This window comes from Mesoflavibacter zeaxanthinifaciens subsp. sabulilitoris (assembly GCF_014191595.1).
In the GTDB taxonomy this organism is placed as follows: domain Bacteria; phylum Bacteroidota; class Bacteroidia; order Flavobacteriales; family Flavobacteriaceae; genus Mesoflavibacter; species Mesoflavibacter zeaxanthinifaciens.
Genome location: NZ_JACHWV010000008.1, coordinates 57,672 through 114,919, shown reverse-complemented (window position 1 = coordinate 114,919; position 57,248 = coordinate 57,672). Strand labels below are relative to the sequence as shown.

64 protein-coding genes and 1 other RNA gene (2 of these 65 cut by a window edge) are annotated in these 57,248 nt (G+C 31.2%); 35 read left to right on the top strand and 30 right to left on the bottom strand.

Annotated elements, in window-relative coordinates; translation table 11 throughout:
- A protein-coding gene (gene ftsH / locus FHS04_RS12950; RefSeq protein ID WP_106678824.1) for an ATP-dependent zinc metalloprotease FtsH crosses the window boundary here: on the bottom strand, positions 1-186 show its beginning. Its footprint begins 1,776 nt before the window's first position; the window shows 186 of its 1,962 coding nt (coding positions 1-186); its start codon is at positions 184-186; the stop codon falls past the left edge of the window.
- A 9-nt stretch (positions 187-195) separates the two neighbouring features.
- Complete coding sequence (gene rsfS / locus FHS04_RS12945; protein ID WP_027880361.1) at positions 196-567, bottom strand: ribosome silencing factor; 372 nt, start codon at positions 565-567, stop codon at positions 196-198.
- Positions 568-661: 94 nt separating this feature from the next.
- On the opposite strand from rsfS, the gene FHS04_RS12940 reads away from it, so the two are divergent.
- Complete coding sequence (locus FHS04_RS12940) at positions 662-1,390, top strand: biotin--[acetyl-CoA-carboxylase] ligase (RefSeq protein WP_106678826.1); 729 nt, start codon at positions 662-664, stop codon at positions 1,388-1,390.
- Here the strand turns inward: FHS04_RS12940 and FHS04_RS12935 are convergent.
- The gene (locus FHS04_RS12935; protein WP_027880363.1) at positions 1,374-1,781 is read right to left on the bottom strand and encodes an SRPBCC family protein; all 408 of its coding nucleotides are present in this window, start codon (positions 1,779-1,781) and stop codon (positions 1,374-1,376) included. The genes FHS04_RS12940 and FHS04_RS12935 overlap by 17 nt on opposite strands.
- A gap of 37 nt (positions 1,782-1,818) precedes the next feature.
- A complete protein-coding gene (gene pyrE / locus FHS04_RS12930; protein ID WP_027880364.1) occupies positions 1,819-2,463 on the bottom strand; it encodes an orotate phosphoribosyltransferase in 645 nt (214 codons plus the stop codon).
- A 105-nt stretch (positions 2,464-2,568) separates the two neighbouring features.
- Between pyrE and FHS04_RS12925 the strand changes: the two genes are divergently transcribed.
- Both FHS04_RS12925 and FHS04_RS12920 read left to right on the top strand, forming a co-directional pair.
- Complete coding sequence (locus FHS04_RS12925) at positions 2,569-3,150, top strand: NUDIX hydrolase (RefSeq protein WP_106678828.1); 582 nt, start codon at positions 2,569-2,571, stop codon at positions 3,148-3,150.
- A gap of 229 nt (positions 3,151-3,379) precedes the next feature.
- Positions 3,380-5,674 (top strand): T9SS type A sorting domain-containing protein, encoded by a 2,295-nt coding sequence (locus FHS04_RS12920; RefSeq protein WP_106678830.1) that lies wholly within the window; start codon positions 3,380-3,382, stop codon positions 5,672-5,674.
- Between the two features lie 53 nt (positions 5,675-5,727).
- Here the strand turns inward: FHS04_RS12920 and FHS04_RS12915 are convergent, their stop codons facing one another.
- Positions 5,728-7,464, bottom strand: a complete 1,737-nt coding sequence (locus FHS04_RS12915; RefSeq protein ID WP_106678832.1) for a M14 family metallopeptidase — start codon at positions 7,462-7,464, stop codon at positions 5,728-5,730.
- A gap of 96 nt (positions 7,465-7,560) precedes the next feature.
- Between FHS04_RS12915 and FHS04_RS12910 the strand changes: the two genes are divergently transcribed.
- Entirely contained in the window at positions 7,561-9,222 is a 1,662-nt protein-coding gene (locus FHS04_RS12910) for a SulP family inorganic anion transporter (RefSeq protein WP_106678834.1), read from the top strand.
- A gap of 113 nt (positions 9,223-9,335) precedes the next feature.
- On the opposite strand, the gene coaD is transcribed toward FHS04_RS12910, so the two are convergent.
- From coaD to FHS04_RS12895, 3 genes are read right to left on the bottom strand one after another with little or no spacing between them, the layout of a single operon-like run.
- Positions 9,336-9,791 (bottom strand): pantetheine-phosphate adenylyltransferase, encoded by a 456-nt coding sequence (gene coaD / locus FHS04_RS12905; RefSeq protein WP_106678836.1) that lies wholly within the window; start codon positions 9,789-9,791, stop codon positions 9,336-9,338.
- A 43-nt stretch (positions 9,792-9,834) separates the two neighbouring features.
- Positions 9,835-10,194, bottom strand: a complete 360-nt coding sequence (locus tag FHS04_RS12900; RefSeq protein ID WP_106678838.1) for a four helix bundle protein — start codon at positions 10,192-10,194, stop codon at positions 9,835-9,837.
- 36 nt (positions 10,195-10,230) lie between these two features.
- Entirely contained in the window at positions 10,231-11,205 is a 975-nt protein-coding gene (locus FHS04_RS12895; RefSeq protein WP_106678840.1) for a D-alanine--D-alanine ligase, read from the bottom strand.
- A gap of 136 nt (positions 11,206-11,341) precedes the next feature.
- Here FHS04_RS12895 and FHS04_RS12890 point away from each other — a divergent pair, with 136 nt between their 5' ends.
- From FHS04_RS12890 to FHS04_RS12875, 4 genes are all read left to right on the top strand, one after another.
- On the top strand, positions 11,342-11,905 hold the full coding sequence (locus FHS04_RS12890) for a PASTA domain-containing protein (RefSeq protein WP_106678842.1): 564 nt from the start codon (positions 11,342-11,344) through the stop codon (positions 11,903-11,905).
- A 3-nt stretch (positions 11,906-11,908) separates the two neighbouring features.
- On the top strand, positions 11,909-12,952 hold the full coding sequence (locus tag FHS04_RS12885; RefSeq protein ID WP_106678844.1) for an RluA family pseudouridine synthase: 1,044 nt from the start codon (positions 11,909-11,911) through the stop codon (positions 12,950-12,952).
- A 221-nt stretch (positions 12,953-13,173) separates the two neighbouring features.
- Positions 13,174-13,932: a peroxide stress protein YaaA gene (gene yaaA / locus FHS04_RS12880; protein ID WP_106678846.1), complete on the top strand. Its 759-nt coding sequence runs from the start codon at positions 13,174-13,176 to the stop codon at positions 13,930-13,932.
- A complete protein-coding gene (locus tag FHS04_RS12875; protein WP_106678848.1) occupies positions 13,889-14,227 on the top strand; it encodes a hypothetical protein in 339 nt (112 codons plus the stop codon). Before yaaA ends, FHS04_RS12875 begins: the two co-directional genes overlap by 44 nt.
- On the opposite strand, the gene FHS04_RS12870 is transcribed toward FHS04_RS12875, so the two are convergent.
- Positions 14,224-14,355, bottom strand: coding sequence for a 30S ribosomal protein THX (locus FHS04_RS12870; RefSeq protein WP_106678850.1), 132 nt, complete (start codon positions 14,353-14,355; stop codon positions 14,224-14,226). The genes FHS04_RS12875 and FHS04_RS12870 overlap by 4 nt on opposite strands.
- A 63-nt stretch (positions 14,356-14,418) precedes the next feature.
- Here FHS04_RS12870 and FHS04_RS12865 point away from each other — a divergent pair, with 63 nt between their 5' ends.
- From FHS04_RS12865 to FHS04_RS12845, 5 genes are all read left to right on the top strand, one after another.
- Entirely contained in the window at positions 14,419-15,087 is a 669-nt protein-coding gene (locus FHS04_RS12865; RefSeq protein ID WP_106678852.1) for a uracil-DNA glycosylase family protein, read from the top strand.
- Between the two features lie 53 nt (positions 15,088-15,140).
- Positions 15,141-15,599 carry a hypothetical protein gene (locus tag FHS04_RS12860; protein ID WP_106678854.1) on the top strand — a complete coding sequence of 153 codons (459 nt, stop codon included), beginning with the start codon at positions 15,141-15,143 and terminating at the stop codon, positions 15,597-15,599.
- 123 nt (positions 15,600-15,722) lie between these two features.
- Positions 15,723-17,018: a DEAD/DEAH box helicase gene (locus FHS04_RS12855; protein ID WP_106678856.1), complete on the top strand. Its 1,296-nt coding sequence runs from the start codon at positions 15,723-15,725 to the stop codon at positions 17,016-17,018.
- On the top strand, positions 17,019-17,234 hold the full coding sequence (locus FHS04_RS12850) for a DUF6500 family protein (protein WP_106678858.1): 216 nt from the start codon (positions 17,019-17,021) through the stop codon (positions 17,232-17,234). It abuts the gene before it with no gap.
- The gene (locus tag FHS04_RS12845) at positions 17,234-17,464 is read left to right on the top strand and encodes a VF530 family protein (protein WP_027880378.1); all 231 of its coding nucleotides are present in this window, start codon (positions 17,234-17,236) and stop codon (positions 17,462-17,464) included. The genes FHS04_RS12850 and FHS04_RS12845 overlap by 1 nt, the downstream gene beginning before the upstream one ends.
- A gap of 61 nt (positions 17,465-17,525) precedes the next feature.
- Here the strand turns inward: FHS04_RS12845 and FHS04_RS12840 are convergent, their stop codons facing one another.
- The 12 genes from FHS04_RS12840 to FHS04_RS12785 form a co-directional block, all read right to left on the bottom strand.
- Positions 17,526-18,440, bottom strand: a complete 915-nt coding sequence (locus tag FHS04_RS12840; protein WP_106678860.1) for a YitT family protein — start codon at positions 18,438-18,440, stop codon at positions 17,526-17,528.
- A 3-nt stretch (positions 18,441-18,443) separates the two neighbouring features.
- The gene (locus FHS04_RS12835; protein ID WP_106678862.1) at positions 18,444-18,899 is read right to left on the bottom strand and encodes a tRNA (cytidine(34)-2'-O)-methyltransferase; all 456 of its coding nucleotides are present in this window, start codon (positions 18,897-18,899) and stop codon (positions 18,444-18,446) included.
- Positions 18,889-19,113: a hypothetical protein gene (locus FHS04_RS12830; protein ID WP_106678864.1), complete on the bottom strand. Its 225-nt coding sequence runs from the start codon at positions 19,111-19,113 to the stop codon at positions 18,889-18,891. Before FHS04_RS12830 ends, FHS04_RS12835 begins: the two co-directional genes overlap by 11 nt.
- A gap of 56 nt (positions 19,114-19,169) precedes the next feature.
- Positions 19,170-19,316 carry a hypothetical protein gene (locus tag FHS04_RS12825; protein WP_169558272.1) on the bottom strand — a complete coding sequence of 49 codons (147 nt, stop codon included), beginning with the start codon at positions 19,314-19,316 and terminating at the stop codon, positions 19,170-19,172.
- A 140-nt stretch (positions 19,317-19,456) separates the two neighbouring features.
- Entirely contained in the window at positions 19,457-19,864 is a 408-nt protein-coding gene (locus FHS04_RS12820; RefSeq protein WP_027880382.1) for a DUF805 domain-containing protein, read from the bottom strand.
- Positions 19,865-19,910: 46 nt separating this feature from the next.
- Positions 19,911-20,675 (bottom strand): tryptophan synthase subunit alpha, encoded by a 765-nt coding sequence (trpA, locus tag FHS04_RS12815; RefSeq protein ID WP_106678866.1) that lies wholly within the window; start codon positions 20,673-20,675, stop codon positions 19,911-19,913.
- An 81-nt stretch (positions 20,676-20,756) separates the two neighbouring features.
- Positions 20,757-21,938: a tryptophan synthase subunit beta gene (trpB, locus tag FHS04_RS12810; protein ID WP_106678868.1), complete on the bottom strand. Its 1,182-nt coding sequence runs from the start codon at positions 21,936-21,938 to the stop codon at positions 20,757-20,759.
- 28 nt (positions 21,939-21,966) lie between these two features.
- Positions 21,967-22,608: a phosphoribosylanthranilate isomerase gene (locus FHS04_RS12805; RefSeq protein WP_106678870.1), complete on the bottom strand. Its 642-nt coding sequence runs from the start codon at positions 22,606-22,608 to the stop codon at positions 21,967-21,969.
- Entirely contained in the window at positions 22,605-23,390 is a 786-nt protein-coding gene (trpC, locus tag FHS04_RS12800; RefSeq protein ID WP_106678872.1) for an indole-3-glycerol phosphate synthase TrpC, read from the bottom strand. Before trpC ends, FHS04_RS12805 begins: the two co-directional genes overlap by 4 nt.
- 50 nt (positions 23,391-23,440) lie before the next feature.
- A complete protein-coding gene (gene trpD, locus FHS04_RS12795) occupies positions 23,441-24,433 on the bottom strand; it encodes an anthranilate phosphoribosyltransferase (RefSeq protein WP_106678874.1) in 993 nt (330 codons plus the stop codon).
- Between the two features lie 69 nt (positions 24,434-24,502).
- Entirely contained in the window at positions 24,503-25,069 is a 567-nt protein-coding gene (locus tag FHS04_RS12790) for an anthranilate synthase component II (protein WP_106678876.1), read from the bottom strand.
- Between the two features lie 18 nt (positions 25,070-25,087).
- Positions 25,088-26,485, bottom strand: a complete 1,398-nt coding sequence (locus tag FHS04_RS12785; RefSeq protein ID WP_106678878.1) for an anthranilate synthase component I family protein — start codon at positions 26,483-26,485, stop codon at positions 25,088-25,090.
- Positions 26,486-26,750: 265 nt separating this feature from the next.
- Between FHS04_RS12785 and FHS04_RS12780 the strand changes: the two genes are divergently transcribed.
- The 4 genes from FHS04_RS12780 (at position 26,751) to FHS04_RS12765 (ending at position 28,660) form a co-directional block, all read left to right on the top strand.
- Complete coding sequence (locus tag FHS04_RS12780; protein WP_106678880.1) at positions 26,751-27,236, top strand: TlpA disulfide reductase family protein; 486 nt, start codon at positions 26,751-26,753, stop codon at positions 27,234-27,236.
- 5 nt (positions 27,237-27,241) lie between these two features.
- A complete protein-coding gene (locus tag FHS04_RS12775; RefSeq protein ID WP_106678882.1) occupies positions 27,242-27,853 on the top strand; it encodes a thioredoxin family protein in 612 nt (203 codons plus the stop codon).
- Between the two features lie 106 nt (positions 27,854-27,959).
- Positions 27,960-28,268: a rhodanese-like domain-containing protein gene (locus FHS04_RS12770; protein WP_027880392.1), complete on the top strand. Its 309-nt coding sequence runs from the start codon at positions 27,960-27,962 to the stop codon at positions 28,266-28,268.
- A 14-nt stretch (positions 28,269-28,282) separates the two neighbouring features.
- Complete coding sequence (locus tag FHS04_RS12765) at positions 28,283-28,660, top strand: rhodanese-like domain-containing protein (protein ID WP_027880393.1); 378 nt, start codon at positions 28,283-28,285, stop codon at positions 28,658-28,660.
- 200 nt (positions 28,661-28,860) lie between these two features.
- Here FHS04_RS12765 and FHS04_RS12760 read toward each other — a convergent pair whose 3' ends face one another.
- Positions 28,861-29,526 (bottom strand): response regulator transcription factor, encoded by a 666-nt coding sequence (locus tag FHS04_RS12760; protein ID WP_106678884.1) that lies wholly within the window; start codon positions 29,524-29,526, stop codon positions 28,861-28,863.
- 1 nt (position 29,527) lies between these two features.
- A complete protein-coding gene (locus tag FHS04_RS12755; RefSeq protein ID WP_106678886.1) occupies positions 29,528-31,099 on the bottom strand; it encodes a tetratricopeptide repeat-containing sensor histidine kinase in 1,572 nt (523 codons plus the stop codon).
- 387 nt (positions 31,100-31,486) lie between these two features.
- Between FHS04_RS12755 and FHS04_RS14385 the strand changes: the two genes are divergently transcribed.
- The 15 genes from FHS04_RS14385 to FHS04_RS12685 all read left to right on the top strand — a co-directional run bounded on the left by FHS04_RS14385 (position 31,487) and on the right by FHS04_RS12685 (position 49,387).
- Positions 31,487-32,017, top strand: coding sequence for a hypothetical protein (locus FHS04_RS14385; protein WP_244906282.1), 531 nt, complete (start codon positions 31,487-31,489; stop codon positions 32,015-32,017).
- 60 nt (positions 32,018-32,077) lie between these two features.
- Positions 32,078-32,737, top strand: a complete 660-nt coding sequence (locus FHS04_RS14380; protein WP_244906283.1) for a tyrosine-type recombinase/integrase — start codon at positions 32,078-32,080, stop codon at positions 32,735-32,737.
- Positions 32,738-33,020: 283 nt separating this feature from the next.
- Positions 33,021-33,434, top strand: coding sequence for an HYC_CC_PP family protein (locus FHS04_RS12745; RefSeq protein ID WP_244906284.1), 414 nt, complete (start codon positions 33,021-33,023; stop codon positions 33,432-33,434).
- 271 nt (positions 33,435-33,705) lie between these two features.
- Complete coding sequence (locus tag FHS04_RS12740; protein WP_106678888.1) at positions 33,706-37,458, top strand: efflux RND transporter permease subunit; 3,753 nt, start codon at positions 33,706-33,708, stop codon at positions 37,456-37,458.
- On the top strand, positions 37,455-38,690 hold the full coding sequence (locus tag FHS04_RS12735; RefSeq protein ID WP_106678890.1) for a TolC family protein: 1,236 nt from the start codon (positions 37,455-37,457) through the stop codon (positions 38,688-38,690). The genes FHS04_RS12740 and FHS04_RS12735 overlap by 4 nt, the downstream gene beginning before the upstream one ends.
- Positions 38,691-38,693: 3 nt before the next feature.
- Positions 38,694-40,979 carry a multicopper oxidase domain-containing protein gene (locus FHS04_RS12730; RefSeq protein WP_106678892.1) on the top strand — a complete coding sequence of 762 codons (2,286 nt, stop codon included), beginning with the start codon at positions 38,694-38,696 and terminating at the stop codon, positions 40,977-40,979.
- Positions 40,980-41,031: 52 nt separating this feature from the next.
- Positions 41,032-41,640, top strand: a complete 609-nt coding sequence (locus FHS04_RS12725; RefSeq protein WP_106678894.1) for a DUF3347 domain-containing protein — start codon at positions 41,032-41,034, stop codon at positions 41,638-41,640.
- The gene (locus FHS04_RS12720; protein ID WP_013868941.1) at positions 41,641-42,099 is read left to right on the top strand and encodes a heme-binding domain-containing protein; all 459 of its coding nucleotides are present in this window, start codon (positions 41,641-41,643) and stop codon (positions 42,097-42,099) included.
- Positions 42,100-42,124: 25 nt separating this feature from the next.
- Positions 42,125-42,646 (top strand): YybH family protein, encoded by a 522-nt coding sequence (locus tag FHS04_RS12715; RefSeq protein WP_106678896.1) that lies wholly within the window; start codon positions 42,125-42,127, stop codon positions 42,644-42,646.
- A gap of 3 nt (positions 42,647-42,649) precedes the next feature.
- Positions 42,650-43,207, top strand: a complete 558-nt coding sequence (locus FHS04_RS12710) for a helix-turn-helix domain-containing protein (RefSeq protein ID WP_106678898.1) — start codon at positions 42,650-42,652, stop codon at positions 43,205-43,207.
- 75 nt (positions 43,208-43,282) lie between these two features.
- The gene (locus tag FHS04_RS12705) at positions 43,283-45,787 is read left to right on the top strand and encodes a heavy metal translocating P-type ATPase (RefSeq protein ID WP_106678900.1); all 2,505 of its coding nucleotides are present in this window, start codon (positions 43,283-43,285) and stop codon (positions 45,785-45,787) included.
- A 4-nt stretch (positions 45,788-45,791) separates the two neighbouring features.
- Positions 45,792-46,583: a cation transporter gene (locus FHS04_RS12700; RefSeq protein ID WP_027879802.1), complete on the top strand. Its 792-nt coding sequence runs from the start codon at positions 45,792-45,794 to the stop codon at positions 46,581-46,583.
- Between the two features lie 26 nt (positions 46,584-46,609).
- On the top strand, positions 46,610-47,095 hold the full coding sequence (locus FHS04_RS12695; RefSeq protein ID WP_106678902.1) for a DUF305 domain-containing protein: 486 nt from the start codon (positions 46,610-46,612) through the stop codon (positions 47,093-47,095).
- Complete coding sequence (locus FHS04_RS12690; protein ID WP_106678904.1) at positions 47,082-48,860, top strand: efflux RND transporter periplasmic adaptor subunit; 1,779 nt, start codon at positions 47,082-47,084, stop codon at positions 48,858-48,860. The genes FHS04_RS12695 and FHS04_RS12690 overlap by 14 nt, the downstream gene beginning before the upstream one ends.
- Positions 48,861-48,892: 32 nt before the next feature.
- Positions 48,893-49,387 (top strand): heavy-metal-associated domain-containing protein, encoded by a 495-nt coding sequence (locus FHS04_RS12685; RefSeq protein WP_106678906.1) that lies wholly within the window; start codon positions 48,893-48,895, stop codon positions 49,385-49,387.
- A 64-nt stretch (positions 49,388-49,451) separates the two neighbouring features.
- Here the strand turns inward: FHS04_RS12685 and ssrA are convergent.
- Positions 49,452-49,849: a transfer-messenger RNA gene (ssrA, locus tag FHS04_RS12680) on the bottom strand.
- A 366-nt stretch (positions 49,850-50,215) separates the two neighbouring features.
- Here ssrA and FHS04_RS12675 point away from each other — a divergent pair.
- Both FHS04_RS12675 and FHS04_RS12670 read left to right on the top strand, forming a co-directional pair.
- A complete protein-coding gene (locus tag FHS04_RS12675) occupies positions 50,216-51,421 on the top strand; it encodes an NAD(P)-dependent oxidoreductase (protein WP_106678908.1) in 1,206 nt (401 codons plus the stop codon).
- 61 nt (positions 51,422-51,482) lie between these two features.
- The gene (locus FHS04_RS12670; protein WP_106678910.1) at positions 51,483-53,543 is read left to right on the top strand and encodes a peptidase associated/transthyretin-like domain-containing protein; all 2,061 of its coding nucleotides are present in this window, start codon (positions 51,483-51,485) and stop codon (positions 53,541-53,543) included.
- Positions 53,544-53,561: 18 nt separating this feature from the next.
- Here FHS04_RS12670 and FHS04_RS12665 read toward each other — a convergent pair whose 3' ends face one another.
- The 6 genes from FHS04_RS12665 to FHS04_RS12640 form a co-directional block, all read right to left on the bottom strand.
- On the bottom strand, positions 53,562-54,227 hold the full coding sequence (locus FHS04_RS12665) for a DUF1361 domain-containing protein (protein ID WP_106678912.1): 666 nt from the start codon (positions 54,225-54,227) through the stop codon (positions 53,562-53,564).
- Entirely contained in the window at positions 54,220-54,591 is a 372-nt protein-coding gene (locus FHS04_RS12660; RefSeq protein ID WP_106678914.1) for a ribosomal maturation YjgA family protein, read from the bottom strand. The genes FHS04_RS12665 and FHS04_RS12660 overlap by 8 nt, the downstream gene beginning before the upstream one ends.
- Positions 54,588-55,217, bottom strand: a complete 630-nt coding sequence (locus FHS04_RS12655; protein WP_106678916.1) for a SanA/YdcF family protein — start codon at positions 55,215-55,217, stop codon at positions 54,588-54,590. The genes FHS04_RS12660 and FHS04_RS12655 overlap by 4 nt, the downstream gene beginning before the upstream one ends.
- Positions 55,192-55,692, bottom strand: coding sequence for a hypothetical protein (locus FHS04_RS12650; protein ID WP_106678918.1), 501 nt, complete (start codon positions 55,690-55,692; stop codon positions 55,192-55,194). The genes FHS04_RS12655 and FHS04_RS12650 overlap by 26 nt, the downstream gene beginning before the upstream one ends.
- A 55-nt stretch (positions 55,693-55,747) precedes the next feature.
- The gene (locus FHS04_RS12645) at positions 55,748-56,041 is read right to left on the bottom strand and encodes a winged helix-turn-helix domain-containing protein (protein WP_106678920.1); all 294 of its coding nucleotides are present in this window, start codon (positions 56,039-56,041) and stop codon (positions 55,748-55,750) included.
- 115 nt (positions 56,042-56,156) lie between these two features.
- A complete protein-coding gene (locus FHS04_RS12640; RefSeq protein ID WP_106678922.1) occupies positions 56,157-56,762 on the bottom strand; it encodes a hypothetical protein in 606 nt (201 codons plus the stop codon).
- 140 nt (positions 56,763-56,902) lie between these two features.
- Here FHS04_RS12640 and FHS04_RS12635 point away from each other — a divergent pair, with 140 nt between their 5' ends.
- Positions 56,903-57,248: the 5' portion of a hypothetical protein gene (locus FHS04_RS12635; RefSeq protein WP_106678924.1), read on the top strand. It continues 14 nt past the right edge of the window; the window shows 346 of its 360 coding nt (coding positions 1-346); it begins with the start codon at positions 56,903-56,905; its stop codon lies beyond the right edge, outside the window.

Below are 57,248 nucleotides of genomic sequence, written 5' to 3'. Positions count from 1 at the left end.
TTCTACGTCTCCATCTTTTAAATATTGAAAAAATTGTGCTGGAGATGTTTTATTTTCTCCGCTTAAAGCATCGCTTCCAAAAAAGTTTAAACCAATGAAGAATAAAAATAAACCTGCGTATATCCAATAAGGATTAAACTTAGGTTTTTTTGGAGGTATTGTTTTTTTATTTTTATTGTTTGCCATGTATTGTTATTAATAATTTGTTTTTATAGCTGTTACTTTGGCATCTCCCCAAAGACTTTCTATATCATAATATTCTCTAATGTGTTTTTGAAACACATGTACAACTACGTTAACATAGTCCATTAAAACCCATTCTGCATTGTCTTCGCCTTCTATATGCCAAGGTTTGTCTTGTAATGTTTTGCTTACTTTTTTTTGTATAGAATTAACTATGGCGTTAACTTGTGTATTTGATGTACCTTCACAGATAACAAAGTAATCACAAACAGTGTTTTCTATTTCTCTAAGATCGAGAATGTTAATTTCTTTTCCTTTTACATCTTCAATTCCGCCTATAATTGAGGTTATAAGTAGATCTGCGTTAGATTCTTTTTTCGCCATTAATAAGATTTAATTTGTGCAAAGTTATTATTTTTAAGTTCTTTATACTTTAAAAAAATCATAAGATTTTATAATACGAAGATAACTATTTAATATGCGTATAATCAAACTTAATGCCATCGATTCTACAAATTTGTTTCTTCGAAGTTTATCTATAGATACCAACGTAGAAGATTTTACGGTAGTTGTAGCTAAACATCAAACTAAAGGTCGTGGTCAAATGGGGACTGTTTGGTCGTCTCAAGATGCTAAAAACCTCACTTTTAGTGTGTTTAAAAGGCTTGTGAATTTAAAACTCGATCAACATTTTGTGATTAGTATGGTTGCTAGTTTGGCTGTAATAAATACGCTAAAAAAACTAAACTTACCAAAATTAAGTGTCAAATGGCCTAACGACATTTTGTCAGCAAATAAAAAGATATGTGGTATTTTGATTGAAAACGTTATTAAACAAAATAATGTATCAGCTACAGTTGTTGGTATTGGTTTAAACGTAAATCAAGTTAATTTTTCTAATTTACCTCAAGCGTCTTCTTTATTAAATGTTACAGGTATATCTTATGATTTGGATGAATTACTTCAATCTATTTTAAAAGAGTTAGAAATCCTTTTTGATTTAGTTGAAAGTAATCACTTTAAAACTATTAAAACAACTTACGAGTCTTATTTGTTTAGAAAAGATAAACCTTCTACATTTAAAAATGAAGAAGGTTTATTTTCTGGTTTTATTAAAGGAGTTTCTAATGAAGGTCTTCTAGAAGTTTTATTAGAAGATAATATATTAAAAACGTTCGATTTAAAAACAATTAAGCTACTGTATTAATAGCATTAGGCATGTTGCTAGCCAATGTTTCTATAAACTTATTGATAGGTCCTTTAATCATCATAGCCATCATAGCATTAAACTGACCTTCAAAAATTAATTGCACTTCGCTAGTTGTTGCATCAATTTCAGAGATATTTCCTGTTAAAGAAAAGTCTATTTTACCACCAGCAGCACCTAAAACAATTTGGTTAGGCGGTGTTGTTTCTTTCTTTTTAAGTACAATTTCTGGCATACCTTTTAAGGCAAACAAAAACTTATCGTTATCTAAAACTTCAAATTTGCTTATGTTTTCTGGCATAAGATTTTCAAAATTTTTTACATCGCTTAAAAAGTTAAATGTGTCTTGAGCAGATTTATTTACTGTAACTTTTGGAGATTCTAATTTCATAGTTTGTATTATATGTTAATCTATTTTTTTAACTTAATCAATTAACGTTCCAATCGCTTGGATTGGCATTCCATTTACTTAAAGTTTCAATTTCACTTTCAGAAATATAATTGGTTGCAGCTGCTTCTTGCAGTAAATGTTCGTAATTACTTAAGGTGTGTAAAGTAAGGTGTTCTTTTTCAAAATTTTCTTTAGAGATATTGAATCCGTAAGAAAAAATAGCAATCATGCCTTTTACGTTTAATTTAGCTTCTTTTAAAGCTTTTACAGCATTTAAGCTACTTTTTCCTGTACTAATTAAGTCTTCAATAACCACTACGTTTTGACCACTTTCTACATAGCCTTCAATTTGGTTTTGTCTTCCGTGTGATTTAGCTTCTGGTCTAACATAAATAAAAGGAACTCCTAAATACTCGGCAACTAGCATACCAATACCAATTGCACCAGTAGCTACACCAGCAATTACGTCTGGTTTTCCGTAATGGTCTTCTAAGAATTTAGCCATTTCTTCTCTAATATAATTTCTAATAGGAGGAAAAGAAAGAACAACTCTATTATCACAATAAATAGGAGATTTCCAACCAGATGCCCATGTAAATGGCTCTTTAGGTTGAAGTTTAATAGCATTAACTTGTAATAATGCTTTTGCGGTCTGTCTAGCGATGTGTTTGTCAATAATCATAAGGCAAAATTACATATTAAATTTTTTGAATTGAAAATAACTTTAAAATAAAATTTAGAATTCTATTAGTTTTATATTTTTACATCACTAAATCTAAATTAAGCCATGCAGTGCATATTTGTAAACAATAAGCCAATTTACCTAACAACAATAGTAGAAAAAGAAACAGATTTTAAAAATTTTTTATTAAAAGATGCAGACTTAAATGTTGTATTAAAGACATTAAGTAAGAAAAAAATAAACTCGGTTAGATTAATTGGATATTCTGAAGATAAATTGCTTAAAACTTTTAAAAAAAAATTGCCTAACGTAGTTGCTGGTGGCGGAAAAGTATATAATAAGAATGGCGAAATTTTATTTATATATAGAAACGATAAATGGGATTTACCTAAAGGTAAAGCTGAAAAAAAAGAAACTATAGAAGACACTGCTATTAGAGAAGTTGAAGAAGAAACTGGTATTAAAAATTTAGAAATTATAGACAAACTTCCTACTACATATCACATATACAAACGCAACGGAAAACATAAGTTAAAAATAACACATTGGTACAAGATGAAATCTGATTTTAATGGTAAACTTTATCCGCAATTAAATGAAGGTATTACAAAGGTAGAATGGTTAAAAGAAGAAGAGGCTTATAAAGCTTTAGAAAACTCTTATGCCAACATAAAATTACTGTTCTAAATACCGATTATTTAGTTGGTCTTTGTTGGTTAAGCTCGTTTTGACTGATTTTTCATGGCTTACACCTGGTTTATGTGTATTTAAAAGATGTTTTTGAGCATTTAAACTTATAAAAAATGCTTTAATCCGTTAATAGATTTTTGTTGCTTTTAACCTATTAATTTTCTGTAAGAGATTTCGGTAATCTAAATTTACTCATAATTATGTAAATGCTATAAACCAACAAATTATGAGTAAAAAATTACTTAATCCATTAACTAAAAAGTTATTTTTAGTTTCCCTTTTCTCCCTTTTTATTTCAATAACAGCTTTTGCAAATGACGATACATGGTGTGGTCATATTGATGGCTTTAAATTTAAAAGCGGAAATAGTTCTGTGATGATTAATAATTACGGGACTTACAGTATTAATGAACTGCCAAATAACTTTTATATACAGTTAATTGTTGGTGGTTACTCACAAAGTGCAAAGTTTTATTTACAAAACTTAAGTACAGGAGCTACTTACAATCTTACAGAAAATTATGAGCCTTATACCTTTCCTGGAGGCGGAAGTGCTTGGAATTATGGTACAGGTGTATTTAAACTTAAGGCTAAACTTTACAAATATAATTATTGTGGCGGATGGACTTGTGATACAGAAACTGTACAATTTACAATAACAAACGCTTCTTCTTGTGGACAAGTAGATGGCTTTACGTTTACAAACGGAGTTACATCAACAGATATTATAAATGGAAACTCATACGAAGTTAGTGATTTACCAACAAACTTTTTTGTAGAGTCTCTTGTTACAGGTAATTCTGAAAGTGTTAAACTAATACTTAAAAATTTAGATACAAATCAAACTTTTTATGTTGGAGAAAACTATGAGCCGTACACAATACCAGGTGGTGGATCTGTTTGGAATTACGGTTACGGTAATTTTAAGTTAACATCTAAGGTTTATATTTATGACTATTGTCAATCTACTGTATGTGATCAAGAATCTATTTATTTTACCTTAAACAATACAGTATCTTGTGGAGAACTTACTGCTTTAAATTTTACAAATGGAGATGAATCTGTAGCGTTAAATGATGGTCAATCTTATAATATACAAGATTTACCTACAAACTTTTATATAGATTCTGCTATAGAAGGAGAGGTAAGTAAAGTGAAATATTATGTAACTAATTTAGATACCAACACAACAACTGGTATTACAGAAAGTGTAGCGCCTTACACTTATCCAAGTACGGGAAGCTCTTGGAATTTAGGTACAGGAAACTTTAAAATAACTGCAAAACTATATACTACAACAATTAGTTATTATGGTAATAATTGTGGTAGTAGTAGTCAAACAATGGTGTTTTGTGATAAATATACTTACACATTTACACTTACAGACTCAGCTGTTTGCGGAAGTATAGATGGTTTTGCATTTACAGATGGTGTAAACTCTAATAATATAGTAGATGGTCAATCTTATTATATTGAAGATATACCAACAGATTTTTACATAAATACTTTAACTAACGGAGAAGTAGAAAATGTGCAATTAGAGGTTACTAATCTTGATACAAATCAAACATTTTCAATAACTGAAAGTGTTACTCCATATACTTATCCAGCTGGTGCAGCTTCGTGGAATTTAGGTCTAGGTAATTTTCAATTAACTGCAAAACTTTACTCTCAATCAGCAAGCAGCTATTCTAATAACAATAATAATTGTGTAGATAATAATGATAATCCATTAACTTTATGTGAAGAACAAACTATACAATTTACCTTGTTAGAGCAAGCTTGTGAAGTTTTAGCAGGCACAGGAATTCCTAGTTTGGATGTTATTGTAATACCTTTAGGAAATACTTTTAATATTAATATAACACCTAACGATGATAATACAGTTCCTTCTGGTTATAACTTAGGTACAGTTTTAGCATCAATAGATAATCAAACCATATATTCAGTTAGTGAAAATTTAACGTTAACGCTTCCTTATTTAAATGGACCATACAATGTACACATGTTTGTATACGATCCTTTAACATTTGATATATCAAGTATTAATTTAGGAACAGCTACCATAGCTGATGTTCAAAATGTAATTAATAACAATAATATTTGTGCAGATATAGCTAATACTGGATCACAAATTGTAATTATTCCTGGAGGAATTGATCAAAGAGCAGCACAAACAGAAACAGAAGATAAATCTAAAAAAGACCAAGTTAATAACTCAACTAACAGCGCACTGCAGCAATTAGTGGTAGCTAAAGTAGAAGAAGAAGAGGCATTGACCAATGCTGTTAAGCTTTATCCAAATCCTGTTGTTGATTATTTGACAGTAGATTTAGTATTTAACGAAGGTGAAATTTTTGAATTTACAATTACAGATTTAAACGGAAAACAAGTTATGAAAGGTAATGTTGCTAATAAAGCAAATACTATAAATTTAAACCAATTAGTTAATGGGTTGTATATTATCAAACTAAAATCTGGGTTTAGAACAATATCTAAGAAAATAGTAGTAAGAAAATAAGATTCAATTTAGATTACTAATTAAAAAGCCGCTACATTTTGTAGCGGCTTTTTTTATTTTAAAATCCTGTAAATAGGATACTGTAAATGTGCATTTTCGTAATTAGGACTGTGTTTGTGTATCCAGTCTAATTGCGTATACCAATTATTAGCAAAGCTTTCGTTTTTAGATTTAATAGAATCAAATTGGCGCTTAATCTCTGGGTTTTGGTTTAGAAATTCTAACGCTTTATCTTCCCAAACATAAGGAGAAAAACCTTCTTTTTGCTGAAGAATAGTGTCAAAAAAGTTCCAATTAAAAAATGAATCTGGAGCAGAAGGTTCTAAGGTTTCAATTAAATACCTCATTCCATATTGATTTGTTTCAACTAAAAGATCTCCTTTTTTAAAAGTAATATCTTTTATGCTAGATGTAACGGTTGTGTTGTAATGTTGGTAATGTCCTTCGTATGGTGATTGTCGTGTATTAAATTTTTCAATTTTATAACTTTCAACAGAAATAATACTATCATTTTGTAAAGGTTTCATTTCAATATTATTCATTTTTAAGCGCTCTAAAATTGGCCACCAACCTTTAGGGATGATGTATGCTTTAGGTATTTTTACTTTTGTAGTTGGTTTAAAATAATTCATGTAAGTAACATCCTTTGTAAAAGGTAGATTACGGTCATATTTTAAACGTTGTAAACCAGTAACTTTACTAGTAATCATTTTGCCTTCATAACCTTTAAAATTTAGTGTAGTTTGTTTTGTTGTGTCTATTTTCCAATCTAAAGGATATAGATTATTAGTGTAAGTTTTATTAAAAGCTTCTTTTCTTAGTTTTTTTATGTTTTTTGCTTCTGTGTTTACAATTTCAATCATGGTTTTCATTAACTCGTAAGTACCTTCTACACGTGGTTTGTAAGGCTTTAACATATGGGTTTCGACCATCATACCTAAGGTGTTAAAAAGTGTAGTGTATCCTGTTGAGTATCTTGGGTAATCCATAAATTGAGAAAAGCCTTTTTCTGGTACGCTATTAAATACATTAACGTATGGAGTAATATCCCAATTTTTTTTAGCAAGTCTCTGCTCTAATTCTGGTTGAATAGTATTGTGTAGATACTTGCCTAACTCTCCATCTAATTTGTTGTGCTGTGTAAATAAATGAGTAAGTGTATATTGGTAGTCTGCACCATTACTAACATGATTGTCAATAAAAATATCAGGTTTTACTAAATGAAAAATTTTAGCAAAAGCTTTTGCATTTTTACTATCTGCTTTTATAAAATCTCTATTTAAATCAAAATTACGAGCATTACCTCTAAAGCCATATTCTTCTGGTCCGTTTTGGTTGGTTCTTGTAGTGCTGTTTCTGTTTAAGCTACCTCCAATATTGTAAATAGGTATTGTTGCTAAAACAACATTTTTAGGCATCTTTATTTTACCTTGTACAAGATCTCTAAATAAAAGCATGGTAGCATCAATACCATCAGATTCTCCTGGATGTATGCCATTATTGATTAAAATGATACGCTTGTCTTTTTTTATACTTTCAAAATTGAAATTACTATCAGGATTTAATGTAACAAGGTGTAATGGTTCTCCGCTATCAGTTTCACCAATTGCTTGAATATGGACTTTTGAGTAACTATCGGCTAATTGTTTATAAAACTCAATAACTTCGTTGTAAGTCGGAGTTTTAGTTCCATTAGAGGTTTCAAAAACAGTAGTAAAACTTGGTGTTTTATCTTCTTCACAAGAAAAATAAATAAAACCAACTAAAAAAAGCAGAGCGATTTTTTTCATAAAAGCGATTATTTAAATCTAATTACTACAAATATAGTATATAGGCTTGTGTTTTTTGTAATTAGATGTACTTTTGCAAGCTTAAAAGCCAAGACAATGACAGAGTTTATTAGAAAAATAGTTCCTAATGCTAAAGATGATGTATTAGCAGGTATTACAGTTTCTTTAGCAATGATACCAGAAGTAGTTGCGTTTGCTTTTGTTGCACAAATAGATCCGTTAATGGCACTTTCTGGTGCATTTATTATAGGTTTAATTACTGCAATTTTTGGTGGTAGACCAGGATTAATTTCTGGTGCGGCAGGAGCTGTTGCTGTAATATTTGTATCTATGATTGCAGAAGGACACACTAAAGGAATGTTAATGGATACACCTATAGAAAATATGGGTTTTTTCTACCTTATGGCTTGTGTCATCTTAATGGGTTTAATACAAATATTTGCAGGTGTTTTTAAATTAGGAAAATTTGTTAGACTAATACCTCATCCTGTTATGATGGGATTTGTAAACGGACTTTCTATCGTTATTTTTATAGCTCAAGTAAAAATGTTTAGCCATAAGAGTTTACAAGTTTCTGATGAAGGTGTTAAACGATATGTTAGCACTTTTATGGATGGAACAGAATTGTATACTATGATAGCTTTAGTGTTATTAACTATGGGAATTATTTGGTCACTTCCAAAGCTTACTAAAAAATTACCAGCTGCATTAACAGCAATAATTGTAACTAGCTTAATAGTAATTGGTTTTAATATTGATGTACCAACTGTTGGTTCTTACATAATTGAAGGTGGCGGAACTGGATTAAAAGGAGAATTTCCGACTCCAAATATGGAGTTGTGGGAAAAATTACCATTCAATCTAGATACATTAAAATTTATAGCATTACCTGCATTTTTAGCAGCTTCTGTTGGATTAATAGAAACTTTAATGACTATGAATCTTGTAGACGAATTAACTGAAACTAGAGGTAATGGTAATAGAGAATGTATTGCACAAGGTGCAGGAAATATTGTTTCTGGTTTATTTGGTGCAACTGGTGGTTGCGGTATGATTGGTCAAACTGTAATTAATATTAATTCAGGCGGTAGAGGAAGATTGTCAGGCATAATGATGGCGCTTACATTATTGTCATTTGTTCTATTTGCAGATAAGTTAATAGAAATGGTGCCAATTGCAGCATTAGTTGGTGTCATGTTTATGATGGTTATCGAAACATTTGCATGGTCAAGTTTTAGAATATTAAAGAAAATACCTAAATCTGATGCGTTTGTTTTAATCACTGTGTCTTTAGTAACTGTTTTTGTAGATCTAGCAGTAGCAGTATTTATTGGTGTAATCATTTCGGCATTAGCTTTTGCTTGGGAAAATGCAAAGCGAATTAGAGCCAGAAAAAGAATGAAAGCCGACGGAACTAAAGTTTACGAAATTTGGGGACCATTATTTTTTGGAAGTATCTCTGCATTTAATGAAAAATTTGACGTCAAAAACGATCCTGAAAAAGTTGAAATTGACTTTGTAGAGTCAAGAATTAGTGACCATTCTGCTTTAGAAGCTATTTTTAATTTAGTTGAAAAGTATGAAGCAGAAGGCAAACAAATTAGATTAAAACACCTTAGTGAAGATTGTAAAATATTGATGTATAAGGCAAGTCCAAAATTTAGAGAAGTTGTAGTCGAAGCTATTGATGATCCAAGATATCATTTAGCAGAAGATCCAGAGAAATTTCCTAAACCTTTATCGGAATATAAGTTTTAGGATATAAATACTTAAAGTTTTAAGTGTCTAAAGTATTTAAAGTTCTTTTAGTGCCACTTTTTCAACTTAGGTCATCCGTCATCCGTCATCCGTCATCCAACTTCTAACGTCAACTATTTTACTCGTACACTTTTAGGTACTAGTTTGGTGTAATCTCCGTTATTTTTAATGACGTCTCTAACAATAGAAGACGATATAAAACTTGTTCTAGCTGCAGTTAGTAAGAATACCGTTTCTATGGTCGATAATTTACGGTTTGTATGTGCGATAGCTTTTTCAAATTCAAAATCTGCTGGATTACGTAAGCCACGTAAGATAAAATCGGCATCAATCTCTTTGCAAAAATCGACAGTTAAACCTTTATAGGTAACCACTTTTATTTTAGGTTCGTCTTTAAAAGCGTCTTCAATAAATTGTTTTCGTTCCTCTAAAGAAAACATATAATTTTTGGTAGAATTTACACCAATAGCTACTACAACCTCATCAAACAATTTAATACCGCGTTTGATAATATCGTAATGTCCATTAGTTATTGGATCAAACGACCCAGGAAAAAGTGCGCGTCTCATATTTTTTTTGAATCAAGATTATTTGATACAGGAAACAAGATAATCAATTATCTAGTTTATCAATAAAGTTGGATATTTTTTGTTGAATTTTTTTAATTCTATTTTCAAAATCATCAAATTTTTCTTCAGAGATAAAATTAAGATTTTTACAAATAATTATTTGTGTTTCCCATTCGTAAGCAGAGCCTAAACTATCTTCAAGATATTTGATAAAATGTTTATTACTTCGTTTACTTGTGCCTTCTGCTATATTTGAGGCAATAGAAACACAACTTCTATTTAATTGACTAATTAATCCAAACTTTTCATCTTTAGGAAGTGTAGTTGTGAAGTTATAATTATCAGTTATAAGATTAATGCTTTCTTGCCAAATCTGTAAATTCTTAAAATTATGCCTTCTCATATTCGTGATTCGTGTTTCTATATTTCCTGTTTCAATTTAAAGTAAAGCTTCTTCAATAGCATTTGTGAATAATTCTTGTAAACTAATACCTGTAGCAGCAGCTTGTTGAGGTAAAATACTTTCGTTAGTTAATCCAGGTACCGTATTTACTTCTAATAGATGCGGTTGATTGTTTTTAAATATAAATTCACTTCTAGAAAAACCTTTCATTTTTAAAACCTCATAAACCTTCTTAGCGGTTTTCGTAACAATTTCTTCTTGTTCTTTTGTAATTCTAGCAGGTGTAATCTCTTGAGATTTTCCTAAGTATTTTGCTTCGTAATCAAAAAAGTCGTTTTCGCTAACAATTTCGGTAATTGGTAAGACTTTAGTTTCGCCTTTATACGTTATCACACCAACTGATACTTCGGTTCCATCTAAAAAAGATTCAATAATTATTTCGTCATCCTCTTTAAAAGCAACTTCAATTGCGTGTTGTAAATCTTCTTGTTTATGTACTTTAGTTATTCCAAAGCTACTACCTGCTTTGTTAGCTTTTACAAAGCAAGGTAAGCCTACTTTTGCAATAATTTCGTCTTCATTAATTGTATCGCCAGCATTTAAAAAGTAGCTTTCAGCGGTTAAAATTCCGTAAGGTTTTAAAATACTTAAACAGTCACGTTTGTTAAAAGTCACAGCTGCTTGATACATGCCACAACTAGTGTGTTTGATATTTAGTAATTTAAAATATCCTTGCATAAAACCATCTTCGCCAGGACTTCCATGTATGGCGTTAAATACACAATCAAAAGTGATTTTTTTGTTGTTTTTTGTGAAAGAAAAGTCGTTTTTATCAATTGGGTATTCACTATCATCTTCGTCTACATAAACCCATTTATCTTTAAAAATATGAATGCGATACGCATTAAACTTTTCTTTATCAAGCGTGTTGTAAACTACGTTTCCGCTTTTTAATGAGATTTGATATTCGCTAGAATATCCGCCCATAATAATGGCTATATTTTTTTTCATTTAGTCTAAATTATATCGAAATACTCTAAGGTTTTCAATAATCCTAAAAAATATTCGTTGTGTAAAAATATCATTTATTTTAATCCGAAGGAAAACCTTTTTGTTTTTATATATTTGTCTACATAAATTTTACTAAATGAGTTTTATTGGTTTTATAAAAAGTAAAGAATTTTTAAAGCAAATTGTAATTGCTATTGTAGCAGTTGTAGTAATTGTTTTTTTGTTGCTTAAATGGTTAAGCGTGACCACAAATCACGGTACATTTGAGACTGTACCTGACTTAACAGGAAAGTCTATTGAGGTCGCTAAGATAGAGTTAGAGCAAAATAATTTGGTAATGCAAATTCAAGACTCTGCTAATTTTAATCCAAACTACCCAAAATTTGCAGTTATAGAACAAGACCCAAAACCAAATGCTCAAGTTAAAGAAAACCGTAAAATTTACATTACCTTAAATCCTTCTGGGTATCGTAAAGTAGCTGTTCCAGATTTGCGCCAGCGTACATTTAGACAAGCGCAACCAACTTTAGAAGCTTTAGGTTTTAAAGTAGGAAAGAAAACCTATATAGACAATATTGCTAAAGATATGGTTTTAGGTATGCGTTATAAAGGAGACGTTTTAGAACCAGGAACAAAATTGCCAAAAACAGCTTCAATAGATTTAGTTTTAGGAAACGGAAATCGACCAAACAGCAATTAATCTATGGACGATTACACACCAGAATTACCAGAAGAAGATAACGACGATCTTTACGAGCATTATTCGTTTACCGCAGATAAAGGACAATCACCTTTACGTATTGATAAATGGTTAATGAATAAGGTAGAAAACGCTACCCGAAACAAGATACAAGATGCCGCAAAAAACGGAAGCATCTTTGTAAATGGCACACCAGTAAAATCCAATTACAAGGTAAAACCAAATGATCAGGTACGCGTATTATTTCAACATCCGCCACATGAAAACTTATTGGTTGCAGAAGATATTCCATTAGACATCGTTTATGAAGACGATCAATTATTAGTCGTTAACAAACCAGCAGGCATGGTTGTACATCCAGGACATGGTAATTATTCCGGAACACTAATAAATGCGTTAATATTTCATTTTGATAATTTACCAAATAATTCAAGTGAAAGACCAGGATTAGTACACCGTATAGATAAAGATACATCAGGATTGTTAGTAGTAGCAAAAACCGAACACGCTATGGCGCATCTATCTGCTCAATTTAAAGCCAAAACTAGCGAGCGTGAGTATGTTGCAATAGTTTGGGGAAATCTAGAAGAAGACCAAGGTATAATAGAAGGTAACATAGGAAGACATCCAAAAAATCGATTACAAAATACCGTATTCTTAGATGACGAAGCCGATAAAGGAAAACCAGCAGTAACGCACTACAAAGTTTTAGAGCGATTAGGCTATGTCACACTAGTAAGCTGCAAATTAGAAACCGGACGTACGCACCAAATACGCGTACACATGAAGCATATAGGACATACCTTATTTAATGACGAGCGTTACGGCGGAAACCTAATCTTAAAAGGCACAACCTTTACCAAATACAAACAATTTGTAGAGAACTGTTTTAAAGTATTACCACGTCAAGCCTTACATGCCAAAACCTTAGGATTTATGCATCCAACAAAAAACGAATTTATGAGTTTTGACACGCCAATACCACAAGACATGCAAGATTGTATAGAAAAATGGAAAGGTTACTCCAAACACATAGAAAATAATTAGGGCGTTACCACAAGGGTCGCGCTATTCACTATATCTTTTTTTGCAAATGATTAAAGCTTAACCCTAAAGTAAAAGCAGCAAAAAAAGGATGTCGTTACTATCGCTAACGCGCTTACTCAAACCCAATAATAAAACCGAATAGACCTATTTAAAATTACTATCTATTCAGCTTTTATAACGCAGTAACAATTTGTAATTTAGTATCAGAAAAAGATAGATTTATGAAACTAGTATTATCACCAGCAAAGTCTTTAGATTTTGAAACCCAATTGCCAACAAACAAAACCACTCAGCCACAATTTTTAGAGCAATCTTTAAAGTTAAATAAAGCACTAAAAGCAAAAAGCCCAAAGTCTTTATCAAAGCTAATGAGTATAAGTGATAAGTTAGCAGATTTAAATTACCAACGTAATCAAGAGTTTACAGTACCATTTACAGAAGATAACGCCAGACCAGCAATGTATGCCTTTAATGGAGATGTGTATAAAGGATTAGATGCTTATACAATACCTAAAGATAAGCTTGAACTTACACAAAATACGGTTAGAATTTTATCCGGACTTTACGGTGTTTTAAAACCATTAGACTTAATACAGCCTTACCGTTTAGAAATGGGAACAAAGTTAAAGGTAGGCACAAAAGACAATTTATATCAATTCTGGAAAAAAGATATAGTACACGCGTTAAATGAAGAGTTAGAAGACGACGAGTTGTTTGTTAACCTTGCGTCTAACGAGTATTTTAAAGCAATAGATAAAAAAGCATTAAAAGTACCTGTAATAGACATTACGTTTAAAGAATTTAAAAACGGTAAGCTTAAAATCATTTCATTTTATGCCAAAGAAGCACGTGGTTTAATGGCAAGATATGTAATCGATACTAACGCAAAAACTTTAGATGATTTAAAAAAGTTTAACTACGATAACTATCAATTTGATGGAAAACTCTCAGAAGAAAATCACTTGGTCTTTACAAGATAATAAGCGAACAGAACAAGAACGCAATATTTTTAAACCAACAGGTAAGCCTGCAAAAAGTAAAAATATAACTTATTTATTTTGGGCAGTAATTATAGTACTTGCAATAAGTTATTTATTACCATTTTTATATGAAGATAGAGTAGAAGTTTGCCTTACAGAGACATACTGTTTTAACTCTCAAGACAATATATTTTTATACGGTTTATATGTTTTTTTTAATATTACAATATTACTGCTAGCAGTATTTGGTGCATATATAGTAGGAAAAAAAATAGGGCAAAAGTTTAAAATTTAAGCTTTTGCCTTTTTATCTACATTAATTTTAGTTTCTGGTCTTACACGTTTTTTTATTCTTGGTCGTCTAACACCAAAAGTTCCTCTGTGTATTTTACCGCGTTTAGATTTTTTATCTCCTTTTCCCATATTTTAATTGTATTTTTCTACACTTAACATACAAAAAATATAAATTAAATCCAAGACTATATTGTGTTTAAGCATCATCATCCATATGCGCCATTCATTAAAAAAGATACTAAAAAACTGATTGTTGGGACATTACCGCCGCCAAGATTTAGTACAGGCGATTTGTTGGAAAAAGATGTAGATTTTTGTTATGGCAGTTATTACAATTCACTTTGGTTGTATATTGATAAAATACATAATCTAAACTTAAGATTTGATAATTCTCAAGAAGCTATAGACCAGCGAAAAAAATTTTTAATCAAACACAAAATAGGCGTTTGTGATATTGTAGATAGTTGCGAACGAGAAAAAATAGACGCTTCAGATTTAGGAATGTTTAATGTTGAATTACGAGATGTTATAGATTACATTAAACGATTTTCTAATATTGAAACCATACTTTTTACTGGCGGAAATAGTAAAAATGGACCAGAGTATTTCTTTAGAAAACATATAAAAGATTACAATATAAAATTAGAATTAGTCTCTAATGAAATTCCAAGAATTCATCAATTTGAATTACCAAATACTAATTCAGCAAATAGAATTATTAAAACAGTATCTCTAACCTCATCTTCAGGTAGCGCTAATCGAGCAATAGGTAGCAATCCGCTTTATAAACAACTTAAAGCTAAAAATTCAAAATTCAACACATTTGATTTTAGAGTGTTACAGTATCAAGAATTTTTTTAGTACTATCTAAATAAAAGTACTACTTTAAAAGTCATTCCAAACCAATTTTTATTATGAAAAAATCTATTCTTTTACCGTTATTAATTTTTTTGTTTATTAATTTTTCTTTGCAAGCACAAACAGATTCTAATGTTTCTGATGCAGAAAAATTTGGTAATTTAATGTGTGATTGTATAAATACTTTAATGGACGATATGCATCCAGAAATTAAACGTATGATGAGAAACATAGAAGCATTAGGAAGTGAAGAGGCTCAAAAACGATTTACAACATACATTGAAGAACATCCAGAAGAATCTGAAGAAATAATGAGTGATGCCAAAATACTCCAAAATTTTGACCAATCTATTGCTGATATTGATGTTTGTGTAGAACTTGAAAAGTTTACAAAAAAAGACAGCTTCAAAGAAAATGAAGCAGAATTGGAAAAAGAAGTTGCAGATTTTTTAGAAAATAAATCTAAATGTGTTTATGCTTATATCTTTTATTCTATTGGAGCAAAAAATAATTAAGTCAAAAATGATTTATAATATAAACAGCAGCGATAAAACTAAAAAACCATTAATTAGCCGTACATTCGCAGCTAATTAAAGAGGTAACCTAAAAAAATAGTGTTTATCTCACAAACATTATTTATGTCATTTCAATCTTTAGGTTTATCTCAACCTTTACTAAAAGCAATTAGTAAAAAAGGATACACAACACCAAGTCCAATACAATTAAAAGCGATACCACCAGTTTTAGATGGTAATGATGTATTGGCTTCTGCACAAACAGGAACAGGTAAAACTGCAGGTTTTACATTACCATTACTGCACATTTTATCAGAAAACCCTAAAAAGAAGTTTAGACCTATCCGTGCGTTAATTTTAACGCCAACTAGAGAGCTTGCAGCTCAAGTCTATACCAATGTAAAGGAATATAGCGAGTTTTTAAATTTGCGTAGCGCAGTAATTTTTGGTGGAGTCAACCAAAAACCACAAATAGCGACTATTAGAAAAGGTGTAGACGTTTTGGTAGCAACACCAGGACGGTTATTAGATTTAATTAATCAAAATGAATTGTCTATAAAACGTGTAGAAATTTTTGTTCTAGATGAAGCGGATCGAATGTTAGATATGGGTTTTTTAAGAGATATTGAACGTGTCATGAAATTTATGCCAGACAAACGTCAAAACCTGATGTTTTCGGCAACATTTTCTAAAGACATTAAAAAACTGGCTAACGGAATTTTAAACAATCCTATTCAAGTTGAAGCAACTCCAGAAAATACAACTGTAGAGGCTATTTCGCAAAAAGTATATCGTGTTGCAAAAGGTAAAAAAACAGGCTTGGTTATCAAACTAATTAAAGATGGAAACTGGAAGCAAGTTTTAGTATTTACAAGAACCAAACATGGCGCCAATAAATTGTGTAAAAAAATGGACCAAGTTGGTATAAAAGCAGCAGCAATCCACGGAAATAAAAGTCAAGGCGCGCGTACCAAAGCTTTAGAAGGCTTTAAAAGCGGAAGTATTAATGTGCTTGTTGCAACAGATATTGCTGCGCGTGGTTTAGATATACCGTTATTACCACATGTAATAAATTTTGAAATCCCTAATATTTCAGAAGATTACGTACACCGTATTGGACGTACAGGTAGAGCAGGAGCAGATGGGCAAGCTATTAGCCTAGTAAGTGCAGACGAAACTACATTTTTAAAAGATATAGAAAAATTAATAGGCGAAAAGTTACCCGTCGAAATTTTAGAAGGTTTTGAGCCAGATCCAAATGCGTCTACTGCTCCGATTAGACCAGGACAAAATAGAAGATCAAAAAGCAATAATTCTAATAAGCCTAAAGGCGAAAGAAAAAGCACAACTTCAAACTCAGGAAGAAGACAAAGAAATCGTAATAAAAACAGAAATTCTAATAGAAAAAATAACAACTAAATGACACCTGTTTTAAAAGAAAAGATTATTAAAGTTTGTGACCAGAAAATTAAAACAAAAGGTGAAAATGTTGGTGTTTCATTTTATGCGTTTTTTAAAAATAAAAATGATAATCCAGAATTGTTGATGGAAGCAGCTACTTGGTGGATTAAAACTCATAAACTAGATCATTTTGAAAAAGCTATAAAAATAAAAGGGTTAGTAGAAAATATCTAATGGAAAATCAACCTAATAATCCACTACACGGTATAAAACTAGAAAAAATTGTAACCGACTTACAAGCACATTATGGTTGGGAATACATGGGACATGTTATTAAGATCAATTGCTTTATTAGCAATCCTTCAATTAAATCTAGTTTAAAGTTTTTGCGTCGTACACCTTGGGCAAGAGCAAAAGTAGAAGCGATGTATTTAAATTATTTAAAGCATAATAATCCTAAATAAATACAAGCAAGAAATTGGTAATTATAAAATAGCTGTAGTAAAACGTTATTTACTAAAGCACTTAGAAAAAATTATTTTTAGTTAAGTTTTTGTCTAGCTTTTTGCTTTTTTTATCTAAATAACGACGCAAGACTCCACCTTTTACATTGTTTACATCAAACTCTACAATAAACGCTTCTTTATCAATACTAGTAACTATTCGATACATTTTTTTTATATCAATACGGTTTATAATGGTGTGTATAATATCAAAATCTTCAGTTTTACCTTTACTGCCAAACCCTTTTTGACCCTTATAAATAGTCATTCCTGCTCCTAGTTCATTAATGATTGCAACTTTTATTTTCTCATATTGGGTTGATACAATGGTAATACCAATAAAATCTTCAAAACCTTCAATAACCAAATCTGTAACTTTTGCAGTGACAATGTAGGTTAGAATAGAGTACATCGCAATTTCTTTAGAAATTACAAAAGCAGTAATAGAAAATAAGATAATATTAAAAACAAGAATAACTTTTCCTATACTAATGCCAAACCTATCATTAATAAATATGCCTAAAATTTCTGATCCATCAAGTACAGCACCATTTCTAATTGCAATACCAATACCTGCGCCAAGAAACAAACCGCCAAATATGGAAATTAAAAATTTATCTTCTGTGATAATTTCAAAGTTTTCAAAGTGAATAAAAAGAGCTAATCCAATAATGCTAATAATAGATTTTAAAATAATTCTTTTAGACACAGTAAAATACCCTATAATTAAAAACGGAATACTAAAAACAATCAATAATATAGAGATATTAATGTTTATTAGTTTATTAATTAATAAAGCTATACCAGTTACGCCACCATCCATAAATCCGTTTGGTAATAAAAATGCTTTTAAGCCAATACTAGCAAGAACAATACCCAATAGGATTTGAAAATATTCTGAAAAAAAATTAAAAACATTAGAGGTTTTAGGTATCATATTTTAATGGTTTAACTGTCTTAATCCTTCATAAACTACAATACTAACAGCATTAGCAATATTTAGACTTCTAATATGTTGGCTATGAAGTGGTATTTTATATAAATTATTAGCTTCTTTTTCTATTAAAGATTTAGGTAAACCAACCGATTCTTTTCCGAAGACCAAAAACAAATCCTCTTCAAATGGGATATCCCAATGGGTTTTCTTTCCGTGTGCAGATAAAAAAGCCATGTTTTTGTTTTTGTTTTTAAAGAAAAAATCATCTATGTTATCATAATAAATAACATCTAAGTGCTGCCAATAATCTAAACCAGCACGTTTTAAACGTTTGTCTGTAAGTTCAAAACCAAAGGGTTTGACCAAGTGTAATTTACTACCAGATCCTAACGCTAATCTACCAATGTTTCCTGTGTTATTTGGTATTTCAGGTTCTATTAAAACAATATTAAGCGACATTCTTTTTATTGATTTTTAAGATGAAAATTCTAATTAAAAGTACCCAAGGAAATCCATGTAAAACAACATCAAACCAATCCACAGGTTGCATGCCTTTTGCACCACCAGCAATCCATTTTAGTTTTCCCCAAAGATGAGGCTCAGGAAAAAAAGGAGCTAAACCAAGCGTTAAGCAGAGTAGTATTATTAAACGAAAATCATTAAGTAATTTCATAAAAAAAAACCTATTCTATCTTTTAAGAATAGGCTTTAAATATAAATATTTACAGATTAACTGTTTGTTTTATTTTGCTGATTTTTGATTGTTTTTTCATCAATATCAAAATCGTTTGTTTCCAACTTTGTGTTTCCTGTCGGATTAGTTGGATTGGTTTGTTCTTTTGTTCGTTTTAATTTTCTGTCGGCTATAATTCCCATAATTTTTCTTTTTTTTGTTCAATTATAATTTAAGAAAAACAATGAGAAATTTTCATAAATCGTTGTTAAACAATTCTTTTAAGATGTTAATAAAAAAGCCTGCATAACTTATGCAGGCTTTTTTATGATTTAGAAATATTTTAGTCATTTACTTGACCAATCTCATTAATTTCTTCAGAGTTTGGAGCTTTAGGATCTGGACCATATTGATTAGGACCTTTATCTCCTTCTGTAACAAAAAGAATTAATAACCAAATCCCACCAATTAATGGTATTAAACTAATTAGATAAAACCATCCGCTTTTTCCAACATCATGTAATCGTCTTACAGCTACAGCTAAACTAGGGATAAACACTGCTAAAACATAGATAAGGTATAAAAACATAAAACCAGGAGCTTCTAATAGACCTGATAGTACACCAGAAACTAAAGCAATAGCTACTATAAATAAAAAATTAAATAAGACAAACATCCAATACTCTTGACGTCTTGCTCTTCCTTCAAAATTTGCGTAATTATCTCTTACGACTTTTAAATACCATTCCATAATGAAATATTTTAATTGGTTAGTGATTAATAACCAAATATATGTTTTATTTTCTTACAGAGCTGATGAAGTTTTCTATTTTGTTAACACCGTTATTTGATAAATGTTTTATAAACGCACTTCCAATAATAGCTCCTTTAGCATAAGTTGTGGCTTGAGTAAAAGTATCGTTGTTATTAATTCCGAAACCAACGATTTGCGGATTGTTAAGTTGCATATCTGCAATGCGCTTAAAATAATTGGTTTGCGTATCACCAAAACCTTTACTGCTTCCTGTAACACTCGCGCTACTAACCATATAAATAAATCCGTTTGAAATAGAATCTATAAATTTAATACGCTCTTTTGAGGTTTGAGGTGTAATTAAAAATACATTTATTAATCCGTACTTTTCAAAAGTACTTTTGTATTGTTCGTTATACACATCTACTGGCAAATCTGGAATTATCAATCCATCTATACCAATTTCTTGACATTTTTTACAAAAAGCCTCAACTCCATATTGCAACATCGGATTAAAATATCCCATAAGAATTAATGGAATAGAAACGGTTTTTCTTACATCTTTTAATTGCTTAAAAAGCACTTCTGTAGTCATTCCGTTTTTTAAAGCTTCTGTAGAGCTTGCTTGTATGGTTGGTCCATCTGCTAAAGGATCACTAAAAGGTAATCCAATTTCTATCATATCTACACTGCTTTTTTCTAGATTTTCTATTATTGTAAGGGTATCATTTAAATTAGGGTAACCTGCTGTAAAGTATATAGACAAAAGTTTTTTGTCTTCGTTTAGTTTTTGGTTTATTCTGTTCATTTTATATGTTATTCCTGTTTAAGTAGGAATCTATTTTTAGGTTTTTATTTGGATTCCGCATCAAGTGCGGAATGACAAGTTTTAAATTTTAAAATAGTCTATATAGTTTTGTAAATCCTTATCACCACGACCAGATAAACTTACTACAACAATATCGTTTGGTTTAAACGTTTTTTGTTCGAAAACACCTAATGCATGAGATGTTTCTATAGCAGGAATAATACCTTCTAATTTGCACAATTCTAAACCAGCTTGCATGGCTTGATCATCTGTAATCGAAATAAATTCAGCACGACCTGTTTTATATAAATGCGCATGCATTGGTCCAACACCAGGATAATCTAATCCTGCTGAAATAGAATAAGGCTCGGTAATTTGACCATCGTTGGTCTGCATTAATAAGGTTTTACTACCATGAATGATGCCTTCTTTTCCTAATACAGAAGTCGCAGCACTTTCACCAGAATCTACACCTAAACCAGCAGCTTCTACAGCTATAAGTTTTACGTTTTCATTATTTAAATAATGGTAATATGCGCCAGCAGCATTACTACCGCCACCAACACAAGCAATAACGTAGTCTGGATTTTCGGTGTCTTCTTTATCTTTTAGTTGAAATTTAATTTCTTCTGAAACTACCGCTTGAAACTTTGCTACCATATCAGGATACGGATGTGGGCCAACAACACTTCCAATAATATAATGTGTGTCTACAGGATTATTAATCCAATCTCTAATTGCTTCGTTTGTAGCGTCTTTTAAGGTTTTGCTTCCAGATGTTGCAGGTATTACTGTAGCGCCAAGCATTTTCATACGTGCTACGTTTGGTGCTTGACGTGCGATATCAATTTCACCCATATAAACAATACATTCTATACCCATAAGTGCGCAAACTGTTGCTGTTGCTACACCATGTTGTCCAGCGCCAGTTTCGGCAATAATACGGTTTTTGCCTAATCGTTTTGCCATTAAAATTTGACCAATGGTATTGTTAATTTTATGTGCGCCAGTATGATTTAAATCTTCGCGTTTTAAATAAATTTTAGTATTGTATTTTTCTGAAAGACGTTTGGCAAAATATAATGGCGAAGGGCGACCAACATAATCTTTTAATAACTGGTCAAATTCAGCTTTAAAAGATGGCTCTGCCATAATTTTTAAATAGTTTTGACGTAATTCTTCTACGTTTGGATAGAGCATTTCTGGGATAAATGCACCACCAAAATCTCCGTAATATCCTTTTTCGTTAATGTTGTAGTTCATAGTAATAATTTTTTGCTCTGCAATCAGTTTAACTGATTAATATGTCTTTAAATTTTTCTAATGCTTCAATATCTTTTAAACCTGCTGTAATTTCAAATTTGCTATTCACGTCAATAGCGTGACAATATTTGGATTCTTTTTTTTGTAGGAATGGCTGAATAATGTCAACTTCATCTAATCCTATGCCGCCACTTAAAAAATAAGGTGTTGTTGAAGGATAGTTTTTTAATACGTCCCAATTAAATGTGTATCCATTTCCGCCAGGTAATTTTCCTTTTGTATCGAATAAAAAATAATCACAAATGTTTTCAAAAGGTTGTAATACTGAAAAATCAAAATGGTCCTTTATTGAAAAGACTTTGATGATTTCTACAGGATGAGATGCTGAATCAAGTTCAGCATGACGCAACTCGTTACAAAATTCAGGAGTTTCTTGTCCATGTAATTGGATAACGTTTAATTGATGTAATTCAATTTTACTCAAAATATACTCTAAACTAGCATCTACAAATACACCAACTTTTTTTATTGTTTTTGGTAACTTAGGAATAACACTTTCAAAAAAACGACTTGATTTTTTGTAAAAAATGAAACCCAAATAATCAGGTTGCAAAGCTGCAATTTGGTTAATGTTGTCTTGGTATTTCATTCCGCAGATCTTTATTTTCATTTTTCTAAATTTTGAATAAACTGAGTTGCGCTTTCTCCTGGATTGTCTGTTTTCATAAAGTTTTCACCTATTAAAAAACCTTTATAACCAAATTGCTTTAAATCTTTAATGGCTTCAACAGTGCTTATTCCGCTTTCAGATACTTTTACAAAATCATTTGGAATCATTTCACTTAATGTTTTACTAGTATCTAGCGAGACTTCAAAAGTTTTTAAATTTCGGTTGTTTACGCCTAACATATCAATGCTTGGCATGATGGATTTGTGTAATTCTTCTTCATTATGAACTTCTAGTAGAACATCTAAATTTAATTGTTTAGCAAGTGTTGAAAACTGCTTGATTTCTTCTTTAGAAAGTATTGCAGCAATTAATAAAATGACATCTGCACCATAAGCTTTTGCTTCGATAATTTGATATTGGTCTATTATAAATTCTTTTCTAAGTAGTGGTAAATTACTACTTGCTCTTGCTAGAATTAAATCGTCTAAACTACCGCCAAAATATTTACCGTCGGTTAGTACAGACATACCGCAAACACCAGAGTTTTCGTAACCTTTTGCAACATCTTGAACGTTTAAATTTTGATTTATAGTTGCTTTAGAAGGTGAACGACGTTTGTGTTCTGCAATTATACCTGAAGCGCTATTTTTTAATCGCTCTGTTAATGAAATGGTTTGTCTTTCAAATAGAAAGGATTGTTCTAATTGATTGATAGGAATTAGTGATTTTTTTAAATCGACTTCTTTACGTTTATCTGCTGTAATTTTATCTAAAATGTTCATTTTTAATTACAATTTTATTGGTCTTATAAAGCGCTTGAAATGATGGTTTTTTATTTACTTAATTCTATTAATTTTTGTAAGCTGCGTTTTGCTTCACCTGTACCAAGACTTTCTTTAGCAAGTTTAAATCCTTCCTGATGAGAAATTTGCTTAACTGTAGCAATAGCAAGACCTGCATTAGCACAAACAACATCGTTTTGCGCTTTAGTGCCTTTTCCTGAAATTACTTTTTTGAAAATTCTAGCAGCATCTTCAACAGTATTACCACCAAAAATTTCTGAAGCTTCAATTTGCTCTATATTTAAGTCGCTTGGGTCTAAAATAACTTCAGATTGGTTAGTAATGATTTTTGTTTTTCCTGTCAGTGAGATTTCATCATAACCATCTATTGCATGAACAATGCTGTAGTTTTTATCGGTTTGTTGGTATAGGTAACCATATAGGCGTTGTAATTCTAGATTAAATACACCAACCATTTGATTTTTAGGAAACGCTGGATTTACCATTGGGCCAAGCATGTTAAAGAACGTTTTTACGCCTAACTCTTTTCTTATTGGGCCTACGTTTTTCATTGCTGGATGAAATAAAGGAGCGTGCATAACGCAAATACCAGCTTGGTCAATACAGCGTTTTAAAACATCTTCATTGTTGGTAAAATGCACTCCTAGTTTTTCTAAAACATTGGAAGATCCTGAAGCTGAAGATACGCCATAATTACCGTGCTTTGCAACTTTAACTCCTGCTCCTGCAGTAATAAAAGAAGATAATGTTGATATGTTAAATGTATTTTTACCATCACCACCAGTACCGCATAAATCTATAGCGTTAAAATCTGAAAGATCTACAGGTATACACAATTCTAAAAGCGCATCACGAAAACCTTGCAGCTCTTCTAAAGTAATGCTTCTCATCATGTAAACAGTTAAAAAAGAAGCTATTTGACTTTTGTTGTAAAGACCTTCTGATATATTTACTAATACTTGTTTTGCTTCTTCGCTAGAGATGCTTTCGTGGTTTATTAATCGGTTTAATATGTGTTTCATAATTATTTTAACGTGACAATTTTTTTTTAAATCTTTTTTGATTCCCTATCTCTTGAAGGAAAGACGGATTTATTCTTTTAGCCAGTTTTCTAAAATTTTTTTTCCGTAAGGTGTTAATACACTTTCTGGATGATATTGTACACCTTTTACATCATATATTTTATGGCGTAAAGACATGATTTGTCCGTTTTCGTCTACCGAAGTAGCTTCTAAACTTTCAGGTAAATTAGGGTCTACAACCCAAGAGTGATATCGTCCTACTTCAATGTTTTTTTCTAATCCGTTAAACAATGATTCGTCATCTACAGTAATTGTTACTTTTGTTGATACACCATGATACACATCGTTTAGATTAATTAATTGTCCCCCGAAAACTTCAGCAATTGCTTGTTGACCTAAGCAAACACCAAAAATACTTTTTGTAGGCGCATAAGTTTTTATGATTTCTTTTAATAAACCAGCCTCTTCAGGAATACCTGGACCAGGCGACAATACTATTTTATCAAATTGCTCTACAAAATCTATAGTAAGTTTGTCGTTTCTTTTTACGGTAACATTGCAGTTAAGGTCTTCTAAATAATGTACTAAGTTGTACGTAAAACTGTCGTAATTATCTATAACTAATACTTTTTTCATGTTTATTTAGATTTAGGATTAATTAATTTGTTCTGCTAAATCAATTGCTTTTGTTAAGGCTCCTAGTTTGTTGTAAACTTCTTGTAATTCGTTTTCTGGAATGGATTTAGATACAATTCCTGCGCCAGCTTGCCAATGTAGGTTATGGTCTTTGCTTATAAATGTACGTATCATGATGGCGTGATTGTAGTTACCTTTAAAATCCATAAAACCAATTGCACCTCCATAAAATGCACGACTTGTTTTTTCGTATTTTTCTATAAGTTGTAAAGCTTTATGTTTTGGAGCGCCGCTTAACGTGCCCGCAGGAAAAGTATCTGCAACAACCTGCATTGTCGCTGTGTTTTTATGAACTTTACCTGTAACTTTACTTACTAAATGTATAACGTGCGAAAAGAATTGCGCTTCTCTGTAAGTTTCTACTTTTACTTCGCTTCCGTGTCTGCTTAAATCGTTTCTTGCTAAATCAACCAGCATAACATGTTCTGCATTTTCTTTTGCGTCTTCTGCTAATTTTTTAGCTAGCTTTTGGTCTTCTTCATCATTACCTGTTCTTTTAAATGTGCCAGCAATTGGATGTATTTCGGCTTGACCGTTATTAACTACTAGTTGTGCTTCTGGAGAGCTTCCGAAGATTTTAAAATTTCCGTAGTCAAAATAAAACAAATAAGGTGAAGGATTAATGCTTCTTAATGCACGATATACGTTAAACTCATCACCTTTAAAGCTTTGTGAGAATTTTTTAGATAACACTAATTGAAACACATCACCTCTTGCACAATGTTTTTTAGCTAACTCTACGTGATTTTTATAGTCCTCATCTGTTAGGTTAGACTTTATTTCAGATTCTGTGTTAAATTTATATGTAGCATAATTTTTAGAGCTTATTAATTGTAAAACTTCGTCTATATTATTATCTGTCTCAAAACAATGGGCAAAAATATATGCTTCATTTTTAAAATGATTTATAGCTATGATGTTTTGGTAAACAGCATAGTAAATATCAGGTATATCTAAAGAATTTGGTTTTTTACTAATAGAAACATCTTCAAAATGTTTTACAGCATCATAGGCAGTGTAACCAAAAATACCATTGTTGATAAACTTAAAATCTGTTTCAGAATTGACTTTAAATCGTTTAGTAAACTTATGTATCATTTGAGTTACATTTCTTACTCTGTTACTCATAATACTTCCGTCAGGAAAAGTTTGTGTAATCGCTTTGTCATCTACTTTAATAGAGGCTATTGGATTAAAACAGATGTAGGAAAAACTGTTATCGTTAGCGTGATAATCGCTACTTTCTAATAGGATACTATTTGGATATTTATCACGAATTTTTAAATAGATACTAACGGGTGTTATCGTATCTGCTAAGATTTTTTTGTAATGAGTGTATAAGCTAAATGTTTTCATAATGGTAAAAAAAAAGGCTTGTCGTGAATGACAAGCCTTTATAAAATATTTTCAAATTAAATATACTAAGGGTTTACTTCACGAAGATTGAAATCTTGAAGTTCCACCACCAAGTATGATTTAAAATTGTGTTCATGTGTTTTATTTACGGTGTAAATATAAAAATGAAATTTTAGTTTTCAAATATAATCAGCAATTAATTATTTGTTAAAACTTAAAAATAACACATAGGTGATTATTATTTTTATTCTAAAATTTAGATTTAATGAGATACATATTGCCAATTTTAGTGGTTTTATTAATGGTTTCTTGTAAAGAAGAAAGTGAAGAAATAACATTTACAGAAGTTGATTATAACGGTTTAGAAAAAGTGCTAAACAAACAGGACAATAAGACTTATGTAGTTAATTTTTGGGCAACTTGGTGTGCGCCATGCGTTAAAGAATTACCTTATTTTGAAAGGATTAATAAACAATATAAAGATAAAAATGTAGAGGTTGTTTTGGTTAGTTTAGATTTTCCTAAGCATTTTGATACAAAACTTAAAAATTTTATAAACGAAAAACAATTACAGTCAGAACTTTATGCTTTAAATGATATGGATTCTAATTATTGGATTCCAAAAGTGAATAAAGATTGGTCTGGTGCTATACCAGCAACTTTAATTTATAATTCTAATAAACGAGAATTTTTTGAGCAAGCTTTTGAGTATGAAGAATTAGAAAGAACACTAAATAAATTTTTAAAATAACTTTCATGAAAACAACACAGAAATTATTAACATTATTTGTACTAGTGCTAACAATTAGTGCTTTTACAATTAAACCTAAAGATGGTTATAAAATAGGTGATATTGCTACCGATTTTAAATTAGAAAACATAGACGGATCTATGGTGTCACTTTCAGATTTTAATGAAGCAAAAGGATTTATAGTGACTTTTACATGCAATACATGTCCATATGCAGTAGCTTATGAAGATAGAATTGAAGCCTTAAATAAAAAGTATGCAAGTAAAGGTTATCCTGTTATTGCAATTATGCCAAATAATACAGATGTAAAACCAGGAGACAACATGGAAGCAATGCAGAAAAGAGCCAAAGAAAAAGGGTTTACATTTCCGTATCTAATAGATAAAGGTCAAAAGATTTATCCACAATATGGAGCCACTAAAACACCACATGTGTATGTTTTACAAAAAACTAAAAAAGGAAATATTGTTAAATATATTGGCGCAATAGATGATAATTTTCAAGACGCAAATGCAGTAAAAACAAAATATGTAGAAGATGCAGTTAACTCATTACTATCAGGGAATGAAATTAAGGTTAAGGAAACAAAAGCTATTGGTTGTACTATAAAAGTATAAAAGCTTATAATATTATTTAAAGTTAAGACCCGAAATGTAACATTCCGGGTTTTTTTACGTCTATATAACTTAGAAATCTTAATTTTGAAAAAAAAATATTTAAAAGATGGCAAATTTATCTCAAAAAGATTGGACAGAGCAGCTTAATGCAGATGATAATGCAGTAATATTAGATGTAAGAACAGAAGCTGAAGTTGCAGAAAAGAAAATACCAAATTCAATTAATATAGATATTTATAAAGGGCAAGGGTTTGTTTATCAACTTGAAGAACTTGATAAATCAAAAAACTACTATGTGTATTGTAGATCAGGAGCACGTAGTGAAAAAGCCTGTAATATTATGAATCAATTAGGTTTTGATAATGCTTATAATTTATTAGGTGGTATATTAGAATGGACAGGAGACGTAGAATAAATAAACTTTTTAGTATGAAAAAACCTTTAATTTTATTCTTGCTATTAGCAGTTATTGTAAGCTGTAAAACAGTAACCGAAGGAGAAATAGAAGTGGTATCACAAGAAGAGATGCAAACATATCTTAATATGGAAGATGTGCAACTAATAGATGTAAGGACTCCAGAAGAGTATGATGCAGGACACATTGCAACAGCACAAAACATAAATTTTTTATCACCAACTTTTGAAAATGATATACAACAGTTAGATAAAAACAAACCAGTATTGGTGTATTGTCATATGGGAGGTAGAAGTGCTAAATGTGCAGAAAAAATGAAGTCCCTAGGATTTGTTAAAATTTATGACTTTAAAGGCGGATACAGTAAATGGTTAAGCCAAGAAGAAAAATAAAAGCAAAAAGCCTTACAGATATGTAAGGCTTTTTTTTGTTGAGATTTAATAAATTTAATAAAATGATTAATAGCCAAAAAATAAATTTAACTCAACAATTAGCTAACTTAAGATAATGGCTTCTCCCAAAACATTATCTATGGTGTAAAGCTAACTTAATAGTTTAAAATAGTTTTACGGTAAACCGTAAGTTGAATAAATTAAATTAGACCAGTATCTTTTGTTATTGATACTAAGTGTATTGCGTTTTGAGCATTAAAGTATAATTTAAGTTTATTTATTTTTTTTTCTATTGAACTTAAACTGTTAGGCGATATATTTTTCTGTTTAAAATTACTGCTAATTTCATCTTGAGATAATCCTATAGATAATAGTTTTAATAACTCGATGTCATAGTCTGTTATTTCTAAGTGATTTTTAGATTTTAATCGATCTGATATTGATGGTGAAAGATATGTTTTGTTATCATAAACATCAATTATGGCATTTTTTAATTCTTTTAAACCATTTCTTCCTTTACATACGTAAGCACTTACTTTATTATTAGAATAAAGTTGTTTTACGTTTTCTAGTCTATCTTCAATACTATAAACTATAATTTTTAAATCAGGATGTTCCTGGGTTAATGTGTTAATTAAATCTTTACCAGAATTAAATTTTTGTTCACGATGATCTGCAATAAAAGATAAGTCTGTAATAAATAATTGATAAGGGTTTTTGTCTAGATATCCTTTTTTTAATTTTAAATACGCATCATCACAATAAAGTGTTTTATCTATATTGCTAATATTTAAACTTTCAAGCGTGTTTAAAACACCTTGACTAATACTATCTAAATCATCAGAAATTAAAACTTTTTTGAACATTTTAAATTATAATTTGTGCTTTAAAACCATTATTTGGTTTAGTATCAAAAGTAATAGTTCCTTTTAAGGTATTTATACGGTTTTCCGTATTCTTCAAACCATTTTTAAAATTTAGATTAGTACCAATACCATTATCCGTATATTGAAGTTCTAGTTTTTTACGATTCGTATTAATTTTAATTACTACTAAATTAGCTTGACTATGTTTTTTTGTGTTAGTTAAAAGCTCTTGTAATACGCGGTAAATAGTTATTTTTTTATGTTTGTTTATTTTGTTCCAGTCAATATCAGAAACACCATTACTTACAACTTTACATTGGTTGTTAGAATAGCTAGAAAAGAGATCTTTTAATTCGTCTTTAAAATTAGATTTTTCATTTATTACATTAATTTCTTTAGAAATATCTCTAGTCTTGTAGTATATATCTTCTATGGTATCTAATTGTAGTTGTTTATCTAATTTGTTTTCATTTAAAACAATCATATATTTATAAATGTCGTTTGCTACTTCATCATGTATTCTTTTAGAGATGTTGGTTTCAGTTTGGTAGATTTGTTCTAATTTTTGTTTTTTGTGTCTTATGTTTAATAAATACAAGATAAGTACAATTAGTATTATTGTAAAGATTAAGCTAAACTTGTAGATGGTTTTTTGGTTTTTTTGCTTTTCAGTTTCTAGTAAGCTTTTATTTACATTATACTTTAAAAGTGAGTATTGATTTTTATTTATGTTTCTTACTTTTTCTAAACTGTCTGTAAGTTTTAAAAACTCATTAATGCTAACATTGTTATCGGTTTTAAGTTTTAATTTAATAGCATCTATTTGATAAGAAGGACTATTAATTAGTTTGGATATATTGTAAGCTAGATCACTATATTTTTTTGCAGAGTCGATATTATTCTTGCTAAAGTAATAATTAAAATGGCTTTTATAACTTGGGTATAATTGCGAATAATCTTTAAGTTTCTGACGTATTTTTAGTGATTTTTTTAGATAAGTATAAGCTTCTGGATCTTGTAAAATAGTCTTAATAGCTCCAAGGTTATCAAGTATTCTAGCTACCTCTGTTTGATCATTAATTTTAGGTAATAACTCTTTAGCTTTTAGTAAAATGTCGTTAGCCTTTTTAAAATCTTTATTAGCCTTGTATGTTGTTGCAATATTATTGTAAATGACAACACTATCTTTAGTGGTATTAGCAATTTTAAGCGAGTTGTTATAAAAATTTAATGCTTGATCATTAAAGTTTAACGCTTTATAAATTTTACCTAATAATGTGTAAAGACTTTTTTTATAGCTTGTTTTAAAGTCAGAGTCGGCAATTTTATCAATAATTTTTAAAGCTTGCACAGCATTATATTCGCTATCATAGTAAAAGCCTAAAGTGTAGTCAATTTTAGAAAGATTGTAATAAATATAAGTTTTGTCTAAATCAGATCTTTTATCTTTCTCTTTAGACAAGTAGTTGTAAGCATCAAAAAGATCTTTGTTAGAGTTTATCGATGTTATTTTTTCAATATAAAACTGTAGACTATCTATTTCAGTTTTACTAAATGCTATTTTAATACTCATAAAGTAGCAAGCAAAAGAAGAAAATAATATTAATAGTGATTTATTATTCATAAATCAAAAATATAACAATACCAGTAAAACGGTAATATTATTTTTAAGAAATTTCTTTCAGAATAAGTTGTCACCTCAAAAAAAATAAAACATTGTAAATCAATAGTTTACAGGGCTTTCTGTGGAGTCGGAGAATATTGAAACTATATATTTTACTATAATGAATAAACTATATTTAATGTTATTTTCACTGATAAATAAAGGAGTTTATTATTGTTTAGTATTTTAACTTTATAATTAATTATAACTATTTTGTCGCCTATTTTGTCACCTATTTTGTCACCTATTTTGTCACCTGTTTTGTCACCCAGTATTTAAACTCATTTTTGAACTTTTATGAAGCATTCGTTTTACTTAAAAAATCCTCAAAACCAGAAAGGAGAAAAGCCATCTTTAATTTACTTCACCTGCCATTTTAATAAGGAGAAAAAGAAGTTTGTTTATTCTACAGGAGAAACAATAGCTCCTATAAATTGGGATTTTGATTACAGACAGCCTTATTTAAAAGGAAAACATAAAGCTCCTAACAATTTAACTATAAATACTCAACTATTAAGGTATACTCAGAAATTTGAAGAAACTAAGGCATTGTATTCAAAAATCAATGAAGAATTTACCTCAAAAATATTACGTGATGCTTTTGATTTAGAGTTTAAAAAAATTTCTAAAAAGAGTAATAGTTTTTTTGATGCTTATGATGAATTTGTGGAGGAAAAAAATAAAAGAAAAGAATGGAAACAAGCAACTAATAAGAGATATATTAATATAAAAAATCATTTAATTCACTTCGAAAAATATAAAAAATACAAGCTTACTTTTAGTACAATAAATAATAATTTTGATACTGAATTTAAAGATTTTTGTTAAAGAGTTTTAGATCATAGTACCAACACATTTGCTAGAAATCTTGGGCTTTTTAAAACATTTATGTTTTGGGCATTAAAAAATAAATACACATATAACAATGCTTTTATAGATTTTAAAAAACCTGAAAGAGTTATCACTAAAGAAATTGCATTAAATTTAGATCAAGTAAATGAAATTTACATGTACCAACCAAAGTCTCTAGCTTTAGAAAAAGTTAAAGATGTTTTCGTGTTTCAGTGTTTAACAGGACTTAGGTATGGAGAGTTAAAAAGAATAAATAAACGTACTGTAACTGAAAATTCAATCTTAATTAAGGAGGAAAAAGATGTTGCTAAAGAAGTAAGAGAAATACCTTTATTTGAAGTTAGTAAAAGTATTCTAGAAAAATATGAATTTCAATTACCATTAATTAGTAATCAAAAGCAAAATCAGTTTATTAAAGAAATTTTTAAAAATGCTGAATTTACTTTTGAAGTTGAATATAGTAGGACAAAAAACAGGGAGCATAAAATATTAAAGGCTCCATTTTATAAAAGGGTAAGCACACATACAGCAAGAAGAACTTTTATCACAATTTTAAAAAATAAAGGAGTTGCGGATAAAACAATTATGGAGATGACTGGACATAAAGATTTTAAAACATTTAATAGTTATTACAAAGTTGATAATCTAGCTAAACATGAAGCAATTAATAAAGCATTTTCATCTTTTAAATTATAATTGAATTTTTATTTTCTTAACTCTACTCTTTATAACTTTTATATTGGAAAAAGGAGTTTTTATAATAATAGATATTAATAGGTATTCTTCATAATTTTTAAGATCCTTATAGTACATTTATAGATAAATGTTCTTAATATCCAGAATAATAAATTTCATAAATTTTATCGGATAATCAACTTAAATATAGCTTTTAAGTTATAGAAATTAGATTGAAGGCATGTCTAAACTTCTGTTAAACAAAATCAATAGTTGTTAAAATTTTATACCTTTGCAAATAGATATGAAGCAGTTTTTCCATAAAATAATGTCTTTAGCAATGGCTTTTGTAGTGTTATGCTCTACAATGTCATTTACTGTGAATATGCATTATTGCGGAGATACGTTAGTAGAAACTGCTATTTTTCATAAAGCCAAAGGTTGCGGAATGGAAATGGAAAAACCATCTACTGAAGGATGTTCTATTACCAAGAAAAATTGTTGTGATGATGAACAATTAACAATTGAAGGTCAAGATGAATTACAATTGCAAGTTGACAAAATCACATTTGAACAACAAGTATTTATAGCTTCATTTGTTTACACTTATAGTAACCTTTTTGAAGGTTTAGAAAATAACGTTTCTACTTACGAAGAATATAAACCGCCACTCGTCATAAGGCAACTCTACAAGATTGACGAAACATACTTAATTTGATTTTTAAACAATGGACTTTTTTATCCTATGGCTTTATGTCGTAAGGATAATTCGCTGTATTCGGTGTTTTCTTAATACCGAATGAATTTTAAAATGATTGATAGTGAATTTGAATTATATTTTCTTTAGATGAAATAGGAAATATAAGCATAGCCAAAGTTACGGTTCTATTTTATATTGAAATATAAAGGAAATAGAAACTAATTCAATCGATTATTTTGAAGTTTATTAGGTATCAAACCAATGTCTAACTATTTAATAATCAAAGCCAATGCTCAATAAAAGCATCAAATTTTTAATAGAAAACAAACTCGTTGCAGTTTTACTACTTGTCCTTTTTATTGGATGGGGAACTGTTAATGCACCTTTTAATTGGGATACAGGATTTTTGCCAAGTAACCCTGTAGCAGTAGATGCTATTCCCGATATAGGTGAAAATCAACAAATCGTATTTACCAAGTGGGATGGTCGTTCCCCACAAGATATAGAAGACCAAATAACCTATCCATTAACCACATCATTATTGGGTATTCCTGGAGTGAAAACCATTCGTAGTTCCTCTATGTTTGGGTTTTCAAGCATCTATATCATTTTTGAAGAGGATATAGAATTTTACTGGAGCAGAAGTCGTATTCTCGAAAAACTTAATTCCTTACCAAGTGGTTTATTACCCGAAGGTGTTAATCCAGCGTTAGGTCCAGATGCCACAGGATTAGGACAAATATTTTGGTACACACTTGAAGGTCGTGATGAGAACGGTAATGTAACAGGTGGTTGGGATTTACACGAATTACGTAGTATTCAAGATTACTATGTTAAATATGCCTTGTCCTCTGCAAGCGGTGTTTCTGAAGTTGCATCAATTGGTGGTTATGTTCAAGAGTACCAAGTGGATGTAAACCCAGAACTAATGCGTCAATATAACATTGGGTTACATCATATTGTTAAAGCTGTAAAAGAAAGTAATAAGGATATTGGCGCACAAACCTTGGAAATTAACCAAGCTGAATATTTAGTTCGTGGTTTGGGGTATGTAAAATCCATTGCAGATATTGAAAATGCTGTAGTTGATTCTGAAAATTTCACTTCAATAAAAATTAAAGACATTGGAAAAGTTTCATTAGGTCCAGCAACAAGACGAGGTTTATTGGATAAAGAAGGTGCTGAAGTTGTTGGTGCTGTTGTGGTGGCTCGTTATGGAGCAAACCCAATGGAAGTCATTAATAACGTAAAGGAAAAAATTAATGAATTAAGTGCAGGATTACCTTCAAAAGTTTTGGCAGATGGAAGAACATCACAAGTTACCATAGTGCCTTTTTATGACAGAACAGAATTGATACAAGAAACTTTAGGTACACTCAATGAAGCCTTAACACTTGAAATATTGATTACCATTTTGGTTATAATCATTATGGTGTTTAATCTTCGAGCTTCTGTCTTGATTTCAGGATTATTACCAGTTGCAGTCTTAATGGTATTTATTGCGATGAAACTCTTTGGCGTCGATGCCAATATAGTCGCTTTATCTGGTATTGCAATTGCTATTGGTACAATGGTCGATGTTGGTGTCATACTATCAGAAAACATTATAAGGCATTTGGATGAAAACGAAAATGTCATTCCGACAGAGCAAGGAACGAGCGACGAGGAATCTCATAAAAAGTTACCCATAAACACGGTAGTTTACAACGCAACAGCCGAAGTTTCTGGTGCAATCGTAACCGCAGTAATGACTACAATTATAAGTTTCATTCCTGTATTTACAATGATTGGCGCTGAAGGTAAATTGTTCAGACCATTAGCATTCACAAAAACCTTTGCTTTAACAGCGTCCATAATTGTAGCCTTATTTCTAATACCACCGTTTGCGGCCTTTTTATTCCGAAAAAAGAGCATTCAAAAACATTTTAAATATGCTTTAAACGGTGTTTTAATAGTATTAGGAATAGCAGCAATAATTTATGGATATTGGTTAGGAATCATACTCATCGCTTTTGGTGTCACAGCCTTATTAAATCTTCAAAACAAGATTTCAGATAAACAGGCAAATTTTGCCAACATCATCATTTCTGCTTCGGCAATCGTATTCTTATTAGCAGAATATTGGCGACCGTTAGGAGTAAACGAAAGCATCTTCTTAAACCTCATTTTTGTAGCCATTATTTGTTTTGGCTTGTTAGCTGTGTTTTCATTATTCATTAAATTTTATACACGTATTTTAAGATGGTGTTTAGATAATAAATTACTATTTCTTTCAATTCCAACTGCAATTGTCATTGCTGGTTTTTTCATAATGAAAAATACAGGCAAAGAATTTATGCCATCGTTAAATGAAGGTTCTTTTCTATTGATGCCTACTTCTATGCCACATTCTGGTGTAGAAGAAAATAAGCGTGTTTTACAGCAGTTAGATATGGCAGTTGCCAGTATTCCTGAAATCGAAACTGTAGTTGGAAAAGCAGGTCGTACAGAATCTGCATTAGACCCAGCACCACTATCAATGTATGAAAATGTTATTCAGTATAAGTCAGAATATATGCTGAATGAAAACCGAGAACGTCAACGCTACAAAGTGAATAATGATGGCTTGTTTGAATTAAAAGATGGTCGATTTATCGCAAATCCAAATAATACAGAAAATGTCACCTTGAGCACAGTCGAAAGGTCTCAACTCATTCCAGACAATAATGGAGAGTTCTATCGAAATTGGAGACCTGAAATACAATCACCAGATGATATTTGGAACGAAATTGTAAAAGTGACCAAATTACCAGGCGTAACGTCTGCACCAAAGCTACAACCTATTGAAACCCGATTGGTAATGTTGCAAACAGGAATGCGAGCACCAATGGGTATTAAAATAAAAGGGCAAGATTTAAAGCAGATTGAAGCGTTTGGAATGCGATTAGAAGATATTTTAAAACAAGCTGAAGGTGTAAAAGATGAAGCTGTTTTTGCAGACCGTATTGTAGGTAAACCCTATTTGTTAATTGATATTGATAGAGAGAAAATTGCTCGTTATGGCGTAACCATTGAGGAAGTTCAAAATGTTTTGAAAGTGGCTGTTGGTGGTATGGTATTAACACAGACAGTAGAAGGTCGTGAGCGTTATGGTGTTAGAGTTCGTTACCCAAGAGAATTAAGAGCAAATCCAACCGATTTAAAACAAATCTATGTGCCTGTTGAAAAAGGAAGCCCTATTCCTTTAAGTGAATTAGCGACTATAAAATATGAACAAGGTCCACAAGTAATTAAAAGTGAAGACACTTTTTTAGTTGGCTATGTGTTATTTGATAAAATGGATGGTTTTGCAGAAGTCAATGTGGTAGAAAATGCACAAACCTTAATTCAAGAAAAGATAGATAGTGGCGAATTGGTAGTCCCAAAAGGTATCAACTATCAATTTACGGGAACGTATGAAAACCAATTAAGAGCAGAAAAAACCTTGTCGGTTGTTGTGCCTTTAGCGTTGGCAATCATTTTCTTAATTCTGTATTTCCAATTTCGTTCAGTAGGGACATCACTAATGGTATTCACAGGTATTGCAGTTGCTTTTGCTGGTGGTTTTGTAATGATATGGCTCTATGGTCAAGATTGGTTCTTAAACTTCAATGTCTTTGGTGAAAATCTGCGCGATTTATTTCAAATGCACCCCATTAATTTAAGTGTAGCGGTTTGGGTTGGGTTTATTGCACTATTTGGTATCGCAACTGATGATGGTGTTGTAATGGCAACCTACTTAACACAAACTTTCGACAGAAATTCACCAGAAACAAAAAAGGAAATTAGAGCATCTATTGTAGAAGCAGGTGAAAAACGTATTAGACCGTGCTTGATGACTACAGCAACAACCATTTTAGCACTCTTGCCTGTACTCACATCAACAGGACGAGGTAGTGATATTATGATTCCTATGGCAATACCAAGTTTTGGCGGAATGTTAATCGCTTTAATCACCTTATTTGTTGTGCCAGTTTTATATAGCTGGAAAGCCGAAGTTCAACTTAAAAGAGCATCAAAATGAAATATAAATCAATACACATAAAAATCGTCTTGGCTCTTGGCTCTTGTTTCTTGAGTCTTTTTGGAAACGCTCAACAATTAGAAACATTAATTGATGAAGCATTAGATAACAACCCTGAAATTCAAAAATTTGAATTGCAATACAAAAGGGTTTCAGAAAAAGTAAATGAAGTAAATACGGTTCCTAATACAGAATTTGGAGTTGGTTATTTTGTAAGTGAACCAGAAACACGAACAGGAGCACAACGCTTTAAAGTATCGGCTAAACAAATGTTACCGTGGTTTGGTACAATTACGTCAAGAGAAAATTACGTGAGTTCATTGGCAGATGCTAAATACGAAGACATTGTCATCGCAAAGCGAAAACTAATGGCTTCGGTATCACAATCCTATTATAATCTATACGCTAACAAAGCAAAGCAAGAGGTTTTAACTGAAAACATCAAACTATTAGAAACTTATGAAACGTTGGCATTAACTTCTGTAGAGGTTGGTAAAGCATCCGCAGTAGATGTGTTGCGATTGCAAATGCGTCAGAACGAAATGCAACAATTAAAAGATGTATTGCAACAACAGTTTTTAGCAGAACAAACTAACTTCAATAATCTATTGAATAGAGATAATGATGTTACCGTGAATGTGGTAGATAGTTTAATGATACCTTCAGAAGACTTTGATATTACTTTTGAAAAATTAGTATTACATCCTGAATTACTAAAATTTGATAAACTCTATCAATCCATAGAGCAATCAGAATTATTGAATCAAAAAGAAAGCAGTCCAATGATTGGTTTTGGATTAGATTATATCAATGTTGCTGAAAGACCAAATATGGATTTCAGCGATAACGGAAAGGATATTGTAATGCCAATGGTTTCGGTATCTATCCCAATTTTCAATAAGAAATATAAATCCCAAACCAAACAAAATGATTTGCAACAGCAGGAAATTACTGCTCAAAAACAGGAACGTTTAAATGCATTGGAAACGCTTTTAGACAAAGCGAATAACGAACGCATTTCTGCAAGAATAAGTTATGCTACCCAAACCAAAAACCTACAGCAAGCCAAAGATGCAGAAGACATTCTAATAAAAAGTTACGAAACAGGAACCATTGATTTTAATGATGTTTTGGATATTCAAGAGTTGCAATTAAAGTTTCAAATGAACCAAATAGAATCTGTGAAGACCTACTATGTGCAAAGTACAATCATTAATTATTTAATTCAGTAAACAATGAAAACATTTAACACAATATTTCTCTTGTTTCTAACTTCAATGGCATTTGCCCAAGTTGGTACAAATGGTCAAGATAGAAAAGAAGAAGGCCGAAACATACAAGAGTATAACCTTACTATAGAAGAAAATGAAATAACTCTTTCAGGTGTAACCGCCAAAGGAATGACAATTAATGGTGGAATTCCAGGTCCTACATTAGAATTTAATGAAGGTGACCTCGCTATTATTAACGTAACCAATAAAATGGATGAAGAAACCTCTGTACATTGGCACGGTTTAATACTTCCTAATTTTTATGATGGTGTACCTTATTTAACTACGCCACCTATAAAAGCAAATACTACATTTCAATATAGAATACCTATAAACCAATCTGGCACATATTGGTATCATTCCCACACGATGTTGCAAGAGCAAAAAGGAGTTTATGGCTCAATAGTCATTCATCCTAAAGAAAAGACCTTGGACTATGATAAGGATTTAGTCGTAGTCCTTTCCGATTGGACAAACGAAAAGCCAATGAATGTGTTACGAAACCTTAAACGGGGAAACGAATGGTATCAGGTTAAAAAAGGGACAGCAGTACCATTAAGCAGAGTTATTAAAGAAGGTGCATTAGGCGCACAATTCAAATTTTGGCGCGATAGAATGGAAGGTGCAGACATTGCGGACGTCTATTATCCTGCGTTTTTAGCTAATGGTAAAAAACTTGCAGAATATTCAGAGTTTAAAACAGGTGAAAAAGTACGATTACGTTTTATCAACGCATCTGCTTCATCTTATTATTGGGTGGATTTTGGTGGTGGTAACCCGATGATAGTTGCGAGTGATGGTGTAGATGTAACACCAGAATATAAAAACCGATTTCTTTTTGCAATTGCCGAAACCTATGATGTTATAGTAACTATCCCAGAAGGTACATTAGAAATTACCGCAACAGCCCAAGATGGTTCTGGCAACACCTCAATCCGTTTGGGTAGCGGAAAATTGTATCCAGCTACTGTAATAGACAGACCAGATAAAGTGGCTATGATGAAGCAAATGGCAAAAATGGATATGAAGATGGGTGCACCTGCAATGGTGGGCAATCAAAAGAAAAAAACACCAGAGTTTTTGATGCAGACATATGGAATGAAGATGAAGATGGATATGAAAGACGGACAGATGAAGATGGATAATGATATGAATATGGAAATGAAAAAGGATGCGACGCCAATGAATCATATGATGTCTACAATGCAAAAGGACACCGCTTCATTTAATTATGATACACGTAAAACGTATTTCAATTATGATTTTTTAAAAGCAAAGGAAAACACCACTTTTAAGACAGATGCGCCAGTAAATGAAATTTTACTGAATCTAACTGGTAATATGCAACGCTATGTTTGGAGTATGAATGGTACACCATTGTCCGAAACAGACAAGATTAAAATTAAAAGCGATGAGGTTACAAGGATTACCCTAAATAATCTGACAATGATGCACCACCCAATGCACTTGCACGGGCATTACTTTAGGGTGATTAATGAAAATGGAGAGCGTTCGCCATTAAAACATACCGTAAATGTACCACCGATGAAAAAAGTAATTATAGAGTTCTATAATGAAGAATATGGTGATTGGTTCTTTCATTGTCACGTGCTATATCATATGATGGGTGGTATGGCAAGAGTATTTAGCTATGATACACCACGAGATGAAAGGATGAAACCTTATCCAGTACAAAACCTAATTGACGAGACAGACCATTACTATTCGTGGGGAATGCTTCGTGGAGGTTCAAACTTTAATGAACTTTTATTGATGTCAAGCAGCATCCGTAACGAATTTGCACTACGTGCCGAGTTTGATTATAACCAAAATGCCGAGATAGAAGTAAATTATAACAGATATCTCAATGATTGGGTACGCGTATATGCAGGCGTAAATACTGAAACTTCAACACCAGATTCTTATGATACATTCAATACTGTGGGATTGGTTGGAGTTAAATATTTCACGCCTTACAGATTTAATGTCGATGTGAGTATGGACCATCAACTGCGCCCAAGAATACGTTTAGACAGAGAACTATTGATTTTTCCTAGAATTTTTCTCGAAGGAGAATACGAATACAGAGCAGATTTTGGATGGGTTAATGAGTTAGAAAACAACAAATCTTATGAAGGTGAAACGCAATGGTTAATTGGAGCATCATACATCTTATCTCGAAATTTTTCAATTCAAGGGAATTATAATAACCGATATGGTTGGGGTGGCGGACTATTAGTTCGATTCTAATAATACATAACAATTTTATATAAACAAATATTAATCTTAAAAGTAAGTCAAAATGAAAAAAGTAAAATTAGTAACAACAATTATGGTAATGGCTTTTATAAGCCTAACAGCAATGTCTTGTAAAAACGCAAAAAAAGAACATAACAACGATGAAGGTCATAATACAGAAATGAATCACGACAATAGCGATGGTCATCACGATAGTGATAAAAAAGAAATGGCAATGAATAGCAATCAAGACGGGAATACCGAAATTATACTTAAAGATTATTTTAATCTAAAAGATGCTTTAGTTGTAGATGATGAAGCAAAGGCAAAAAAAATAGGTGCTTCATTAGAAAAAAGTTTAGAAAATTTAGATGTTTCTAAATATACGGATGCTCAAAAATTAGAATTAAAGGATATTATTTTGGATGCCAAAGAACACGCAGAGCATATATCCAAAAGCCCAATAGCACACCAAAGAGAACACTTTAAGGTTTTAAGTAAAGATATTATAGATATGGTTGCGATAACAGGTGCTTCTAATAAATTATATGAGCAATATTGCCCAATGTATGAAAAAGGAAGTGCTTGGTTAAGTATGAATAAAGAAGTACGTAACCCTTATTATGGTAGTAAAATGCTGAAGTGCGGAAAAGTACAAAGAGAAATTAACTAAATGAAAACTGTTAAAATCATATTGCTGATTTTATTGGTCGCTTTTGTGGGAATACAATTTATTCCCACAGAAAGTAACCAAACTGATATTGTACCAGTAACCGATTTTATGTTGGTAAATAATGTGCCAAATAATATAAAAAATAAGTTGCAAGTATCTTGTTATGATTGCCATAGTAACAACACTAAATATCCTTGGTATAATAAAATACAACCAGTTGCTTGGTTTTTAGAAGAACATATTAAAGATGGCAAAAAAGAATTAAATTTTAGTGAATGGGGTTCATTAACAATTCGAAGAAAAACAAGTAAGTTGCGTTCAATTATAAAACAAATAGAAGGCAATAAAATGCCTTTAGATTCTTACACGTTAATACACAGAGATGCAAAATTGTCTGAAAGCGAAAAGAAATTACTCATAGAGTATATGTCAGATTTAAAAGAAAATTTAAATAATTAAAAGTCAAACATCAAAATATTCGATTATGAAACCACCCATATTTGTCTTATTATTCACGATTTTAATTGTGAGTTGTAAAGAAAGTAAACAACAAGATACAACTATCGAAACTCAAAAAGAGGTCGTTGTTGACACCACAAATGAAAAAGAGGAAGTGTTGAAAATTATGAAATCTTATAAAAATGCCATTCAAAACTTAACAACCGAAGGCACTTTTCAACTCTTTACGCAAGATGCCACCGTTTTTGAGCAAGGTAAAGTAGAAGGAACTTATAAAGATTATATAGATGGTCATTTAGGTCCAGAACTTGGGCATTTTAAAAGTTTTACATTTTCAGATTATCAGATTGATGTAAATGTAAGTTTGCCCTATGCATATACAACTGAAAATTATTTGTATACGATAGTTTTAAAGGCAGATGAAGCTAAAGGAACAAAAGAACGAACCATTGAAAGTAAAGGCGTAGCAACTTCAATTTTAAAAAAAATTGATGGAGATTGGAAGATTATTCATTCACATACTTCATTTAAAAAATTGAATCAATAAACAATGAATCATATTCTTCATATAAAAAATATGGTCTGTAATCGCTGTAAAATGACGATTATAAATTTGTTGGATGATGAAGGTTTTGAAGTGGAATCTATACAATTGGGTAAAATTGTTGTTAAAGAACAGTCTAGTGATGATTATGTTCGGCTAGAAACACAGTTGAATGCTTTAGGATTTGAAGTGATTAAGGATCCTACAAAGGCATTGATTGAAAAAATTAAAATTAATCTTATTCAGCATATTGAAAAAAATGAAACAGATGAAATTCTTGGTAAACTTGAGAGTGAAATAGGCAAAAGTTATTCTACATTGAGTAAAACGTTTAGTAAATCAGAAGGGATAACACTTGAAAAGTATTTTATCAACCTGAAAATAGAAAAAGCTAAAGAGTATATTCAATTGAATCAGCTTAATTTTTCAGAAATAGCCTATAGCCTTAACTATAAAAACAGTAGTCATTTATCGAAACAGTTTAAACAAGTTACTGGAATGTCAATGACAGACTATAAAAATTTACAATATGGAGAGAGAAAATCCTTGGATGAAATTGTATAAAAATTAGCCAGAATTAGAATAATATTATAAGGTGAGTCCTTGTAATTTAGCCTAATAATTCTAAAATATTTAAAAATGAAACACACATATCACATACACGGAATAACCTGTAATGGTTGTAGAACACACGTAGAAGAAACGCTCTCTAAAGTAGAAGGTGTTTCAAAAGCAACAGTCGATTTAGAAAAGGCAGAAGCTACCATAGAAATGGAATCACACATACCTATAGAAACATTTCAAGAAGCCTTAAAAAAAGATAGTGATAGATATAGCATTCATAAACAAGGTGAACATCATCATCATCATACCAAAGGTAAAAAGGAAAAGCAACAAAAAGGGAAAGGCACAGGCACATTTTATTGTCCTATGCATTGCGAAGGCGATAAAACTTATGATAAACCAGGCGATTGTCCTGTTTGCGGAATGGATTTGGTGGAAGAACAAAATCTATCAGCAACTTCAAAGGAACAATGGACGTGTCCGATGCATCCAGAAATTGTAAAAGAAGAAGCAGGTTCGTGTCCTATTTGTGGGATGGATTTAGTGCCAATGGAAGCAGATAGTTCAGCAGAAGAAAAAACGTATAAAAAGCTATTAAAGAAATTTTGGATTGCCACAGCATTTACCTTGCCCATTTTCTTAATGGCTATGAGCGAAATGCTCAATAACAATCCGTTGTACGATATAATGGAACAGAAATATTGGAACTGGATTCAGTTTGTTTTATCCATTCCAGTTGTCTTTTACGCTACGTGGATGTTCTTTGAGCGTGCTTATAGAAGCATAAAAACGTGGAATCTCAATATGTTTACACTTATTGGAATCGGTGCAGGTGTGGCTTGGTTATTTAGTGTATTTGGGATGTTGTTTCCAGATGTATTTCCTGAACAATTTAAAACTGAATCAGGCGCAGTTCACGTCTATTTTGAAGCAGCAACTGTGATTTTAACGTTAGTGCTTTTAGGTCAGTTGTTAGAAGCTCGTGCCCATAGTAAAACCAATTCGGCAGTAAAAGAACTGTTGAAATTAGCACCTAATAAGGCCATAAAAATAGTAGATGGTGAAGAAGTTGAAGTCAGTATTGACGAGATAGAACTTAATGATATTCTAAAAGTAAAACCAGGAGATAAAATTCCTGTAGATGGTATGATAACCGAAGGTGAAACAACCATTGACGAATCTATGATTACAGGTGAACCCATTCCTGTAAACAAATCTCAAGAAGATAAAGTAAGTAGCGGAACCATTAATGGGAATCAATCCTTTTTAATGAAAGCAGAAAAGGTAGGAAGTGACACTTTATTATCACAAATCATTCATATGGTTAATGATGCCAGTAGAAGTCGTGCACCTATTCAAAATTTAGCAGATAAAGTTTCAGGCTATTTTGTGCCAGTTGTAGTTCTTATTTCTATTATCACATTTATTGTATGGTCTATTTGGGGACCAGAACCAGTTTATGTGTATGCGTTTGTCAATGCAATTGCAGTACTAATCATTGCTTGTCCTTGTGCTTTAGGTTTAGCAACACCAATGTCTGTAATGGTTGGTGTGGGTAAAGGTGCTCAAAATGGTGTATTGATTAAAAATGCTGAAGCTCTTGAAAAAATGGATAAGGTAAATACGCTTATCGTTGACAAGACAGGAACAATTACCGAAGGAAAACCAACAGTTGAAACCGTTGGAGCTTTTAATGCTGCTTTAAGCGAAAAAGAAGTGTTACAATACATCGTTTCATTAAATACCAATAGCGAACATCCTTTGGCAGAAGCGACAGTTAAATATGGCAAAGAACACAACACAGAAATTTTAAAGTCCGAAGATTTTAGTGCTGTTACAGGAAAAGGTGTTGAAGCGACAATAAAAGATAAAAAAGTAACATTAGGTAATCCTAAAATGATGGAATATGCTAAAGCAGATGTTACATCGACAATGAAAGACGAAGCTAAATCTTACCAAAAACAGGGTAAAACAGTTTCTTATTTGTCAATAGATGAAACCGTCGTTGGATATGTAGTTATAGGCGATAAGATAAAAGAAACAAGTGCTAAAGCCATTAAAGCACTTCAAGATAAAGGGATTGATGTTATAATGCTTACAGGTGATAATCACGATACAGCACAAGCAGTAGCATCAGAACTAAATCTTGCAGATTTTAAAGCCAGTATGTTACCAGAGGACAAACTCAAAGAAGTAGAAAAATTACAAGAAAACGGAAAAGTAGTTGCTATGGCAGGTGATGGTATTAACGATGCACCAGCATTGGCTAAAAGTGATGTCGGTATTGCTATGGGAACTGGAACAGACGTAGCGATAGAAAGTGCTATGATAACACTCGTAAAAGGCGATTTACACGGTATTGTAAAAGCAAAAAATTTAAGTAATGCTGTAATGAAGAACATTAAGCAAAACCTATTTTTTGCACTTATCTACAACACTTTAGGTGTGCCTATTGCAGCAGGTGTGTTGTTTCCATTCTTCGGAATACTGCTCTCGCCAATGATAGCAGCTTTAGCAATGAGTTTTAGTTCGGTTTCGGTAATAGGTAACGCATTACGATTAAGAACAAAAAACATTTAATTATATGCAGAAAACAGTTTTCAAAATATCAAAAATGGATTGTCCTTCTGAAGAAAATCTAATTAAGATGAAGCTATCTGATATAGATGGTATCAAACAACTTGATTTTAATTTAGAAGAAAGAATCTTAACACTATATCATAATTCAAATGTAAATGAAATTGGTAATGCCTTAAATGAATTAAAATTAAATGAAAGTTTAATCAGTTCAGAAGATACAGACACAATTATTACTGAATCTACAAGGAGTCAATCCAAACTGTTGTGGACAGTTCTAATCATCAATTTTGCATTTTTTATTATCGAAATGAGTACAGGACTTATTTCAAAATCAATGGGATTAGTTGCTGATAGTTTAGATATGTTGGCAGATTCATTTGTTTACGGATTGAGTTTAATAGCGGTTGGTGGTACAGTTTTAAAAAAGAAACGGATTGCAAAATATGCAGGCTATTTTCAGATAACACTTGCAATTATCGGAATCGTTGAGGTAATACGTAGATTTTTAGGCTATGAAGCTTTACCTGTATTTTCAACAATGATTATAGTTTCAGTATTTGCTTTGATTGCAAATGGCATTTGCTTGTACCTCTTACAAAAATCTAAAAGTCAAGAAGCACATATGCGTGCCAGTATGATTTTTACCTCTAACGATATTATAATAAATCTTGGCGTAATTACAGCAGGCGTTTTAGTCAATTGGCTGCATTCTGGTATTCCAGATTTAATTATAGGAATCATTGTATTTGGATTGGTGATACAAGGTGCATTCAGGATATTAAAATTAAGTAAGTAAAAAGTTTAACTATAAAATCAAAAAATATGGAAAATTCAAAAGAACACTCAAACAAAGGAAATTACAAAACCTTCTTTATAATGTTGGCTTGCTCATTTGTAGCAATGTACATCACAATGTATTTAAACACCTATTCCATAGACCACGTATGGTTTAGTCTAACACGATTCTATATGACGTGTTTAGGGATTTCAACAATGGCAGTAATAATGTGGTTTTTTATGCGAAAAATGTATAATGATAGAAAGAAAAACATAGCAATTCTTGCAGGTAGTTTTATTCTGTTTATAGGGGCTTTGGGGTTAGTAAGAGCACAATCACCAATAATTGGTGATGTCCTTTGGATGAAAGCAATGATACCGCATCATTCTATCGCTATTTTAACAAGTGAAAGAGCAGATATAAAAGACCCAGAAGTAAAAAAACTGGCAGAAGATATTATTGAAGCACAACGCAAGGAAATAGAAGAAATGAAAGCAATGATAAAACGATTAGAAAATGAAAACAAATAAAATATTAATCTATTTAGGATTATTAGCAGTTGGTCTATTATTGGGTTGGTTGCTTTTCGGTGGTTCATCAAAAGAAGAAGCAGACCATAATCACAATGAAGTTGAACAAACCAATCAAATGTGGACTTGCTCTATGCATCCACAAATTATGCAGCCTGAACCAGGCGATTGTCCTATTTGTGGGATGGACTTAATTCCTGCGGAAAGCGGAAGTGATGGCTTAATGGCAGACCAATTTAAACTAACAGAAAATGCGATGGCATTAGCCAATATTCAAACAACTGTTGTAGGCAAGGGAAATGTTGAAGGCAACACCATAAAGTTATCTGGTAAAATTGCTGAAAACGAAGAAGCCAATGCAGTACAGGTAAGTTATTTCGCTGGAAGAATTGAACGTTTGAATGTGAGTTTTACAGGCGAAGAAGTTCGTAAAGGTCAATTATTGGCAACCATTTATTCGCCAGAACTCTATGCAGCACAACAAGAATTAATCACAGCAGCTTCTTTAAAAGAATCTCAACCTGCTTTATACAAAGCAGTCCGTAATAAATTGAAATTATGGAAACTCTCTGAAAATCAAATCAACCAGATTGAAGAAACAGGAAAAGTAAAAGAAAACTTTCCTGTTTATGCAACCGTTTCGGGTACTGTTACAGAAAAATTGGTAGAGCAAGGCGATTACATCAAACAAGGACAACCCTTATTAAAAATTGCCAATCTCAACACAGTTTGGGGAAACTTTGATGTGTATGAAAATCAGATTGACCGCTTTAAAAAAGGACAGGAAGTGATGATAACAACCAATGCTTATCCTAATAAAGAGTTTAAAGGTAAAGTAGATTTCATTGACCCAGTTTTAAACACGAAAACAAGAACTGTAACCTTACGTGTTGTTTTAAGCAATAAGGACGATGTATTTAAACCAGGAATGTTTGTAACCGCAAATATTGAAGGCAGTACAGCTAAAAATGATGAAGTATTATCAATTCCTGCATCTTCTGTATTATGGACAGGTGAACGTTCTGTGGTGTACCTTAAAACAAATCCAGACCAACCTATTTTTGAAATGCGTGAAATTAAATTAGGCAATCAAATTGGTAATGAATATGAAGTTGTAGAAGGTTTATTTGTTGGAAATGAAATAGTGACTAACGGAACATTTACGGTTGATGCAGCAGCACAATTACAAGGCAAAAAGTCTATGATGAATAAAGATGGTGGTAAAGTAATGACTGGACACGAAGGTCATTTAGGTATGGATAACAATGCATCTAACAAAGAAAGTGACCACACTAATATGAATGAGCGTTTGGAAGTATCAGAGAAATTTCAACAACAGTTAAATAGTGTTTACAATGCGTATATCAATTTAAAAGATGCTTTAGTAAAAGAAGATTCAATAAGTACTTCAGCAAACGCAACAACTTTATTAAATAAATTGAACAAAGTAGATATGAAATTGTTGTCAGATAATAAGGCGCATAACCATTGGATGTCATTAGAAGGCGAAATAAAATCTTCTGCAACTTCAATTTCTGAAACGTCCGATATAAAATCACAAAGAGACCATTTTAAACATTTATCATCACATCTAATCAATGCTGTACAACTATTTGGTATCAATGAAAAGGTCTATGTAGAATTTTGTCCAATGGCAGATAACAATAATGGTGCTTATTGGTTAAGCAAAGAAGAAAAAGTAATCAATCCATATTTTGGCGAAGCAATGCTAACCTGTGGTGAAGTAAAACAAGTAATAGAATAATAAATCAAGTAATAACAATTAAATTTTAAACAATGAATTTTTCAAAGAAAAATCACGAACACAAAAACAAAAATGTAATCGACGTGAGTAAAAAAGTAATTTTAAGTGTAGCTGTAATAGCAGCATTAGGTTTAACAAGTTGTAAAAACGAAACCAAAAAAGAAACAGAAACCACAACTACTGAAATGTCAAAAGATATGGCAATGACAGACCTGTCTTTTGGTGTAAGAGGAAATTGTGGTATGTGTAAAAGTACCATTGAAAAAGCAGCCAATAGTGTTGAAGGTGTTGCAAGTGCTAATTGGGATGTCGATAAAAAGAAGATTGATGTGTCTTTTGATGATACCAAAACAGATGCTATGACAATTCACAAAGCTATTGCAGCTTCAGGGTATGATACCGAAAAAGTAGCAGGAGATGAAGAAGCTTACAAAAACCTACCAGGATGTTGCCAATACGACCACGACATGGCAATGAATCAATCAGGAGATGGTGAAAGTGAAGATCATTCAAATCACAATCATTAAAATAATCAACTGTATTATCGACTAAAAAATAAAACCCTGTAAAATCAATGCTTTACAGGGTTTTTTGTGGAGTCGGAGAGAATCGAACTCTCGTCCAAACAAGTAACCAAATAGCTTTCTACACGTTTAGTCTTTTCTTGTGTTTTCATCAGCAACCTGGTTAAAGACAACCTAGTTACTGCTTATCTTTTTAAAGTTTCGAATTGGCATCAAAGCGCTACCAAATCTATTTTGACTTTTACGATGCCTCAAAAAGGAACGCCGCCAATCAAGGCTTTCCAGAGACATTTAGCTTGCTTACCTTGTAAGCCTAGGCGTAATCTTACTATAATTCAGATTAGGCAGCTAAAGCGTAGTTATTCTCGCCGTTTAAAAAGTTGACCTAGCGTTTTACGTGTCTCATAGTCGTTACACGACGTGCTTACCATTTAATTAATCTCGCTGTCAAAACCAGTCGACCCCAAATTAATAAAATAGTAAATTTTTAATTTACATCATTGAATTATCCCAAACTGTACTTGGGATCTCATCAATAATTTTAGCGTTACCCACTTTTGCTTTTAATGGCAAAAGTGCGTCAGGCTTTCGGTAGTCGCAATCATAGATGTGCTCCAACAATACCTCAATCCTTAACGCGGTCCTAAACCAAAAGTTAGTTTTAAAAACCTTTTAAAGTAAAGGACTGCGAATTTACTAAAAATAATGTATCAAAAAATATACCAACACACATTTATAAAAAACTTAAGAAAAAATGTCATATTTACTATAAAAATTTCATTTGCTAAAGCTTAATAATAAAGGTATTTTAGCAGGATTAAAATGTAATACATGAAATTCGCAATAATAAAAGAACGTAAAAATCCACCAGATAGACGCGTTGTATTTTCACCAAAAGATTTAAAAACACTAAAAGATAATTTTCCAGAAGCAAACGTAGTAGTAGAAGCTTCAGATATTAGGGTTTTTCCAGATAAAGACTATTCAGATTTAGGATTTACAGTAACTCAAGATGTCTCAGAAGCAGACGTTATGTTAGGTGTAAAAGAAGTGCCTTTAGAGGCATTAATTCCTAATAAAAAATATTTTTTCTTTAGTCATACTATAAAAAAACAACCTTATAACCGTAAGTTGTTAAAAGCCATTTTAGAAAAAAATATCGAGCTATACGATCACGAAACCATCGTTAAAGAAAGCGGAGCACGATTAATAGGTTTTGGTCGCTACGCAGGATTAGTTGGCGCTTACAATGGGTTTAGGGCTTTAGGATTACGTGATGGTTTGTTTGAACTACCAAAGGTAGAACACTTAAAAGATTTAGATGAGGTAAAAGCAGAGCTTGATAAAATAAAATTACCAAACATAAAGATTGTGCTTTCTGGAACAGGTAAAGTAGCAAAGGGCGCAAAAGAAATTTTAGACCATTTAAAAATCAAAGAAGTAAGTGATGCGTTATACTTAACGTCAGATTTTACAGAGCCTGTTTATTGTATGATAGACGTTATGGAATATAACAAACGCAAAGATGGTAAAGTAGGAAGTAGACTAGAGTTTTATAAAGATCCAAGCGGTTACATAAGTAACTTTATGCCTTACGCTAAGGTAACCGATTTTTTTATAGCAGGTCACTTTTATGGAGATGGCGCACCTTATTTATTTACAAGAGAAGATGCTAAACATCCAGATTTTAAAATCAATTTAGTAGCAGATGTGTCTTGTGATATTGATGGACCAGTTGCAAGCACTATAAGACCATCTACTATTGCAGATCCATTTTATGGTTACGATCCAATAACAGAAAAAGAAGTACCATACAATGCAGAAGGAGCAATTACCGTTATGGCTGTAGATAATTTACCTTGCGAATTACCAAAAGACGCAAGTGAAGGTTTTGGAGAGATGTTTTTAAAATACGTGATACCTGCATTTTTTAATGGTGATAAAAATGGTGTTTTAAAACGAGCAAAAATGACGGAAAACGGAAAGTTAACCAAACGTTATGCTTATCTACAAGATTATGTAGAAGGAAAAGAATAAGGTTAATTCTCTTTTGTAATTATTTTAATTTACCTTTAGTTTGGTATTCAATGTTTTAAGTATGAAATTTTCAAAACTAATTTACACCTTGTTATTCCTTTTTTTAGTAGTTTCTTGTGAAAAGGATAATAATATACCTATCAACCAACAACAAGAAGATGGGTTATCTGATAATCCATTCTTTTCTAATTTTGGATCGCAAATTTCAGCAGACTTTATAGGTCGTGTTGTAGATGAAAATAATGAGCCAATCATAGGAGCAAACATTACTTTAGGTAGCGGATTTGCAATTACAGACGTTAATGGTGTTTTTGCAGTTAACGATGTTTCTGTCTACGAAAGCTTTGCGTATATAAGAGCATCAAAACAAGGGTATATTTCTGGATCTAGAGCATTAGTGCCAACAGATGGTGTTAATCAAGTTAAAATAATGTTGTTAGACGCTACACCAAATGCAACAATAGTTTCTGGTCAAGCTATAACAATTGATTTACCAAACGGAACCAAAGTTGATTTTGATGGTAATTTTGAAACTTCAACAGGATTTGCATATCAAGGTAATGTAGATGTCGTGTTAAGACATTTAAATCCAGATGAAGAAGATATGAATCTACAAATGCCAGGTATGTTAATAGCTCAAGATACAGCAGGTAATTTAAGAGCTTTAGAAACTTACGGTATGATTGCTGTAGAACTAATTGGAGAAAACGGTGAAGATTTAAACATAGCATCTAGTAGTACAGCAACTATAACTGTTCCCGTGCCAACTAATGCAACAAATCCACCAGCAACAATACCGTTGTGGTATTTTGATGAGCAAAATGGATATTGGGTAGAAGAAGGAGAAGCTGCCATAGTTGGTAACGAATACGTAGGTGAAGTATCGCATTTTAGTTTCTGGAATTGCGACGCACCTTTTGATGTTGTTCAAACTTGTATAATATTACAAGATATAAATGGTAATCCACTACCAAGTCTAAATGCGCAATTAACGCTACAAACAACTACATGGAATTCAACTTCAGGAGGATATACAAATAGTAACGGAGAAGTTTGTGGTTTAGTAGCAGCAAACGAAGCATTAACTTTAACCGTTCCTAATTATGGTTGTGATGTGTTTACAACAACAGTAGGACCATTTTCTGCAGATGATACCGTTACAGTAACAGTAACAAACTCAACAGAACAATTAACTACACTTACCGGAATGTTTAATGATTGCGATGGTAACCCAATTACTAACGGTTACATGCAGTTAGTAAATGGTAACAATGCACAAGTTATACCAATTACAGACGGGACAGTAAACGAAAGTATTAGTTATTGTGCCTCAGATAGCTCATATATAATAAATGTAGTAGATGTGGCTGGAGGACAAGAAACTGATGTTTTAACTGGAAATTTCACAGCAAATACAGATTTAGGAACAACATCAACCTGTATCACTTTAGGAGATTTTGACAATGATGGTGTTTATGATATAGATGAAGATATTAATGGAAACGGAAATTTATTAGATGATGATACTGACCAAGATGGTATACCAGATTATCAAGACCAAGATGATGATGGTGATGGAATAAACACTGCAGATGAGGTTTACGGAAGTAATACAAATCCAATGGATCAAGATAGCGACGGAGACAATATTCCTGATTATTTAGATCCTCAAGATGTAGCTGTTTATAGCGCAGAATGGTTCTCAGAAGATTGCGATGGATTGACTTACGATTTAGAACAGTTTAATGATAATTACATAAACTCAAACATAACTTTTCATGAAACTCAAGCAGATGCAGATGCTAACGTTAATCCTATTGCAACTCCATTTTCAAATTCTAGCGGATTAACAGTTTTATATGTAAGAGTTGAAAATACAGTATCAAATCAAGTATCAACAAACGGAATGTTTTACTTGTTAGGTCCGCCAACATTTATAGATTCTGATAATGATGGCTTATTTGATTGTGAAGAACTAACCGGTATCGATAACGGTCAATCTACAGCTAATCCTAACGGAAATATCACAGATCCAAATAATCCAGATACCGATGGAGATGGTGTTAATGATGGTGATGAAGCTATAAATGGAACCGATCCAAACGATCCAGATGATAATTAAAATAAAAAAGCTTCCTAATCAGGAAGCTTTTTTATTATTATTACTTTTAAAAGCATAATAAAACACTGCTAAAAACAAAGCGAAAAGAGCAGTAAATAACCAAGCGTTATAATGTGTTTTAGGATTAAAAATTATACTTGTAATACTTTCAAAAATGGATAAGGGTTGACTTAAAATTTCCCAAGAATTAAACCTTAAATATCTACCTAAATACACACCAAAAGCAACTAAAACAATAATTAAAGGTGTGATGTAGGATGAGGTTGTTTTGCCAAATTTCTTTTTAAAAATCGTTTCCATAGTCAATAGCGATTGATAGAAAAAATACATACCTGTAACAGCAAATGCACTTATGGTTAATACATCTAGCCAAATACGGTTTGGATGACTGTATTGCAAATGAAACAAGTCGGTAATAATATATGGTGCATTAGGTAAAAATAATAGCCAAACCATGCTAATAATTAAAAATGAAATGTTGTTAAGTTTTTGATCTAATGATAGATAAGTGCTTATAGCAAAAGGGATAAAGGCTAAAAATAAATTCCATACTAAGAATAAATAGTAATAAGAATGGGTTAACTTCATTCTAATCATTAATATAAATAAACTAAAAACTGATAAGCCTATAAACGTTGAAAAGATTTTGCTTTGGTCAAAAAGTAGTTGTTTTATGTTATTCATTGTTTAAAAGTTTTAAGTCTATAAAATAAATGGTAATAACTCCTAAAGTATAAGCCACTAAATCCTGAACGCTAAAGCTGGTTCCAAAAACAATTCTTAAAAGTTTAAACTGATTAAGATTTAAATAATTTAGAAGCTGAAAATATTGCGCAAACTCAATACAAAAAGCAATTATTAGAGTGGTAATTGCAATTTTTAAATAAGACATTCTACTGAATGTTTTAAAAAATGAAAACACCAAAATAGCCGCCAAAAAATCACCAAAAGTATGTCTAATAAAACCGCTTTTTAAGAACAATGCAATACTGATTTCAATACCAAGAATACAGATGAAAATGATGAGGTAGATTTTATTTATTTTCATGATATTTCAACTTTTGGACCTAGATATTTTGGCTGTTTATTTATAATAACATCTATCACTGCTTTAGTTCTGGCTAAATATTCTCTTATTTTGGTTTTAAAACCGTAACGTTTAGACACGTCTTTTGCGTTAAAAGCAGTTGCGTTAAGATTAAAATTTTCTGCTAAATAAATGGCGCGTTCGTTATGGAATTTTTGAGATATAATAGTCATAGATTCTAAGCCAAAAATTTTCTTAGCACGAACAACAGAATCTAAAGTTCTAAATCCTGCATAATCTAAATAGATATCGGTTTCTGGTACGCCAAGTTGTATTAAGTCCGACTTAAAAGTAGAAGGTTCGTCGTAATCCTTTCTGCTATTGTCTCCGCTAATTAAAATTTTATCAATCTTATTGTTTTTCCATAGTAAATAGGCAGCTTCTAATCTGTATTTATAATATAAATTCACATAACCATTAGACGTTATTTTTCCAGCACCTAAAATAAGCCCAACCTTGTTTGTTGGTAAATTTTTAATGTTATCAAAGGTTTTGTTTTTTGCTTTATAACTTATTAGAAAATTACAAAGTATAACCGCTAATAATAAAATACATCCAAGTTTAAATAGTTGTGTTAAGCGTTTCATTTTTTAGTTGATTTTTATTGAAAATTGATGTTTTTAAAGTTTGAAAATCTGTTTTTAGTAAACCTTTAAAATCTAAATCATAAAACCTATTTAAGTTTTTTCCTAAGTGATAAGATTTTAAGTAATAACGGTAATATTCTGGTAAGATTATTGTGCCTAAACACACAACACCATACAGGTATAAGCTTCTTTTACCGTTCCCAAAACATAGATATTGCAATGCAATTTCATCTTCTTCTTTACTTGTGTAGCCTGTAATTACATGGTATGCGTCATGCCTTTCTGCTTTAGGTATTAAATCAAAACCATTTTGGTCTAAAAACACGCCAAGCTTGTAACCAAAACTTGTTTTAGTGTATTTTAAAAGATCTAATTTTGTTAAGTTCCAAGGTTTGTTTTTCTTGAAATACTTGGTGTAAATACCTTGTGTGATTTCAAAAAGAAAGGCGACTAGATTTTTCCTGTATCTTCTCATTTATTATATTTTAAAGTACTTTGAATTTCAAAGTGTGTTTGTAAAAATTTTTGATTTATGTGTTTTTAATTAATTTTTCTAAAGCTTCAATGTGTTTTTTAAATTCCGCTTGTCCCAATTTTGTAGCGCTGTAGCGTGTGTTTGGTTTTCGGTTTATAAATTGTTTTTCAATTTTAATATACTCTGCTTTTTCTAATGCTTTGGTGTGGCTAGCAAGATTACCATCTGTAGCGTCTAAAAGTTCTTTTAGAGTATTAAAATCGGCATACTCGTTAACCATTAATACAGACATAATGCCAAGTCTAATACGGTGATCAAATAGTTTGTTTATGTTATTAATTATACTCATTTAACTTCCTGCAAATGGCGAATTAAAAATGCCTACAGCTAATTCTGCCCAAATTAAAAACAACAAAAATACTATAATAGCAACGATTATATATTTCTTTTTAAAAGCTTTCATTTTAGCGATCATATTTAAAGTGCATTATCGAACCATAAATAATATGCATAAATCCAAAACCAATCACCCAAAACCAAAATCCGTAGCTTGGCATTAAGGCACAAATTAAGCCTAAAATAATTTCGGTAAAGCCTAAATATCTAATATCACCAATACTGTATTTTGACGCATTTATTAATGCTAGCCCATAAAAAATAAGCATTAGTGCAGCAGTATGCCCATAGCGTTCTTGATTTAAAATGATTAAAATATAAAGTCCTCCAACAATTAATGGGATTAAAAAATTTATGACTAATCGCTTAGAGGAATTATCCCAAATTTTCTCGCCGTTTTTCTTTGCTTTTTTAGTAGTTAGAAAAATGCCAGTTCCTATGCTTAAAACGGCAATCATAATTAAAATAGCTGCACAAATTTTAAATACATTTCCATCCAAAATTAAATAACCTCTAACCGAATTTGCTACAATGTAGTATGCAATCGCAGCGCCAATAAGCGCATATACGCCAGCTAAAATGCCAGATAAACCGCTTAATGAAATAAAACGAGACGACTTATTCATTAAGTGTTTTATCTCGCTAATGTCTTTTAAATAATCTTTATTACTCATATTTTAAAGTACTTTGAAAAACAAAGTAAAGTTTTTATTTTGAATATAACAAGTAAAAGATTGCTAAAATTTTAAAAATTGAAATATAGCAAGCATTTCAATTTTTTTATTAAATTTAAATCTAACTAAAAAACAAAGATATGCTTGGGTTATTACTAATTATAGCAAATATTACTGGAGGAATTTTGCTAGGTCTGTCAACATTAGATAAATGGGATGGAGAAAGTGATTTTTTTAATAAAATAGCAGGTGTTTTAGCACCTTTTCAAACCATAATTGGTGGCGCATTAGTTGTAATACCAATATTAAGACTTATTGGCGGTCATTTTAGTTTATATGGTATAATAAGTATTCTTGGAGGTATTTTACTGCTTACACACGTGTTTGGCAAAGCGCCAGCATTTGAAAATTCATTAAGAAAACTATCCGAAAAGTTAATGCCTTTTAAAGCGATTATCGGAATTGTTTTATTAGTGATTGGTATTT

Bases quoted from the DNA above. Each gene is read 5' to 3' on its own strand.
- FHS04_RS12875 (WP_106678848.1), top strand. From the start codon at position 13,889: ATGGAAAACTCTCAGAAGAAAATCACTTGGTCTTTACAAGATAATAAG.
- FHS04_RS12770 (WP_027880392.1), top strand. From the start codon at position 27,960: ATGGCAAATTTATCTCAAAAAGATTGGACAGAGCAGCTTAATGCAGAT.
- FHS04_RS12720 (WP_013868941.1), top strand. From the start codon at position 41,641: ATGAAAACTGTTAAAATCATATTGCTGATTTTATTGGTCGCTTTTGTG.
- FHS04_RS12840 (WP_106678860.1), bottom strand. From the start codon at position 18,440: ATGATACCTAAAACCTCTAATGTTTTTAATTTTTTTTCAGAATATTTT.
- FHS04_RS14380 (WP_244906283.1), top strand. From the start codon at position 32,078: ATGTTTTGGGCATTAAAAAATAAATACACATATAACAATGCTTTTATA.
- FHS04_RS12695 (WP_106678902.1), top strand. From the start codon at position 46,610: ATGGAAAATTCAAAAGAACACTCAAACAAAGGAAATTACAAAACCTTC.
- FHS04_RS12690 (WP_106678904.1), top strand. From the start codon at position 47,082: ATGAAAACAAATAAAATATTAATCTATTTAGGATTATTAGCAGTTGGT.
- FHS04_RS12920 (WP_106678830.1), top strand. From the start codon at position 3,380: ATGAGTAAAAAATTACTTAATCCATTAACTAAAAAGTTATTTTTAGTT.
- FHS04_RS12885 (WP_106678844.1), top strand. From the start codon at position 11,909: ATGGACGATTACACACCAGAATTACCAGAAGAAGATAACGACGATCTT.
- FHS04_RS12900 (WP_106678838.1), bottom strand. From the start codon at position 10,194: ATGAGAAGGCATAATTTTAAGAATTTACAGATTTGGCAAGAAAGCATT.
- FHS04_RS14385 (WP_244906282.1), top strand. From the start codon at position 31,487: ATGAAGCATTCGTTTTACTTAAAAAATCCTCAAAACCAGAAAGGAGAA.
- FHS04_RS12915 (WP_106678832.1), bottom strand. From the start codon at position 7,464: ATGAAAAAAATCGCTCTGCTTTTTTTAGTTGGTTTTATTTATTTTTCT.
- FHS04_RS12755 (WP_106678886.1), bottom strand. From the start codon at position 31,099: ATGAGTATTAAAATAGCATTTAGTAAAACTGAAATAGATAGTCTACAG.
- FHS04_RS12705 (WP_106678900.1), top strand. From the start codon at position 43,283: ATGAAACACACATATCACATACACGGAATAACCTGTAATGGTTGTAGA.
- FHS04_RS12785 (WP_106678878.1), bottom strand. From the start codon at position 26,485: ATGAAAACATTTAGCTTATACACTCATTACAAAAAAATCTTAGCAGAT.
- rsfS (WP_027880361.1), bottom strand. From the start codon at position 567: ATGGCGAAAAAAGAATCTAACGCAGATCTACTTATAACCTCAATTATA.
- trpC (WP_106678872.1), bottom strand. From the start codon at position 23,390: ATGAACATTTTAGATAAAATTACAGCAGATAAACGTAAAGAAGTCGAT.
- FHS04_RS12655 (WP_106678916.1), bottom strand. From the start codon at position 55,217: ATGAAACGCTTAACACAACTATTTAAACTTGGATGTATTTTATTATTA.
- FHS04_RS12745 (WP_244906284.1), top strand. From the start codon at position 33,021: ATGAAGCAGTTTTTCCATAAAATAATGTCTTTAGCAATGGCTTTTGTA.
- FHS04_RS12845 (WP_027880378.1), top strand. From the start codon at position 17,234: ATGGAAAATCAACCTAATAATCCACTACACGGTATAAAACTAGAAAAA.
- yaaA (WP_106678846.1), top strand. From the start codon at position 13,174: ATGAAACTAGTATTATCACCAGCAAAGTCTTTAGATTTTGAAACCCAA.
- FHS04_RS12925 (WP_106678828.1), top strand. From the start codon at position 2,569: ATGCAGTGCATATTTGTAAACAATAAGCCAATTTACCTAACAACAATA.
- trpB (WP_106678868.1), bottom strand. From the start codon at position 21,938: ATGAACTACAACATTAACGAAAAAGGATATTACGGAGATTTTGGTGGT.
- FHS04_RS12675 (WP_106678908.1), top strand. From the start codon at position 50,216: ATGAAATTCGCAATAATAAAAGAACGTAAAAATCCACCAGATAGACGC.
- FHS04_RS12780 (WP_106678880.1), top strand. From the start codon at position 26,751: ATGAGATACATATTGCCAATTTTAGTGGTTTTATTAATGGTTTCTTGT.
- trpD (WP_106678874.1), bottom strand. From the start codon at position 24,433: ATGAAACACATATTAAACCGATTAATAAACCACGAAAGCATCTCTAGC.
- coaD (WP_106678836.1), bottom strand. From the start codon at position 9,791: ATGAGACGCGCACTTTTTCCTGGGTCGTTTGATCCAATAACTAATGGA.
- FHS04_RS12725 (WP_106678894.1), top strand. From the start codon at position 41,032: ATGAAAAAAGTAAAATTAGTAACAACAATTATGGTAATGGCTTTTATA.
- FHS04_RS12670 (WP_106678910.1), top strand. From the start codon at position 51,483: ATGAAATTTTCAAAACTAATTTACACCTTGTTATTCCTTTTTTTAGTA.
- FHS04_RS12685 (WP_106678906.1), top strand. From the start codon at position 48,893: ATGAATTTTTCAAAGAAAAATCACGAACACAAAAACAAAAATGTAATC.
- FHS04_RS12715 (WP_106678896.1), top strand. From the start codon at position 42,125: ATGAAACCACCCATATTTGTCTTATTATTCACGATTTTAATTGTGAGT.
- FHS04_RS12910 (WP_106678834.1), top strand. From the start codon at position 7,561: ATGACAGAGTTTATTAGAAAAATAGTTCCTAATGCTAAAGATGATGTA.
- FHS04_RS12805 (WP_106678870.1), bottom strand. From the start codon at position 22,608: ATGAAAATAAAGATCTGCGGAATGAAATACCAAGACAACATTAACCAA.
- FHS04_RS12740 (WP_106678888.1), top strand. From the start codon at position 33,706: ATGCTCAATAAAAGCATCAAATTTTTAATAGAAAACAAACTCGTTGCA.
- FHS04_RS12790 (WP_106678876.1), bottom strand. From the start codon at position 25,069: ATGAAAAAAGTATTAGTTATAGATAATTACGACAGTTTTACGTACAAC.
- FHS04_RS12835 (WP_106678862.1), bottom strand. From the start codon at position 18,899: ATGTCGCTTAATATTGTTTTAATAGAACCTGAAATACCAAATAACACA.
- FHS04_RS12730 (WP_106678892.1), top strand. From the start codon at position 38,694: ATGAAAACATTTAACACAATATTTCTCTTGTTTCTAACTTCAATGGCA.
- FHS04_RS12645 (WP_106678920.1), bottom strand. From the start codon at position 56,041: ATGAGTATAATTAATAACATAAACAAACTATTTGATCACCGTATTAGA.
- FHS04_RS12895 (WP_106678840.1), bottom strand. From the start codon at position 11,205: ATGAAAAAAAATATAGCCATTATTATGGGCGGATATTCTAGCGAATAT.
- FHS04_RS12825 (WP_169558272.1), bottom strand. From the start codon at position 19,316: ATGGGAATTATAGCCGACAGAAAATTAAAACGAACAAAAGAACAAACC.
- FHS04_RS12665 (WP_106678912.1), bottom strand. From the start codon at position 54,227: ATGAATAACATAAAACAACTACTTTTTGACCAAAGCAAAATCTTTTCA.
- FHS04_RS12700 (WP_027879802.1), top strand. From the start codon at position 45,792: ATGCAGAAAACAGTTTTCAAAATATCAAAAATGGATTGTCCTTCTGAA.
- FHS04_RS12890 (WP_106678842.1), top strand. From the start codon at position 11,342: ATGAGTTTTATTGGTTTTATAAAAAGTAAAGAATTTTTAAAGCAAATT.
- FHS04_RS12935 (WP_027880363.1), bottom strand. From the start codon at position 1,781: ATGAAATTAGAATCTCCAAAAGTTACAGTAAATAAATCTGCTCAAGAC.
- FHS04_RS12830 (WP_106678864.1), bottom strand. From the start codon at position 19,113: ATGAAATTACTTAATGATTTTCGTTTAATAATACTACTCTGCTTAACG.
- FHS04_RS12870 (WP_106678850.1), bottom strand. From the start codon at position 14,355: ATGGGAAAAGGAGATAAAAAATCTAAACGCGGTAAAATACACAGAGGA.
- FHS04_RS12940 (WP_106678826.1), top strand. From the start codon at position 662: ATGCGTATAATCAAACTTAATGCCATCGATTCTACAAATTTGTTTCTT.
- FHS04_RS12710 (WP_106678898.1), top strand. From the start codon at position 42,650: ATGAATCATATTCTTCATATAAAAAATATGGTCTGTAATCGCTGTAAA.
- FHS04_RS12640 (WP_106678922.1), bottom strand. From the start codon at position 56,762: ATGAGTAATAAAGATTATTTAAAAGACATTAGCGAGATAAAACACTTA.
- FHS04_RS12660 (WP_106678914.1), bottom strand. From the start codon at position 54,591: ATGAAAATAAATAAAATCTACCTCATCATTTTCATCTGTATTCTTGGT.
- FHS04_RS12860 (WP_106678854.1), top strand. From the start codon at position 15,141: ATGAAAAAATCTATTCTTTTACCGTTATTAATTTTTTTGTTTATTAAT.
- FHS04_RS12855 (WP_106678856.1), top strand. From the start codon at position 15,723: ATGTCATTTCAATCTTTAGGTTTATCTCAACCTTTACTAAAAGCAATT.
- trpA (WP_106678866.1), bottom strand. From the start codon at position 20,675: ATGAACAGAATAAACCAAAAACTAAACGAAGACAAAAAACTTTTGTCT.
- FHS04_RS12765 (WP_027880393.1), top strand. From the start codon at position 28,283: ATGAAAAAACCTTTAATTTTATTCTTGCTATTAGCAGTTATTGTAAGC.
- FHS04_RS12775 (WP_106678882.1), top strand. From the start codon at position 27,242: ATGAAAACAACACAGAAATTATTAACATTATTTGTACTAGTGCTAACA.
- FHS04_RS12650 (WP_106678918.1), bottom strand. From the start codon at position 55,692: ATGAGAAGATACAGGAAAAATCTAGTCGCCTTTCTTTTTGAAATCACA.
- FHS04_RS12735 (WP_106678890.1), top strand. From the start codon at position 37,455: ATGAAATATAAATCAATACACATAAAAATCGTCTTGGCTCTTGGCTCT.
- FHS04_RS12850 (WP_106678858.1), top strand. From the start codon at position 17,019: ATGACACCTGTTTTAAAAGAAAAGATTATTAAAGTTTGTGACCAGAAA.
- FHS04_RS12760 (WP_106678884.1), bottom strand. From the start codon at position 29,526: ATGTTCAAAAAAGTTTTAATTTCTGATGATTTAGATAGTATTAGTCAA.
- FHS04_RS12820 (WP_027880382.1), bottom strand. From the start codon at position 19,864: ATGGAATGGTATTTAAAAGTCGTAAGAGATAATTACGCAAATTTTGAA.
- pyrE (WP_027880364.1), bottom strand. From the start codon at position 2,463: ATGATTATTGACAAACACATCGCTAGACAGACCGCAAAAGCATTATTA.